The organism is Sphingobium fluminis, assembly GCF_037723805.1.
Classification (GTDB): Bacteria; Pseudomonadota; Alphaproteobacteria; order Sphingomonadales; family Sphingomonadaceae; genus Sphingobium.
The window spans coordinates 1-55742 of the sequence record NZ_JBBJUK010000009.1; the positions used below are offsets into that span (position 1 = coordinate 1).

64 protein-coding genes (1 of these 64 running past the window's edge) are annotated in these 55742 nt (G+C 60.4%); 27 read left to right on the forward strand and 37 right to left on the reverse strand.

All coding sequences use genetic code 11. The features are described from left to right. The first annotated feature begins 147 nt into the window (after positions 1-147). From WG907_RS17480 to WG907_RS17510, 7 genes are all read left to right on the forward strand, one after another. A complete protein-coding gene (locus WG907_RS17480; protein WP_046764960.1) occupies positions 148-468 on the forward strand; it encodes a single-stranded DNA-binding protein in 321 nt (106 codons plus the stop codon). A gap of 339 nt (positions 469-807) precedes the next feature. Next, on the forward strand, positions 808-1527 hold the full coding sequence (locus WG907_RS17485; RefSeq protein WP_223806796.1) for a division plane positioning ATPase MipZ: 720 nt from the start codon (positions 808-810) through the stop codon (positions 1525-1527). Continuing rightward, positions 1524-1886, forward strand: a complete 363-nt coding sequence (locus WG907_RS17490; RefSeq protein ID WP_124810880.1) for a hypothetical protein — start codon at positions 1524-1526, stop codon at positions 1884-1886. The genes WG907_RS17485 and WG907_RS17490 overlap by 4 nt, the downstream gene beginning before the upstream one ends. 170 nt (positions 1887-2056) lie before the next feature. Further along, entirely contained in the window at positions 2057-2791 is a 735-nt protein-coding gene (locus WG907_RS17495) for a ParA family protein (protein WP_124810879.1), read from the forward strand. Beyond that, on the forward strand, positions 2791-3669 hold the full coding sequence (locus WG907_RS17500) for a ParB/RepB/Spo0J family partition protein (protein ID WP_223806795.1): 879 nt from the start codon (positions 2791-2793) through the stop codon (positions 3667-3669). Before WG907_RS17495 ends, WG907_RS17500 begins: the two co-directional genes overlap by 1 nt. 160 nt (positions 3670-3829) lie before the next feature. Continuing rightward, positions 3830-4390: a plasmid mobilization protein gene (locus tag WG907_RS17505; protein WP_124810894.1), complete on the forward strand. Its 561-nt coding sequence runs from the start codon at positions 3830-3832 to the stop codon at positions 4388-4390. Next, complete coding sequence (locus WG907_RS17510) at positions 4390-5460, forward strand: relaxase/mobilization nuclease domain-containing protein (protein ID WP_124810877.1); 1071 nt, start codon at positions 4390-4392, stop codon at positions 5458-5460. The genes WG907_RS17505 and WG907_RS17510 overlap by 1 nt, the downstream gene beginning before the upstream one ends. Before the next feature lie 19 nt (positions 5461-5479). Here WG907_RS17510 and WG907_RS17515 read toward each other — a convergent pair whose 3' ends face one another. Further along, positions 5480-6367: a bestrophin family protein gene (locus WG907_RS17515; RefSeq protein ID WP_124810876.1), complete on the reverse strand. Its 888-nt coding sequence runs from the start codon at positions 6365-6367 to the stop codon at positions 5480-5482. An 88-nt stretch (positions 6368-6455) separates the two neighbouring features. Beyond that, on the reverse strand, positions 6456-6854 hold the full coding sequence (locus WG907_RS17520; RefSeq protein WP_124810875.1) for a MerR family transcriptional regulator: 399 nt from the start codon (positions 6852-6854) through the stop codon (positions 6456-6458). Positions 6855-6920: 66 nt separating this feature from the next. On the opposite strand from WG907_RS17520, the gene WG907_RS17525 reads away from it, so the two are divergent. The 15 genes from WG907_RS17525 (at position 6921) to fliE (ending at position 20876) form a co-directional block, all read left to right on the forward strand. Continuing rightward, complete coding sequence (locus WG907_RS17525; protein ID WP_124810874.1) at positions 6921-7571, forward strand: cation efflux transmembrane domain-containing protein; 651 nt, start codon at positions 6921-6923, stop codon at positions 7569-7571. 32 nt (positions 7572-7603) lie between these two features. Further along, positions 7604-7948, forward strand: coding sequence for a hypothetical protein (locus WG907_RS17530; protein ID WP_124810873.1), 345 nt, complete (start codon positions 7604-7606; stop codon positions 7946-7948). A 70-nt stretch (positions 7949-8018) separates the two neighbouring features. Then, positions 8019-9284, forward strand: a complete 1266-nt coding sequence (locus WG907_RS17535; protein WP_124810872.1) for a TolC family protein — start codon at positions 8019-8021, stop codon at positions 9282-9284. A 4-nt stretch (positions 9285-9288) separates the two neighbouring features. Then, positions 9289-10440: an efflux RND transporter periplasmic adaptor subunit gene (locus WG907_RS17540; RefSeq protein WP_124810871.1), complete on the forward strand. Its 1152-nt coding sequence runs from the start codon at positions 9289-9291 to the stop codon at positions 10438-10440. Between the two features lie 4 nt (positions 10441-10444). Continuing rightward, positions 10445-13687, forward strand: coding sequence for an efflux RND transporter permease subunit (locus WG907_RS17545; protein ID WP_124810870.1), 3243 nt, complete (start codon positions 10445-10447; stop codon positions 13685-13687). A 65-nt stretch (positions 13688-13752) separates the two neighbouring features. Then, entirely contained in the window at positions 13753-14247 is a 495-nt protein-coding gene (locus tag WG907_RS17550; protein WP_190287364.1) for an SRPBCC family protein, read from the forward strand. Positions 14248-14381: 134 nt separating this feature from the next. Further along, a complete protein-coding gene (locus WG907_RS17555) occupies positions 14382-14633 on the forward strand; it encodes a TFIIB-type zinc ribbon-containing protein (protein ID WP_445326842.1) in 252 nt (83 codons plus the stop codon). 122 nt (positions 14634-14755) lie between these two features. Then, entirely contained in the window at positions 14756-15187 is a 432-nt protein-coding gene (locus WG907_RS17560) for a hypothetical protein (protein WP_223806793.1), read from the forward strand. Next, entirely contained in the window at positions 15174-15794 is a 621-nt protein-coding gene (locus tag WG907_RS17565; protein WP_124810868.1) for a cation efflux transmembrane domain-containing protein, read from the forward strand. Before WG907_RS17560 ends, WG907_RS17565 begins: the two co-directional genes overlap by 14 nt. An 11-nt stretch (positions 15795-15805) precedes the next feature. Further along, positions 15806-16174 (forward strand): CopM family metallochaperone, encoded by a 369-nt coding sequence (gene copM, locus WG907_RS17570; RefSeq protein WP_223806792.1) that lies wholly within the window; start codon positions 15806-15808, stop codon positions 16172-16174. Between the two features lie 64 nt (positions 16175-16238). Beyond that, positions 16239-18749, forward strand: a complete 2511-nt coding sequence (locus tag WG907_RS17575; RefSeq protein ID WP_124810867.1) for a heavy metal translocating P-type ATPase — start codon at positions 16239-16241, stop codon at positions 18747-18749. A 55-nt stretch (positions 18750-18804) separates the two neighbouring features. Then, entirely contained in the window at positions 18805-19260 is a 456-nt protein-coding gene (locus WG907_RS17580; RefSeq protein WP_124810890.1) for an MgtC/SapB family protein, read from the forward strand. Further along, positions 19260-19943, forward strand: a complete 684-nt coding sequence (locus WG907_RS17585; protein ID WP_124810889.1) for a ZIP family metal transporter — start codon at positions 19260-19262, stop codon at positions 19941-19943. Before WG907_RS17580 ends, WG907_RS17585 begins: the two co-directional genes overlap by 1 nt. Positions 19944-19984: 41 nt before the next feature. Further along, entirely contained in the window at positions 19985-20419 is a 435-nt protein-coding gene (locus WG907_RS17590) for a hypothetical protein (RefSeq protein WP_124810866.1), read from the forward strand. Between the two features lie 58 nt (positions 20420-20477). Further along, positions 20478-20876 (forward strand): flagellar hook-basal body complex protein FliE, encoded by a 399-nt coding sequence (fliE, locus tag WG907_RS17595; protein ID WP_124810865.1) that lies wholly within the window; start codon positions 20478-20480, stop codon positions 20874-20876. Here the strand turns inward: fliE and WG907_RS17600 are convergent. The 15 genes from WG907_RS17600 to WG907_RS17670 form a co-directional block, all read right to left on the reverse strand. Then, positions 20873-21652, reverse strand: a complete 780-nt coding sequence (locus tag WG907_RS17600) for an LPD7 domain-containing protein (RefSeq protein WP_340234861.1) — start codon at positions 21650-21652, stop codon at positions 20873-20875. The two genes, fliE and WG907_RS17600, sit on opposite strands and share 4 nt — an antisense overlap. 1 nt (position 21653) lies before the next feature. Then, complete coding sequence (locus WG907_RS17605) at positions 21654-23474, reverse strand: type IV secretory system conjugative DNA transfer family protein (RefSeq protein ID WP_340234863.1); 1821 nt, start codon at positions 23472-23474, stop codon at positions 21654-21656. Further along, entirely contained in the window at positions 23446-24459 is a 1014-nt protein-coding gene (virB11, locus tag WG907_RS17610) for a P-type DNA transfer ATPase VirB11 (protein WP_340234865.1), read from the reverse strand. The genes WG907_RS17605 and virB11 overlap by 29 nt, the downstream gene beginning before the upstream one ends. Continuing rightward, positions 24456-25637 carry a type IV secretion system protein VirB10 gene (gene virB10 / locus WG907_RS17615; protein ID WP_340234867.1) on the reverse strand — a complete coding sequence of 394 codons (1182 nt, stop codon included), beginning with the start codon at positions 25635-25637 and terminating at the stop codon, positions 24456-24458. Before virB10 ends, virB11 begins: the two co-directional genes overlap by 4 nt. Position 25638: 1 nt before the next feature. Next, a complete protein-coding gene (gene virB9 / locus WG907_RS17620) occupies positions 25639-26484 on the reverse strand; it encodes a P-type conjugative transfer protein VirB9 (RefSeq protein WP_340234869.1) in 846 nt (281 codons plus the stop codon). Continuing rightward, positions 26481-27173 carry a VirB8 family type IV secretion system protein gene (locus WG907_RS17625; protein ID WP_340234871.1) on the reverse strand — a complete coding sequence of 231 codons (693 nt, stop codon included), beginning with the start codon at positions 27171-27173 and terminating at the stop codon, positions 26481-26483. Before WG907_RS17625 ends, virB9 begins: the two co-directional genes overlap by 4 nt. Positions 27174-27512: 339 nt before the next feature. Next, positions 27513-28523, reverse strand: a complete 1011-nt coding sequence (locus WG907_RS17630; RefSeq protein ID WP_046764982.1) for a type IV secretion system protein — start codon at positions 28521-28523, stop codon at positions 27513-27515. Positions 28524-28546: 23 nt separating this feature from the next. Further along, positions 28547-28855, reverse strand: coding sequence for an EexN family lipoprotein (locus tag WG907_RS17635; RefSeq protein WP_340234873.1), 309 nt, complete (start codon positions 28853-28855; stop codon positions 28547-28549). Continuing rightward, positions 28855-29481: a type IV secretion system protein gene (locus WG907_RS17640; RefSeq protein ID WP_340234875.1), complete on the reverse strand. Its 627-nt coding sequence runs from the start codon at positions 29479-29481 to the stop codon at positions 28855-28857. The genes WG907_RS17635 and WG907_RS17640 overlap by 1 nt, the downstream gene beginning before the upstream one ends. A gap of 97 nt (positions 29482-29578) precedes the next feature. Beyond that, entirely contained in the window at positions 29579-31933 is a 2355-nt protein-coding gene (locus WG907_RS17645; RefSeq protein WP_340234877.1) for a VirB4 family type IV secretion/conjugal transfer ATPase, read from the reverse strand. Between the two features lie 28 nt (positions 31934-31961). Further along, the gene (locus WG907_RS17650; RefSeq protein ID WP_046764985.1) at positions 31962-32306 is read right to left on the reverse strand and encodes a type IV secretion system protein VirB3; all 345 of its coding nucleotides are present in this window, start codon (positions 32304-32306) and stop codon (positions 31962-31964) included. A gap of 60 nt (positions 32307-32366) precedes the next feature. Next, entirely contained in the window at positions 32367-32744 is a 378-nt protein-coding gene (locus WG907_RS17655) for a TrbC/VirB2 family type IV secretion system protein (protein WP_340234879.1), read from the reverse strand. After that, the gene (locus tag WG907_RS17660) at positions 32744-33412 is read right to left on the reverse strand and encodes a lytic transglycosylase domain-containing protein (RefSeq protein WP_340234880.1); all 669 of its coding nucleotides are present in this window, start codon (positions 33410-33412) and stop codon (positions 32744-32746) included. Before WG907_RS17660 ends, WG907_RS17655 begins: the two co-directional genes overlap by 1 nt. Then, entirely contained in the window at positions 33412-33789 is a 378-nt protein-coding gene (locus WG907_RS17665) for a hypothetical protein (RefSeq protein WP_340234881.1), read from the reverse strand. Before WG907_RS17665 ends, WG907_RS17660 begins: the two co-directional genes overlap by 1 nt. A 106-nt stretch (positions 33790-33895) precedes the next feature. Then, complete coding sequence (locus tag WG907_RS17670; RefSeq protein WP_340234883.1) at positions 33896-34186, reverse strand: hypothetical protein; 291 nt, start codon at positions 34184-34186, stop codon at positions 33896-33898. 92 nt (positions 34187-34278) lie between these two features. Here WG907_RS17670 and WG907_RS17675 point away from each other — a divergent pair, with 92 nt between their 5' ends. Both WG907_RS17675 and WG907_RS17680 read left to right on the forward strand, forming a co-directional pair. Then, entirely contained in the window at positions 34279-35163 is an 885-nt protein-coding gene (locus WG907_RS17675) for a DUF7146 domain-containing protein (protein WP_340234885.1), read from the forward strand. Between the two features lie 38 nt (positions 35164-35201). Beyond that, complete coding sequence (locus WG907_RS17680) at positions 35202-35750, forward strand: thermonuclease family protein (RefSeq protein ID WP_340234887.1); 549 nt, start codon at positions 35202-35204, stop codon at positions 35748-35750. Here WG907_RS17680 and WG907_RS17685 read toward each other — a convergent pair. The 18 genes from WG907_RS17685 to WG907_RS17770 all read right to left on the reverse strand — a co-directional run bounded on the left by WG907_RS17685 (position 35667) and on the right by WG907_RS17770 (position 52119). Continuing rightward, positions 35667-36455, reverse strand: a complete 789-nt coding sequence (locus WG907_RS17685) for an EamA family transporter (protein ID WP_445326840.1) — start codon at positions 36453-36455, stop codon at positions 35667-35669. The two genes, WG907_RS17680 and WG907_RS17685, sit on opposite strands and share 84 nt — an antisense overlap. A gap of 361 nt (positions 36456-36816) precedes the next feature. Further along, positions 36817-37371 carry a YgjV family protein gene (locus WG907_RS17690; RefSeq protein ID WP_340234948.1) on the reverse strand — a complete coding sequence of 185 codons (555 nt, stop codon included), beginning with the start codon at positions 37369-37371 and terminating at the stop codon, positions 36817-36819. Between the two features lie 125 nt (positions 37372-37496). Next, on the reverse strand, positions 37497-37889 hold the full coding sequence (locus tag WG907_RS17695) for a copper-binding protein (protein ID WP_340234949.1): 393 nt from the start codon (positions 37887-37889) through the stop codon (positions 37497-37499). Between the two features lie 11 nt (positions 37890-37900). Then, the gene (locus tag WG907_RS17700; RefSeq protein WP_340234891.1) at positions 37901-41044 is read right to left on the reverse strand and encodes an efflux RND transporter permease subunit; all 3144 of its coding nucleotides are present in this window, start codon (positions 41042-41044) and stop codon (positions 37901-37903) included. Beyond that, positions 41041-42534 carry an efflux RND transporter periplasmic adaptor subunit gene (locus tag WG907_RS17705; RefSeq protein ID WP_340234893.1) on the reverse strand — a complete coding sequence of 498 codons (1494 nt, stop codon included), beginning with the start codon at positions 42532-42534 and terminating at the stop codon, positions 41041-41043. The genes WG907_RS17700 and WG907_RS17705 overlap by 4 nt, the downstream gene beginning before the upstream one ends. Beyond that, a complete protein-coding gene (locus WG907_RS17710) occupies positions 42531-43760 on the reverse strand; it encodes a TolC family protein (protein WP_340234895.1) in 1230 nt (409 codons plus the stop codon). The genes WG907_RS17705 and WG907_RS17710 overlap by 4 nt, the downstream gene beginning before the upstream one ends. Positions 43761-43894: 134 nt before the next feature. Continuing rightward, entirely contained in the window at positions 43895-44188 is a 294-nt protein-coding gene (locus WG907_RS17715) for a hypothetical protein (RefSeq protein ID WP_340234897.1), read from the reverse strand. Positions 44189-44290: 102 nt separating this feature from the next. Further along, the gene (locus WG907_RS17720) at positions 44291-44650 is read right to left on the reverse strand and encodes a hypothetical protein (RefSeq protein ID WP_340234898.1); all 360 of its coding nucleotides are present in this window, start codon (positions 44648-44650) and stop codon (positions 44291-44293) included. 46 nt (positions 44651-44696) lie between these two features. Further along, complete coding sequence (locus tag WG907_RS17725) at positions 44697-45140, reverse strand: DUF411 domain-containing protein (RefSeq protein WP_340234899.1); 444 nt, start codon at positions 45138-45140, stop codon at positions 44697-44699. 57 nt (positions 45141-45197) lie between these two features. Beyond that, positions 45198-45557 (reverse strand): DUF305 domain-containing protein, encoded by a 360-nt coding sequence (locus WG907_RS17730; RefSeq protein WP_445326841.1) that lies wholly within the window; start codon positions 45555-45557, stop codon positions 45198-45200. 94 nt (positions 45558-45651) lie between these two features. Next, the gene (locus WG907_RS17735; protein WP_340234900.1) at positions 45652-46098 is read right to left on the reverse strand and encodes a DUF305 domain-containing protein; all 447 of its coding nucleotides are present in this window, start codon (positions 46096-46098) and stop codon (positions 45652-45654) included. Positions 46099-46142: 44 nt separating this feature from the next. Then, positions 46143-46868 carry a PepSY domain-containing protein gene (locus WG907_RS17740; protein WP_340234950.1) on the reverse strand — a complete coding sequence of 242 codons (726 nt, stop codon included), beginning with the start codon at positions 46866-46868 and terminating at the stop codon, positions 46143-46145. Then, the gene (locus WG907_RS17745; protein WP_340234901.1) at positions 46859-48112 is read right to left on the reverse strand and encodes a copper resistance protein B; all 1254 of its coding nucleotides are present in this window, start codon (positions 48110-48112) and stop codon (positions 46859-46861) included. The genes WG907_RS17740 and WG907_RS17745 overlap by 10 nt, the downstream gene beginning before the upstream one ends. Beyond that, complete coding sequence (locus tag WG907_RS17750; RefSeq protein ID WP_340234903.1) at positions 48109-50004, reverse strand: copper resistance system multicopper oxidase; 1896 nt, start codon at positions 50002-50004, stop codon at positions 48109-48111. Before WG907_RS17750 ends, WG907_RS17745 begins: the two co-directional genes overlap by 4 nt. 93 nt (positions 50005-50097) lie before the next feature. Further along, positions 50098-50670, reverse strand: coding sequence for an RNA polymerase sigma factor (locus tag WG907_RS17755; protein WP_340234904.1), 573 nt, complete (start codon positions 50668-50670; stop codon positions 50098-50100). Beyond that, positions 50667-51104 (reverse strand): periplasmic heavy metal sensor, encoded by a 438-nt coding sequence (locus WG907_RS17760; protein WP_340234905.1) that lies wholly within the window; start codon positions 51102-51104, stop codon positions 50667-50669. The genes WG907_RS17755 and WG907_RS17760 overlap by 4 nt, the downstream gene beginning before the upstream one ends. Then, positions 51101-51382, reverse strand: coding sequence for a hypothetical protein (locus WG907_RS17765; RefSeq protein WP_340234907.1), 282 nt, complete (start codon positions 51380-51382; stop codon positions 51101-51103). Before WG907_RS17765 ends, WG907_RS17760 begins: the two co-directional genes overlap by 4 nt. Before the next feature lie 140 nt (positions 51383-51522). Beyond that, the gene (locus tag WG907_RS17770; protein WP_340234909.1) at positions 51523-52119 is read right to left on the reverse strand and encodes a c-type cytochrome; all 597 of its coding nucleotides are present in this window, start codon (positions 52117-52119) and stop codon (positions 51523-51525) included. A 211-nt stretch (positions 52120-52330) separates the two neighbouring features. On the opposite strand from WG907_RS17770, the gene copC reads away from it, so the two are divergent. Then, entirely contained in the window at positions 52331-52723 is a 393-nt protein-coding gene (gene copC / locus WG907_RS17775) for a copper homeostasis periplasmic binding protein CopC (RefSeq protein ID WP_340234911.1), read from the forward strand. 4 nt (positions 52724-52727) lie between these two features. Continuing rightward, entirely contained in the window at positions 52728-53663 is a 936-nt protein-coding gene (copD, locus tag WG907_RS17780) for a copper homeostasis membrane protein CopD (protein WP_340234913.1), read from the forward strand. An 8-nt stretch (positions 53664-53671) separates the two neighbouring features. On the opposite strand, the gene WG907_RS17785 is transcribed toward copD, so the two are convergent. Both WG907_RS17785 and WG907_RS17790 read right to left on the reverse strand, forming a co-directional pair. After that, a complete protein-coding gene (locus WG907_RS17785; RefSeq protein WP_340234915.1) occupies positions 53672-54955 on the reverse strand; it encodes a type II restriction enzyme NmeDI-related protein in 1284 nt (427 codons plus the stop codon). A gap of 102 nt (positions 54956-55057) precedes the next feature. Beyond that, positions 55058-55300 (reverse strand): flagellar biosynthetic protein FliQ, encoded by a 243-nt coding sequence (locus WG907_RS17790; RefSeq protein ID WP_340234917.1) that lies wholly within the window; start codon positions 55298-55300, stop codon positions 55058-55060. 341 nt (positions 55301-55641) lie between these two features. Between WG907_RS17790 and WG907_RS17795 the strand changes: the two genes are divergently transcribed. After that, positions 55642-55742: the start of an NAD(P)/FAD-dependent oxidoreductase gene (locus WG907_RS17795; protein WP_124811430.1), read on the forward strand. 787 nt of this gene lie beyond the right edge of the window; the window shows 101 of its 888 coding nt (coding positions 1-101); it begins with the start codon at positions 55642-55644; its stop codon lies beyond the right edge, outside the window.

Below are 55742 nucleotides of genomic sequence, written 5' to 3' on the forward strand. Positions count from 1 at the left end.
TGCTGCCTTGTGCGATCAAGTCAAAAACCGTCCGGAGGACTACGGTTTCCACTTCGCGGACCCTCCGTTTTTTATCTTGATCGCGTCAGCCTCGCTCCCCTGAAGCCCCCATCAGGAATTAGCCTGATCGAGAATGAGGTACGTCCCATGCAGAATATCGCTGAGTTTCGCATCATCGGCCGCATCGGCAAGATCAACGAGCATGACAAAGTGACGAAGGTTTCGGTAGCGGCGAACTACAACCGCCAGGACAACGGCGAGTGGACGACCGACACCCATTGGAACGAAGTGACGTTGTTTGGCCGACACATTGAGCGTGCTGCCAAGGCCGACAAGGGCGATCTGGTTCATATCGTCGGCCGGGTTCGCCAGAATTCCTACGATACCGAGGAGGGCAAGCGATACACGGTTGAGCTGATCGCTGACGGCTTCGCGGTTCTCGCCAAGGCCGGTGACGCGGACGCCTAGACTTCGGGGGCCGCATAGCGGCCCCCTCCCCTCTCCGGCAATCTAAGGGATAGCCTAAAGGATATCCCCTAGATTTCTCATGGCTATCTATCGCTCCGTTCGATCATCGCAATTGCGTTTGCCATACAGCGCGCCAGTAGACTCCGGGCATCTGATGCGATGGGGTAGAAGACCTATATTGTAATTAGGATTGCTAAATGGATATCCATTGCGATTGGCAATGGATATCGGCTGCATTTGGAGCGCCTTGCAAAAGCGATTGCCTTGGGATATCCATTGGCAAATCGATAGCCATTCGACATCCATAGCCTTGCGATATGGATTTGGTGTGGAAATCGATTGAATTTCGATTTCATGAAAGAGGGCCAGATTCGGATGCCGGCAATTTCTGTAGCGAACCCGAAGGGCGGGGCGGGCAAGACGACCCTGACATTCGTCTTGGCGAGCGAGCTGGCCCGGAGCGGTGCTTCGGTCGCTGTCATAGACGCAGATCCGAACGCGATCATCGCGGGCTGGGGCAGGAAGCGGACGGAGCAGGACAAGGCGCTACCATTCGAGATTATTGCCGGGCCGAAGGAGTCCGACCTGATGAAGCTGGTCGACCAGCTCACACAGTCGCATGATTTTGTACTCATCGATCTTGAAGGAACGGCCTCGCGCATGACGTCACGCGCTCTCGCGCGGTCGCATCTTGTGCTGATCCCGTTCAATCTCTCGCCGATCGACGCGGAACTGGCCGCAAATGCGGTTGCCCTGGTTCTAGAAGAACAGGAGGCTCTAGGTCGCCGAATCCCATTTAGGTTGGTGAGGAGCCGAGACAATGCGGCGATCCAGACCAAAAGTTCGCAGCGGATCACGGCGGCTATCAACGAAGCGGAATTACCTTTGCTGCCCGTTGGTCTCGTTGAGCGCGCGGCCTACCGCGACATTTTCGATTTCGCGGCGACACTGGAGGAACTGGACGATAGCCAGACTTCAGGATTGGCAGGCGCAAAGAAGAATGCCCATGAGGTGGCCCGTGCCGTTGTCGAAGCGGTTCAGTCGGAGATGCAGAAGTGAGTTCCGGCTATGGCTTTGGAAAGAAGGCGGGGCCGAAGGCTCCCGCCGAAGCGCCCGAGGATGAGGGCCGGCTTGACCTGTCCGGCATCACCAGGACGCCGTTGCCGCTCGATCCGGTTCGCGAACAGGCGGCGATCGAGCGAGGCGCAAAATTGGGCTTTGTCGATCGTGGGGCAGGGGAGGCGGAAGAGGCTGGACCTGTTGTCCGTCGGCGCCGGCAACCCGCCCCCCAAAGCACGGTCTATATCAAGGGACCGAAGGAAATTTTGGACTGGTTTATCGAGTTCAGCAACGAGCGCGGGCATCGCGCATATTGGCAAGCGCTCGCGGAGTTTAGGGACATGATCGACAAAAAGTAGAAGCGGAGGTGCAGCGACATGAGCGGCATAGCGCAAGCCGGTCTCATATTCCTTGTCATCATAGTGCTGATGATCCTCAGCGCGAAGGATAACGCGACCCGGAACCGCATCCGAAACGAGGATGAGGAAACTTGGTGGTTCTCTCGCCGCAACTGGTGGGATGATCGACGGTGAAAACGATCGCGGTCAACATCGAAAAGGGCGGGGCAGGGAAGACAACCATTGCCTGCCATCTGGCATGGCATCTGGCGGACGCCGGCCACCGCGTTCTGGTGCTTGACCTCGACCGCCAGTGCAATGCCTCCACGGCCCTACGCGACTTCGAGAGCCATGGTTCCTGCAAGCAGCTCTTCGAGGAAGGTTTCGTTGCCCCTGCAGGTCGCCAGCGCGGCATATACTCCAACAGGATGACCGGGGAATTTGACGCGGATTTCGGGAAGGCTTTGAGCGCCTTCCGCGCGAATTTTCCGAAGCTGGCGGAGTTCCACGACTATTGTGTGATCGACACTCCGCCCGCTTGGAGCTGGATCAATTTCGCGGCGCTGATGGTGTGCGACGATTTAATCGTGCCTGTTGAGCTTGGACCGTTCGGCCCGGATTCCACCAAGCAACTCTCCAACTCGATTCAGACAGTCAATCAACGTGGGCGGCGACATCCCATTCGCATAGCCGGGCTGGTCGCAAACAGAGTGAAGGCGAACGATCGCAACCAGCTTGCGATGCTGGAAGAACTGAAGGCCAAGATAGGGCGAAACCTATTTTCGGCTCACCTGCCGGACCGAGCGCATTACAGCCAGGCTGTACAAGCCGGGGTGCCAGTGTGGCGCTTTGAGAAGGACGTTCGATCATCGCTGCCCGCCATGCGCGCATTTCTCGATGAAGCGATGCAAAGGATCGAGGCCTGATGGATTTCGGGGACTTCGATATTTTCGCCGCTAAGGATGAGGTAGCACAGCAGGGTAGGGTGCTGACGCTGGACCCGCGTCGAGTGTATCCCGATCCTGACAATGTTCGTCGCGCCATCGATCAGAGCGAGATCGACGCCTTGGCCGAAACCATCGGTGCGCGCGGTCAACTGCAACCGATCATTGTCGATCCTGCGGATGAAGATGATCGCTATAAAATCCAATTTGGCGAGCGGCGCTGGCGCGCGTGCATGCAGATCGGCCGCGACGTGCGCGCCATCATTCGCGAGCATGGCGATCCCGCGCAGGTACGGATCGATCAGTTTATAGAGAACGATCAGCGTGAGCAGCTTTCCGTTCGCGACATGGTTGCTTTCGTCGCCGCGCAGGTAGCGTCGGGCCAGAGCATTGCGGATTTGGCGCGTGCTACAGGGCGTGAACGCGCGCGTCTTTCACGCTTACACGCATTGTCTTCTGCCCCCGACTTCATCGCTGACCGATTGGATGATTTGCCTGTCCGCGGTGCCGTGGCCTTGATGAAGGCGGCGGCACGGGATGAGGCCGCCGTAAGGGCGTACCTGGATCGAGCGCCCTCGGGCACGCTAACGGTGGCGGGTTGCGAGGCCTTCTTGCGGGGAGGGTCCGGGTCGGTCGCGGGGGCCGACGACGGTTCAGCCTCAAAATTGCAAGAGACCAGTGTTTTGCCGGTCGCCCCGCGTTCGTCGGGCGCGACAGAGGACCATCGGGAAGCGCCAATGGCTCAGCCGCGAGATGAGGGCCATCTGATCCACGTCGATGGCAAGCGGGGCCGTTTGATCGAAGCGCTTGTGCATTTCGACGGCGAAGAGCAGCCACGGATGGTCCGGTTTACGAACTAGCCCGGCACCGCATTCTTTTCCGCGTTTTCTCTTTTGAAAGATGATTGGAGACTGTGGCCCGAGCCACAGATTCGAGTGCCATTTTGTGGAGGTTGTTTGAGGGCAGGATAGGGGTTGTGGTTGCCATTGTCTTACAGTAGCCTTGCAGACGAGGACGATGATGGCAACCACGACAACCTCCACCGATGGCAAAACCAGCATGACGGTCCGTCTCGATCGGGCCACGCTCGACGCTTTCGATGCACTTGCGGAGGGCAGGGGAGGGCGCAGCGCGCTCCTGCGATCCCTGCTGGATCAGGCAATGCGGCAAGCAGGCGATGCCCCGAAGGTTCAAGCCCGCACGGAGCCATCGACCAATCGCATATCGTTTCGCGTCACCGAGGCTGAACTTGCTGTTCTTGACGCGCGAGCCGCTGAGCGGGGGACGGACAGGGCCGGGTGGGTAAAGGCGCTGATGCGTCGCCATATCGGCCTGAAGGGCAATGTAGATGACGGCCTGCGGGACAGTCTCGCGCCGGTTCGTCTTCAGCTTCAACGGATCGGTCGAAACCTCAATCAGGCCATGCGGGCTGGCAACGCCGCGATGATGGCGGACAGCGGCCTTCAGATCGAACGGGAGCTGCGGCGGATCACCGAGATGCGCGAGGACATTAATGAGCAGATTGCCGCGCTCGGCGATGCGCTGCGTGGCGATCTAGGGTTCTGGAAGGTGGCGGACTGATGCCATTCGGCGAGCGAGAGGATGAGCTGTGGGGCGTGCTGAAGCCCATGTTCCGACCGCGCGTATCGGGCGACCCCAATATCAAATATGCCAAGCATCTTCTCAACCAGACTGGTCCGTTTCGTCCGGTCCCATATGCCCATGCGCCGCGCGAGGACTCCCGTGCCGTGCTGGCGAGAGTGGTCCGCAAATCTCCGGAGGTTCTGGTCAAGGTAACAGGTCGGAAAAAGGGCGCAGAGCATCTAGGCGCTCATCTGAGCTACATCGGTCGCAATGGCGAGATTGCGATTGAGACGCGCGATGGCGAACTCATTTCGGACAAGAGTGAGGTTCAGCAGATAGCGCAAGAGTGGTCGGACGCCCTCTACTGGCGGGAAAGGGCAACAGTTTCCGGCGTGGCCATGGTCTTCTCCATGCCCCAGGGGACCAATCCCGATACCGTCCGTCAGGCTGTGCGCGCTGCCGCCGATCGCATGATTGGCGACAATCATGATTATGTGATGGCCTTGCACACCGACACGCCCAGGCCTCATGTTCATCTTACCGTCCAGGCTGAGGGGCTGAATGGTAAGCGTTTCGATCCGCGTCGCGAAGACCTGTTCAATTTCAGAGAGGCTTTTGCCGAAGAACTACGCAGCCGCGGAGTGGAATGCGAGGCAACGCCACGCTGGACGCGGGGGCAGGGCAGGGCCGGCACCAGCATGGCGCTTGCCCAGATGCGGGAGAAGATCAGGCGTGGGGTGTCGCACCAGCCTACCGAAGCTGACTTGCGGCAGGCCCGTGAAGCGCTTCAGGTCGCGAGCGGAAAGGCGCAGCCGCCTGTCTTCGTAACGCGGGCAAAGGAACGGTGGGATAGCACCCGGCAGGAATACGAGCGGGCAGCAGATCGCTTGGACAATAGCAGGGATGCTAGTGACAGGGAGCTGGCAAAGGACTTGCGTGCGTTCCTGAAAGACCGACCGTCGGTTGAGACTGTCCCCGACCGCGTATTGAAAGATGCTCAATCTCGCTTGAAGCAGATGAGGGAGCGGGGGGACCACCCACCAGATCGCCCGCCAAGGTCGCGATAGCTAGAGCGCCATCGCAGTCTCACCAGAGGGTGCCGTGAACCGGCTCAAGTTTTGGCGGGGCTTCCCGGTTGAGTGATTGCAGAAGATCGATTTCGATGGTCCGGCACATTGCGCTCAATGGGACGTCGTGGACGGAATTTGCGAAGGGGTCGGTCAGGTCTTCGCCGATGCTCAATGCAGCGAGGAATATCAGGCCGATCAATGTCGATCCCAAGGGCGTGTATATACCCAGGGATTCCACCAGTGCGATAGGAACCAGCACGCAGAAAACGCGGGTGAAAAGGTTCGGGAAGAAGCGAAAGCCGTTCGGTAGGGGAGTGTTTTTTATCCGCTCCATCCCGCCCTGGGCGTTCGAGATGTCGATCAGCAGCCGTTCGAGGGTCGCTTGCTGTATCGTGTCGATCCTTCCGCTGAGGTGTGCGTCTGCAACAAGGGCGGATATCTCTTCCGCCAATCCGTTCGCCCGATTTGCCTTCGCTGCGATCGTTGCTGCTGTTTCGGTGCCGATTAGTCGCTCGATTTCCGGCATTGGATCTTGGCCTCGCAATTGACAGCGAAGGGCATGGGCAATTGCAATCTGACGAAGGACGATATCATCCACCGCGACATTGGCCCGCCTGTCGGGAGCCATGAAGCTTTTGGACGCCCGTGCGAGGCTCCGCGATGCGTTGATGAGGGCGCCCCACAGAGATCGTGCTTCCCACCAGCGCGCATAAGCAGCGTTGGTCCTGAAACCGAGGAAGAGGGCGAGGGCGGTCCCAAACAGAGTCGTGGGCAGCGGAGGTTCTGAAAACGGCGTGTAGAAGTGGAAAGCCGTGACCAAAACGTCCCAGGCGAAAAGCACTGTCAGGGGCTTCCAAACTTCAGCAAGGATTTGTCGAAATCGGGGTCTGGTTCCTACGATCACGTTCAAACTCCAACGATTGATGCTGGGATGGCTCTGACTGGCGATGATAGGTTCGCGAGGAAGGCATCAGCGCTGTTGAGTTTATCGGTCAGTGGTTTTTAAACGGCGCCAAAGATTCGATTATTTTGCAATCGGCGATAGTGTCGCTTTGGCAGCAATCCACGCTAAGCAAGAGCTGGTCCCTCAGCAGTGTCAGATCGCTTATCTTTCGATCGATCTCGATGATATGCTCGGTCGCGATCGCATCAACCTCTGAGCATGAGGCATCCTGATTGTCAGCGAGTTTAAGCAGTTTGCGCACCTGTTCCAGGGTGAAACCAAGATCGCGCGAGCGGCGAATGAATGACAGCCGGTTCAGGTGTTGGAGTTCGTAAACGCGATAATTCCCACTGTTGCGAGAGGGGGCGGGCAGCAGCCCCTCCTTCTCATAATAGCGGATCGTCTCGACGCGGGTGTCCGTCAGTTTCGCTAGATCACCGATTTTCATGTATTGACCCTATAGCCACTTCAGGGTGCATAGGACAGGTCCAACCTGACGAATCGGACCGGACAAATGGCGGATCATTGCTGCTCGAAGAAAGGCGACACCTTGGCGATACTCGCCGCCAAGAAAGAGCAGCGTCGCGTCCTTGTGGTCGTCATGATGATTAATCTCGCGATGTTTTTCGCCGAGTTTGGTGGTGGCGTGATCGCGCGCTCATCAGCGCTAATGGCAGATTCTGTCGATATGCTGGGTGATGCCTTTGTGTACGCTCTTAGCATTTATGCGCTTCATAAAGGCGCAAAATGGGAGGCCGGTGCCGCGATCGTAAAGGGCGGCATCATTCTGCTATTCGGTGCAGCGGTGATTGCGGAACTAGCTGACAAGATCGTCAATGGCGTGCCGCCCTCGTCGTCACTGATGCTGGCATTTGGTTCCGCTGCGCTTGTCGCCAATCTCGCATGTCTGGCGATGCTGTGGCGCTTCCGGGGCGCCAACGTGAATATGTCCAGCACTTTTGAATGTTCGCGCAATGACGTTGCGTCGAATATCGGTGTCTTGATCGCAGCGGGTTTGGTGGGTGTAACAGGTTCGGCATGGCCTGACATCGCCATCGGGGCGATCATCGCTATGATCTTTCTGCGCTCTTCGTGGCGCGTGCTTTCGGAAGCCATTCCAGCGTGGCGTAAGGCCGATCCGCTTCCATCAGGCACTTTGCGATGACAGGTGTGAAAAAATCGGCTAGAGGCGTGTCCATGTTTCGCTGGAGCTTCCTCCTTCTTTGCCTGCTTGTGGCGTCGCTAACGACGGTTGCAACTGTGCATGCGAACGAAGTGCCTAATCCGACGCTCTCAGCAGCTCAGACCAGCATCGAATGTTCGGGTAAGGTCCACAGCGAAGGGGACGCGGACCAATCGCAAGGCGATTCTGATAAGGGTGTCCCTCATCACCATGGCTGCCATGGTGCGGCCTCCTTCCTGCCTGCGCGTGCCGCCGAGGCCACCATCTTTGCTATCGTTACGGAAGCGCTGATGTCCGTCGAAGAGGCGGCTCCTGGTCGCTGGACCGTCGGGCCTGATTTGCGGCCTCCTATCGCCTGATTGAAGCTCAACTGACTGTCACCCGTATTCCGGGTGCGCAGATTGATGCCTATCAATCAGGAATTTCTACATGCACAGGATCATTGCGGCCTTTCTGGCTGCCACGTCTTGCGTCGCCGTGGCGCAAGCACAGGACAATGTAACGGCACAACAGTCTGTAGGGGCTGTGTTCACTCTCGATGATGCAGTCGCGGCCGCAGGCGGAAGCGCCCCGGCAGCAGATGCGGCGCAGGCTGGGATCGATGCAGCTCGCGCGGGACGGACCGTGGCTGGCCTTCGTCCCAATCCGACGGTTCAGAGCCAGGTCGAGAACGTCGTCGGGTCAGGGCCTTATGGTGGTTTCCGCCAAGCCGAAACGACTGTTGGAGTCAACATCCCCATCGAGTTGGGCGGGAAGCGTTCGGCCCGCATCGCGGTTGCGGATGCGCAGTCGAACAGGGCAGTGCTGATCGCAGCGATTACCCAAGCCGACATTCGGGTGCAGGTCACTGCACTCTATATCGATGCCATTGCCGCGGAACGCCGGGTGGTGACGGCCCGCGATCAGCTTCGTATCGCGCAAGATGCCCTTAATGCCGCCAAGGTAAGGGTTCAGGCGGGGCGGGCTTCGCCGATCGAAGAGCAAAGGGCAGATGTTGCACGGCTGAATGCCCAAGCGGGTGCCGAGCGGGCAGCCAGGCTTGCGGATGCGGCGCGTGCCAATCTCGCGCGTCGGATCGGCAAGCCCATTATTGGGCCGCTGGATACCGCCGCGCTCGATTTGCTGCCACCGGCTTCTTACGGCCCGAACATGGTAGAAAGCGCTGGAACGCTGGCCATGGCGGCCGCCGATGCGGATCTTGCTATCGCCGACGCCGGCGTCCAGCTCGCTAAATCCCAGCGCGTGCCCGATGTAACGGTCGGTCCGGCGATCCGCCGTCTAGAGGTCAGCAAGGATATCGCGGCGGTGTTCTCCGTCTCGATCCCGATACCGCTTTTCAACTCTGGTCGGGCGGCCGTCGCGCAAGCGAGCGCGGAACGCAGTCGTGCCGAAGCTCAGCGTCGGATGACCGCGCTCGACGTAGAACAGGCCATTACCGATGCCCAAGCGGAGGCAGACAATGCCGCAACCACTGCGCGAAACGCCAGCGGTCCCGCGCTTGTCGCGGCTCAAGAGGCCGCTCGCATCGCCCGCGTCGGATATCGTGAGGGCAAATTCGGACAGCTCGATTTGCTCGATGCCGAACGGACCCTTGCCGACACGCGGGTCGCCGCGATCGATGCCCTCGCCTCGTACCAAAACGCCAAGGCGCGGTTGCAGCGTCTCACCGCTCCCGCGCCGGAACAGGGGAATTAATCCTATGAAACTGACAAAGAAAACTGCGCTTCTGCTGCCATTGACCCTGGCCTTTCTTCTCGCCGGCTGTGGCGGGGGCGGTGAAGCCAGCACTGAGGCTGCTGCCGCCAATGAGCAGGAAGCAAATGCTTCCCCCGTCGAGGGCAAGATTACACTTTCGACGGATCAGATCGCGTCGGCGGGAATCCAGATTGCTCGGCCGACCGTGGGTGGAGGAGGAACGCTAGAGCTGCCGGCGACGATTGAGGGTGATCCGCAAGGCACACAGGTGGTATCGGCTGCGATTGGTGGGCGTGTGGTATCGCTAACCCGGAATCTTGGCCAGTCCGTGGGTCGCGGAGATACTCTGGCCGTCATCGAGAGCAGAGAAGCGGCGCAGCTCAAGGGCGAAGTCGAAGCGTCTCGCGCACGTCTCGCGCTGGCGAACTCCAATCTGGCACGCGAACAGCGGCTTTTCGCGCAGCGCGTCTCGCCGGAACAGGATCTCATCGCCGCTCGAACTGCGGCCATTGAAGCGCGGATCGCCTATAATCAGGCGCAGCAACAGGTCTCCGCCGCCGGTGGAGGTGGGGGTGGCCTCAACCGTCTGGGTATTGCTGCGCCCGTTTCCGGTCAGGTCATATCACGCAGCGTCGTGCTAGGTCAGACCGTCGCGGCGGATGCTGAACTCTATCGGATCGCCAACCTGTCCAGTGTCTCGCTGTCGCTCAACCTACAACCCGCCGATGCGGGCCGGGTCAAGCCAGGGAACACCGTCACCGTTACCGCCGCTGGTCGTCAGGCTACCGCCAAGGTTAGCTTCGTGTCTCCTGCGCTCGATGCACAGACCCGGTTGGTTCCGGTCATCGCCATACTCGACAATCGGAATATGGAATGGCGGGTGGGTGAGCCGGTGACGGCCTCTGTCCAGCTCACCGGCAGCGGTGGTGATGGCGCGATCAGCGTGCCCACGACAGCGGTGCAAACAGACGAGGGGAAGTCGGTCGTATTCGTCCGGACCAAAACCGGCTTCCAGGCCGTCCCCGTCACGTTGGGCGATACCAGCGGTGCCAGTGTGATTGTTCGCTCAGGCCTCAAGGGCACCGAGCAGATCGCGACCGTCAACAGCTTCACGCTCAAGGCCGAACTCGGCAAGAGCGAAGCGGCGGAGGATTGAGCCGATGATCGCCCCAATCGTGAATTGGGCGGTTCACAAGCGCTGGCTCGTCCTGCTTCTGACCGCCATAGCCGCCGTTATTGGTGCCGTTGCCCTGTATCGGCTCCCGATCGATGCGGTTCCGGACATCACCAACAATCAGGTCCAAATCAACATCAAGGCGCCTGCCCTTTCGCCCGAACTGGTCGAAAAGCAGGTAGCCTTCCCTATCGAAACAGCACTCGCCGGCATCTCCGGTCTTGAGAATACACGCTCGCTTAGCCGGAACGGCTTTGCGCAGGTTACGGCCGTTTTTGATGAATCGACGGACATTTATTTTGCCCGTCAGCAGGTAGGAGAACGCCTTACAGGGGTCTCCGAAAATCTGCCCAATGGCGTGGTTCCGGAGATGGGACCGATTTCCACGGGTCTGGGCGAGGTCTATATGTGGACCGTCAAGCTTGAGCACCGCAAGGACGACAAGCATCTGCCCGGTGAACCCGGCATGCAGCCCGACGGAAGTTATATCACCCCGGAAGGCGACCGCCTCACGGATGAGACTGAACGGGCCACATATCTGCGTACCACGCAGGACTGGATCGTCAGCCCGTTGCTGAAGAACACCAAGGGCGTTGCCGGCATCGACTCCATCGGCGGCTATGTGAAGCAATTTCAGGTCGTCCCCGATGTCCAGCGGCTTGCTTCGCTAGGCCTCACTCTCACCGATCTCGGCACCGCGCTCGAACGCAATAACACAAGCGTCGGCGGCGGATTCGTCAATCGCAATGGTGAAGGGCTGGCTGTTCGCTCCGACGCCCTTATCCGCAACGCCAACGAATTGTCGCGGATCATCGTCGCTACGCGCGACGGGACACCCATTACCCTTGGCCAGGTTGCTGCCGTGAAAACCGGGCAGGCCATACGTATGGGTTCGGCATCTGAGAATGGCACGGAGGTCGTGGTTGGCACCGCCATCATGCGTATCGGCGAGAATAGCCGCACCGTGTCGACGGCCGTAGCAGACCGCTTGCAGGAAATTCAGGCATCGCTTCCGCCTGACGTCGTTGTGCAACCGGTCCTCAATCGAACCGAACTGGTTAACTCAACTATCAAGACGGTCGCGAAGAATCTGAGTGAAGGTGCGCTGCTCGTCATCGTCGTGCTGTTCGCTCTGCTCGGAAATTTCCGCGCCGCACTCATCGCTGCGATGGTCATTCCGGTGACGATGCTGCTGACCGGATTTGGGATGCTCAAAGCCGGCGTGTCTGCCAACCTCATGAGCTTGGGCGCTCTCGACTTCGGTCTTATTGTCGATGGTGCCGTCATCATTGTGGAAAATGCGCTCAGTCGTATGGCGCATCGCCAGGAACATGAAGGTCGCGTGCTGACCCTTCATGAGCGGTTGAATGTTGTCGCATCGGCGGCGCGCGAGATGATCCGGCCTTCGGTCTATGGCCAGGCCATCATTATCCTTGTCTATGTCCCGCTGCTCACCCTGACGGGTGTTGAGGGCAAGACCTTCGTGCCGATGGCGCTTACCGTCATCATCGCGCTCGCCTTCGCCTTCGTTCTCTCGTTGACGGCCGTGCCGGCAGCGATCGCTATCTGGCTGTCCAATCGTGTCGATGAGAAGGATGGTCGGATCATGAGCTGGCTGAAGGCCCGCTATGAACCCGGTCTCGATAAGGCGATGAACCGGCCAACCTTGACCATAGGCACGGGTGTCGGCGGTTTCGTGCTGGCCATCGCGGCGTTCATGTCGCTCGGCCAGGTCTTTCTTCCCCAACTCGATGAGGGCGATCTCCTCATCCAGGCCCTTCGTATCCCTGCCACCTCTGTCCAGCAGAGCCAGGCTATGCAGGTTCCCATCGAGAAGATGCTTACGGCTCAAAAAGAGGTGCAGTTCGTCTTCTCCAAAACAGGCACGTCCGAACTTTCGTCGGACCCCATGCCGCCCAACGCCACCGATATGTTCATCATCCTCAAGCCTCGCGACCAGTGGCCCGACCCGAGTCTCACAAAGGCGGATCTAGTCGCTCGCTTCGAAGCCAACCTGAACAAATTCCCCGGCAACGCCTATGAGATCACACAGCCGATCCAGATGCGCTTCAATGAGCTGATTGCTGGCGTGCGAGGCGATCTAGCGATCAAGGTGTTCGGCGACGACTTCAACGCCATGAACGCCACCGCAGAGAAAATCGCTAGCGTTCTCAGGCGCACTCAGGGCGCTGCGGACGTCAAGGTCGAGCAGACCACGGGCCTGCCCATGCTCGATATCCGGGTAAATCGCGATGCTATGTCCCGCGTCGGTGTGACTGCGCAGGACGTACAGGACATCGTGACCGCAACTTTGGGCGGTCGCGAGTCCGGCATGATCTTCGAAGGGGATCGGCGCTTTCCCGTGGTGATCCGTCTATCGGAAGCTCAACGCGCTGACCTATCGACGCTACAGCAGGTCCAGGTTCCTCTTCCTGGGGGCAAGTTCGTTCCCCTCGCGAGCGTCGCCGACATCAGGATCGTGGATGGTCCAAACCAGATCAGCCGCGAAAATGGAAAGCGCCGTGTCGTGGTACAGGCGAATGTTCGTGGCCGCGATATCGCCAGCGTCGTGGAAGATGCGCGGGCTACCATCGCCAAGGACGTGCGTCTGCCAGCAGGCAGCTATCTCGAATGGGGCGGCCAGTTTGAAAATCTGGCTTCCGCGCGCGAGCGGTTGCAGCTCGTGATCCCGGCCTGTTTCGTGCTTATCCTGATGCTCCTCTATGGGGCGCTCGGGTCAGCTCGCGACGCGGCGATCGTGTTCACGGGTGTTCCGCTGGCTCTGGTCGGTGGTGTGCTGCTCCTGTTCTTGCGGGGAATGGACTTTTCCATATCCGCCGCGGTTGGCTTCATCGCATTGTCGGGCATCGCAGTATTGAACGGCCTCGTGATGGTCTCCTCCATTCAGGAACTCATGCGACGAGGGATGGACAGGGCAGAGGCGGCCCGAACCGGAGCCATCCAGCGTCTCCGCCCTGTAGTGATGACGGCATTGGTCGCAAGCCTTGGCTTCGTGCCGATGGCCTTGGGGACAGGCGCTGGCGCCGAAGTGCAAAAGCCCTTGGCGACCGTTGTTATTGGCGGTCTCATCTCGGCAACCCTGCTCACCCTGTTTGTGCTTCCGACGCTCTACGCCCGCTACGGTCGACGCGAGATACCTCTCTACGAGGATCTCGAAGAGCATGAAGAACCGCAAGGCGGCGAGCAGCTTCCGCAACCTCAACACTGATGAGCGAGGGGGAGGGCATGTGCATCATGGTCTCCCCATCCTCGAACAAAGTGAGGAAATGGAACATGATTGAGGAAACCGTTTTCACGGCGCCGATCTCACAACTGAGGAGCTGGAGCTTCATTTCGGAGCTTGGCGGATATGGACAATGGCATCCGAACTATCGGTTCAGCCAGCTCAATGCGCAGGCAACCCATGCCGAACTCTCGTTGAAACTGTTCGATCGGCGGCGAGCCAGGCTCTGGATCGAAATCGACCATATCAATAAGCCGCAAGGTTTTGGTTGGCGCGGCCAGGTCAGCGGCCTTTTCAAGTTCAGTGAACGCTACGAAATCCTGCCCGCCAAGACTGGCGCGGAGGTGCGCCATATCTTTGAACTGCGAGGTGGACTGGGCAGTATCTTAGGCTGGTTCTCACGTCGCACCATACGCGAAGAGATGCAGGAACATGATAGCGCCCTGCTGAAAGCCCTCAAAAAGCGTGGGCTACGGCCACCTCACGGCAAGGTGCAACTCAAGCTCGTATCGACGGCACCGACACGCGGATCGACCAATGACTGAGTCGAATTCGCGTTCCTCGACATCGATTGCATCTGCGCGCCGCCGTCGGCGCGCTCCACAGGAAAGGAATCATCATGGTAGATAACGCTGCCCATCAAGGCCTGCCTTGCCCCGTTTGCAAAGTCGATCTCGTCATGAGCGAGCGGCAAGGCATCGAAATCGATTATTGCCCGCAATGCCGGGGGGTTTGGCTCGATCGCGGCGAACTCGACAAGATCATCGAACGTAGCATGGCCGAACAGCCGGCTTATCAGGAACCGAGCAGCACATTGGGCATGTTTGGCGACAAGCATGGCCGGAGCGGCAAGCATGGTGGTGGCCACGGTAGCAGCCACGGCGGCGGCCATGGTGGGCGCAAAGGCTTCCTGCGCAACCTGTTCGACTGATCGAATATGAACCGGCCACCGCACCGATTTGAGCCTTTCGGGACGTGCGAGATGGCCCGCGCCATGGGCGCCGCGCCCCCTCGGGCGCCCATGGCGATAGATATGCACAGCGGAGTTGGAGGATGAGCAAGTGGAGGACTAAAGGTTTGTTGCCGCTGCCCTTGCTCTTTTTGGGCGGCGCAGCGGCGATAGCCGTTCTGACAGCATGTTCCGAACAATCCGCCGGCGATGATCCCGACGGAAGGCATGATCGCAGTTCGCTGCCGGCGCTGATCGGCGAGCAAATCTATGCCTGTGACGACGGCTCCAAATATGATGCCGACTTTCTTGCCGACGGTCTGACCCTGGATATTGCTCGGCTACCCGCCGAAAAGCCGGTGCGACTGTCGGCGCCGGCAACTGGCCTGACCTATGTGGGCCATAATCTCAACGTGGCCATCTCCGGCAGCGGCGCGCTGACGATGACCCGTCCTGATCGCAAGCCTGTGCGGTGCCTTCGCATCCGCTCAGAACAGGCGATCGGAAACTCCACGAAGGAGGATGCAGGTGGCTGACATCCCTCCCAATGGACCTTCGGCAATCGAACGGCGGACGCTGTGGATCGTCCTGCTGTTGAATGCGGCCATATCGGCGGCCTTTTTCGTCACTGGCTTGGTAGGCGATTCAAGTGCGTTGATCGCCAATGGTGTCGATAATCTCTCAGATGCCGCCGTCTATGCGCTCAGCATTGCGGCCTTGACGCGCGGCCCGGTGTGGAAGACCCGCGCTGCTTCTGTGTCAGGGATCATGCTGTTGGTCTTTGCCGTGGGCATCCTTGCCGATGTGGTGCGTCGCTATATCTACGGCAGCGAGCCGATCGGCAGTGATATGATGGTCATGTCGGCAATAGCGGGGGTGGTCAATTATGTCTGCCTCAGACTGCTTCAGAAACTTGACGCCCCGGACGTCAATCTGCGGGCAGCCACAACCTTCAGCTTCAACGATTTCGTCTCGAACGGCGGAATATTGGTCGCCGGCGGCTTGGTCATTTGGCTGAAGACCAACTGGCCCGACCTGATCGTCGGATTTCTGACGGCCGCCATAGCCATCAAGGGCGGTCTCGAAATTCTCAAGGACGCCGGGAATGAAGCGAGCGCAAAACGAGAGGCCGGACTGAAATGAGATCATATCGAATGAAGGGCATGACGCTCATCGGGCTGAACATGGCCATTATGGCGATATCCTCGCCGGCGGCGGCGCAGCATGCCGATCACCAGCGCGCGTCGCCTCCCCCTAGAGAGGCCGCTTCGACCACCGAATATCGCGCCATCAACATCCAGATGCATGGGGCGATGGACGTCCCATTTTCAGGTGATGCCGATGTGGACTTCATGCGCGCCATGATCCCCCATCATGAAGGTGCGATCGCCATGGCCGAGGTCGAACTGAAATATGGGCGCGACCCAGAGGTTCGGCGCCTCGCCGGTGAGGTCATCAAAGCCCAGCGGCAGGAAATCGCAGAAATGCGCGCCTGGCTTGCCAATCATGAGCGGCAGAAATGAACAGGCGCGGCTCAATCCACCCATTTGCTCTGCATGAAACAATCGAAAGATCGGAGATGGACGCATGACCGAGAAGCTGAAACTCGACATACCGCTGGTGCTGCCGGAGGTAGCGGACTCTGCCGATGCTTGCGTCGGTCGTCTGGTGAAATCCATCGAGGGAAGGGCAGGGGTCGAAACGACGCATGTCGTCGCGGCCGTCGATGGCGCGCCGGCAAAGCTGTGCGTCCACTACGACCCCGACCAGCTTTCGATGCAGCGCATCCGCGACTTCGTTCAGAGCGCGGGCGCCTCGATCAGCGACCGCTACGGCCATGCCCATTGGGACATGACAGGCATCGGGCATCAGCGTCGGGCCAGGACCGTGGGCGATAAATTGCGCGGTCTGCCCGGAGTGCTGGAGGCCAGCGCGGATGCATCCGGCAAGGTTCGGGTCGAGTTTGATCGGGAAGAGACTTCCGACAAGATCATCCTGTCGGAGCTGGCTGGGATGGGCGTCAGGCCGATCGCTCGCGCCAAGGCGCAAGAGGATCATTCAGGCCATGCCCACGGCTCGGAAAAGGCGAAGGCTGAGGAAAGCCATGCTGGACACGACCATGGCAGCGAAGAGGGTGGCCATGAACATGGTGGCATTTTCGGCGCCAATACCGAGCTGATCTTTGCGCTGCTATGCGGTGCACTGCTGGGGATAGGCTATGGCATCGAAAAGCTGCTGGTCGGGGCGCCATCGTGGTTGCCCACGGCCTGCTATGTTGGAGGTTATTTCTTCGGCGGCTTTTTCACGCTGCGCGAGGCCATCGACAATCTGAAACTCCGCAAGTTCGAAATCGATACGCTTATGCTGGTCGCGGCTGCCGGTGCCGCCGCCCTTGGAGCCTTCGCCGAAGGCGCGTTGCTGCTCTTCCTCTTCAGCCTGGGTCACGCCCTCGAACACTATGCCATGGGGCGCGCGAAGCGCGCGATCGAGGCTCTGGCAGAGCTGGCACCAAGGACCGCCCTGGTTCGCGGCAAGGATGGAAGCACCCATGAAGTCCCGGTGGAGGATCTAGCGATCGGCGACGTCATCGTCGTCAAGCCGGATGAGCGGGTGGCCGCCGACGGCTTCGTCATCAAGGGGACCAGCGCAATCAATCAGGCCCCTGTCACGGGCGAGAGCATGCCGGTTGATAAAAAGCCGGTCGCGGACGCCGCTGCTGCGCGCGCAAACGCCGATCGCCTAGATGCAGAGTCTCGCGTCTTCGCCGGGACGATCAATGGCAGCGGGCTGCTTGAAATCGAGGTGATACGGCTTTCGAGCGAAAGCACGCTCGCCAAGGTGGTCAAGATGGTGAGCGAAGCGGAGACGCAAAAATCGCCAACCCAACGATTCACCGACAAGTTCGAGCGTGTTTTCGTCCCGGCTGTTCTCGCGCTGGCCTTCATCCTCCTGTTCGCGTGGGTGGTGGTCGATGAGCCATTCCGCGACAGCTTCTATCGGGCCATGGCGGTGCTGGTGGCGGCCAGCCCCTGTGCGCTCGCCATCGCAACGCCCAGTGCGGTTCTGTCAGGGGTGGCGAGGGCAGCGCGCGGTGGCGTGCTGGTAAAGGGTGGCGCGCCGTTGGAGCTGCTGGGTTCGCTCAACGCCATAGCCTTCGACAAGACGGGGACGCTCACCAAAGGCGAACCGCGCATTCAGAAAGTCATCACCGCGCCCGGTGTCGAAGAGGAAGAACTGATGGCCATCGCAGTGGCGGTCGAATCGCTGAGCGATCATCCGCTCGCGCAGGCGATAGCGCGAGATGGCAAGGACTATGTTCGCAACAGGCCGATTCCCGAGGCCAGCAATCTGAAAAGCCTGACTGGGCGGGGTGTTTCGGCTCTGGTGGACGTTGATGAGGTGTTGATCGGCAAGGCGGAAATGTTCGGGAACGATGGCATCCCGCCACTTTCCGCGCAAATGGCAGAGGCGATCGAGGAGCTGCGCAAAGGTGGCTTCACATCGATGATCGTGCGCCGGGATGGTCAGGATCTCGGTGCGATCGGGCTGTTGGATACGCCGCGTGAGGCGGCACGCGCTACCCTTGAGAAGCTGCGGGCGCTCGGCATCGAGCGCATGATTATGATCTCTGGCGACAATCAGCGGGTGGCGGATGCCGTCGCCAAGCAGGTCGGCATCGATGAGGCGTGGGGCGACCTCATGCCCGACGATAAGGTTGAGGCGATCAAGAAACTGAGGGCGCAGGCAAAAGTCGCCATGGTCGGGGATGGCGTCAATGACGCACCAGCCATGGCTACGGCCACGGTCGGAATTGCGATGGGCGCTGCCGGATCAGACGTCGCTCTCGAAACTGCCGATGTCGCATTGATGGCCGACGACCTTGCGCATCTGCCATTTGCCGTTGGCCTCAGCCGGCATACCCGATGGATCATTCGCCAGAATGTTTTCGTGAGCCTGGGCGTCGTCGCCTTTTTGGTTCCAGCGACTATCCTTGGGCTGGGCATCGGGCCAGCGGTGGCTGTCCATGAAGGTTCGACACTTTTGGTCGTGGTCAACGCGCTGCGGCTCCTGGCCTATCGCGACGCGACGAAGGGATGAGCTGGCGGTCCATATCAACGGTGTCGTTGCGGCGCCGAACATGGCCGCGATGATGCTGATCGCGCCGTCATGGTGGGAGACCGCCACCCACATCCTCAGCTTGGGCGCAGCCTACGCGCTAGCGCTGCCGGTGGGGTGGGACCGGGAAAAGGATGAGCGGAGCGCAGGCATCCGCACCTTTCCTCTCGTCGCCATCGCCAGTTGCGGATTCGTGCTGGTCGGCATCGCTATCCTTGGTCGGACGTCGCCTGCGCAGGCCCGAATCCTTGAAGGCTTGATTACCGGCGTCGGTTTCATCGGTGGCGGCGCGATCCTGAAGCATCGCGGCAAAGCGTCGGGCACTGCTACCGCCGCCAGCCTTTGGGCGACCGGCGCGCTGGGCGCCGCAGTAGGATACGGCCTTTATGACATCGCTGTCGTCCTCAGCTTGACCACGTTCCTGACCTTGCGCGGCTCTCGCCCTTTGAAGCGCGCGACACATGACAGCAGCGCGTCCCCGGAGAAGGCATGATGTCGGCGATACTCTACACCCTCATCCCGCTTACGGCCGTCATCATAGGGGCGGTGCTGTCGGTCGTTCGACGCCCCGGTCCCACATTTGTAAGCGGGATGCAGCACCTGGCTGCGGGCGTTGTCTTTGCAGCGGCGGCATCGGAGGTTCTTCCGCAGATCAAACATGGCGCTTCGCCGGTAGCCACGCTGATCGGCGGATTGGTCGGATTAGGCGTCATGCTCCTGCTCAAGGTGGTGGAGGGCAGAGCCAAGGGGCCAGTGGCAATGCTTGGTGCGGTCGGGATCGATATTCTTGTCGACGGCCTCGTTCTGGGGCTGGCCTTTCTCGCTGGCGAAAAGGCCGGGTTGCTGTTGACGGTCGCCCTGACGCTTGAAGTCCTGTTCTTGGGGCTGACGGTGACGGCCGAGCTTGGTGAAACGATCGTTTCGCGATGGCGCATTGTGGGCATCACGTCCGCCTTGGGCCTTCTCCTACCGTTTGGTGCATGGATAGCAGCGCCGGTTGCCCTGTTTCCTCCAACCATCATCGTTGGTTTTTTGAGCTTCGGCATGGTGGCTCTGCTTTACCTCGTAACAGAGGAATTGTTGGTCGAGGCGCATGAACGGCCCGACAGCCCTCTTGTCAGCGCAATGTTTTTCGTTGGTTATCTCGGACTCCTCCTGTTGGAGGAGTTGATGTGATCGCCCCTGCTAACAGACCGCGCGCTCGCCGGATCTCTGTAATGGCAGTTCAGTTGGCAGCTTTGGTTGCCGTGCTGATCGGTACGATGGTGTTTTTCGTCAGGTTCGTGGCGGCGCCGACGCCGCATTCCATGCCGCAGACCGTCAATCTCACCATCATTGTCGAGCCGGGGGGATCGCAAGAGGTCAACGGATATCTTGAGTCTGGGGACCGCATGGCGCTCTCCTGGCAGACCGACGGTGCCGACCTTGGCTATCGCTATCATGTCGAGAGCGGACATGAGACGCCGAGCATCTTGGCGATCGGGCTGTCCAGTGACGGCGAACAACAGTTCAAGGCCGCACATGGCGGCTTCTACGGCATCGGCCTCCGGAATTTCACGGGTCGCAGAGTGACCGTGACCCTGAAGGCCACGGGCACCTTCGAATATTTCAGGGCGATGTTCGCTCAGCGCAAGCAGGAGGCCACCAAGTGACGAGGCTCCCGCATATCCATTCTCAGCTCGCAGCACCCGCATCGGCAGGGAGGCCATCATGACGGACATCGATAGAGTTCTGGCTGCTCGCAATGCTATAATTCAACGCAATGCCGCGATCCGCAATGCGACGGCACCGGCCACTATCGATCCGAAAGCGGCAGAGGCCTTCGCCGCGAAGCTGCAGGGCGCACTTAGTGCCACCGCAACCAGCGTACCGGCATTGACGGTCAATCAGCCTTCCCCAACGGATAGCGTCCGCTCCGCGATCGCCAGCGTGAACGAGACTATGGAACAGGAGGATGTGGCGACCGAGGCCTATGAGCGCGGAGAAACGACCGACATAGCGGCGGTGATGCTGATGAAGTCGCGTTCGGATATCGAGTTCGAGGCAACGCTTCAAATCCGCAACAAGCTGCTCGCCGCATATAAGGATATCATGAACATGCAGATTTAGCGGCCGCTCGGCGTTCGCTGCCTTTGCAGGATTTGGTTCTGCTGGATGGCCCGGATGCGTTCGTCCTGCTGCTGACGGACCTGCACACCGGCGATGCGCTCTCCCCGTTCAATCCTGCCTGCCACCTCTTCCTTCCTCTGGTCGACAAAAGCCTTTTGCTGCTTGGTATCCTGCGGAAACCTGCTGCTGGCTATCGTCATGGCCTGCGCGACATAACTTTGCGCCCGACGCAGGCCGGGATCATTGGCGTTCTCCGTATGTGACTGCCGACGGAAGCGCTCGGCGAGATCCTGCATGCGGTCTGGCTTCTCCTTATTGTCGCGGACCTGGCTGACCGTTCTCTTGTTGGCGGCGGCATTTGCCGGCGTTTCGGCGTGGCGCGGATTGTTCCGGGAAGGGGAAGTGGAGGGCTGTCGTGCCCGATCGCGCTCGGCTGCTGCCAAGGTCTTCGCATCGGGCTTGTAACCATCAATGGTCAGGCCCTGCGCAGATGCCGCGAGATACGCCGCTCGCTTGAAATCGGCATCGCCATTGATCTTGAGAGAGGTCCAGCCATTCGCTTTAGCGAGCCGCACCAGATCGGGGAGGGCGCTCGCGTCGCGGGCTTTGATCCGGTCTGGCGATATCGTTGCGACGGGGGCTTTATCATGGGCGCTGCGGTAAAGTTTGTTCCCGACCCGAACGAAGCGCGATTCCAGTTCCTGTGGCATTTCGACGCTGGCGCGCCGGCGAGCCGTCTCTTCGGACTTATCCGTGGAATTCATATTCTCAGCCATTTTATCGCTCCTGTTCGATCAAACCTACTCTTTCGTGGCCGCGTTGCTTTGCTTCGACATCGATCAGCATGTCGGGGAAGTCGGAGATAACGACACAATCCATCGCGAATGTTTCGGGATCGGGATTGGCGAGCTGGTCCGCATCGGGCAGCACGCACGGAGGTAGATCCTCATCCTCACGGATGCGCCGGGGGATGGGCACGACGATCGGCGCAGGCGTAAGCCGTCGCGTAAAATGGCCGTCGGCAAAATAGCGGATCTTGTCTCCCCGGATCGGTGGCATGCCGCCCCTCATCAGCAGCAGTTCGTCTGCTGGAAACTGCATCAGTTCCTGCGGAAGCAAGAGCGCGCGCCGATGATCGGACATCGATTTGGATCGGTTTGCAAGGATGCCGTGGATCGTCAGCGAGCGCGTCACCGCCTCCTGACCCACATATCCAATCCGTTCTGACAGTTCGTTGGCGACGCGGAGTTCTTTGGGGGTGAAGGCTACTTCGACACCGCAGTTTGATACGATTTCGTCAGCTACATGCTCCCCATAGACGGCGCGAAGCTGGGATCGGGACTGGATAACCGGCAACAAGCGGATGCCATACCCAGCGACATAGGAAAACGCGCTCGCGATCACCTGGGCGCGGCCGATCCGGGCAAACTCATCCAGCAGCACCAGCACCTTTATCGGAGTCCGATCATCGGGGAGATCACGGACGTTGAGATCGATGAGCTGTTGAAAAAGCAAATTATAGAGCGGTGCCACCCGATCCAGTTCGTCCGGCGATACGCCGAGGTAGATCGACATTGGTCGCATCCGCAGCTCGCGAAGATCGAAATCGCTCTCTTCGGTAGCGGCATCCACGCGGGGATTGAGCCAGAGGCTCAGTTTGGAGGTGACTGTCTGGACAATGCCCGCAAAGGTGTTGTCAGCGCCTAATGTAAAATCGGCAAGCGCATTGCGGCACCCCGTGGAAAGCCGGAGCGAGCGATCCTCCAAAACCTTGCGGAAATATCCGCGCGTGTCGCCTGTCGTCATGAGGCGATAGATCGCCCCGATCGTGAAGGGCGCATCGGCTTGTGCGAGATAGGCACCCACGCCCACAAAGGCCGTTCGGGCGGAATCCGTCCAGAACGGTTCCCCTCGTTCCGGGGGAACGAATAACATGGTCGCTATCTTCTGAAGCTCAATGATAGCCTGGTCGGGATTGGCCCTGTCGATGTAGGCTAGGGGATTATAGCGAGCGGTTCTCCCGTCGGGATCGGTGGGATTGAACAGATAAACCGCTTGGCCATGCTTTGCCCTGAACCCTGCGGTCGCCTCATAGTTTTCTCTTTTCACATCGAGAATGACCACCGATCCGGTCCAGCTCAGCAGGTTGGGGATGACGATCCCCACGCCCTTGCCCGACCGGGTAGGGGCTTCCACGATGCAATGTTCGTTGCCGGAAAATATCAGGAAGCGGCCTGATTTTTTGCCAAGCACAATCCCATCATCACCGCGGAATCCGCCGCGCCTGATTTCACCCTCTCTGGCGAAGCGGGCGGCACCGTGTAGCGGAGGCTTGCGCATCACGAACCAGAACAGCAGGAGGCCGGACAGGAGCGACCCGGCAGCAAGCCCGGCGGCAACGGCCTTCAGAACAACGGGATCGCCTCGATAATACCAGAAGAATGCTGGCATTTTTAACGGGTCGTAAGCGGAGGCTGGCAGCCCCAGGACAAACCATGCGATGATCGAGCCGGTGAGGAAGAGAAGGAGCAGCGCAATCGGAATCCCGATCGCCAAGGCCACTCCCCGGCTAGGCTGCGTGCCGCCCTGCGGGGTCATAATATATCTCCGTCACGCGAAATTTCCCCTGCACCTTCTTCATCTGCACCACGACATCCACGAGGATCTTCAGTAGCGAGCGAATGTCGTCGCGGCCGAGATCCGCGCCGCCCTCGCTCTCCTTGACCAGCAAGGTTAGCTGATCGAAGGCGAGTTCTGCCGATGCGGCGTGAATGGTCGTGATTGAGCCGGGATGGCCGCTATTGACGTTGCGCAGATAGAAGAAGGCGGTGCCGTCCCTGAGTTCCTGCAACAAAATTCTGTCGGGCCGCATACGCAATGCGCTTTCCAACAGCTCTTTGGCCGTCACCTTGGCAGTGCCCTGGCCATCCTTGCTGTAGGTCATGTGGACGACATTGCGATGTGGGACGACCAGCTCGCGCGTATCCTCGATGGTTAGAAGTCGCTCATCCTCGGGAATGAGTTGGATCAGCCCTTTCGCCAATGTCGTCTTGCCCGATCCCGTGGCACCTGAAATCAGGATGTTGAGGCGACTGCGAACTGCCAGCTCGAAAAACTCGACGTGTCGGCCCTCACCGAGGAGGACGAGCAGCCGATCTTCGTTTTCAGTCATGCCCCGCGCCGCGACCTTCGTTTCCGTAAACAGGCCGCTGGCTTCGAAATCTGCCATGTTCATAGTCTTGGTCGACGGCTTGCGTATCGTGATGGATACCGTTCCATCTGGGGCGACGGGCGGGGCGACAATCTGTACGCGCTCGCCTGTCGGAAAGATCGTGGAGCAGATCGGGTTTTCGCGCGTGACATCCTGCGATGTGAACGCCGCAGCGGCCGTCGCCAATATGTTGAGGCGTGGCAGTGTCAGTTCCTCTTCCACGGCCCAGGTCCAACCGCCTTTACGTTCGACCGCCACCTCAAGGGGCTGATTGATTACAACCTCCGTCACCTCTTCATCATCGAGATATTTCCGCAAAGGCTGCATCGCGTCATCGAGGACCGCAGTGTTGCGGAAGGCAGTGACGCTCATTTCAGGCCCAACCCGTAAACCTGGCTGAAGTCGAAATCCTGCGCCACGGTAATGGCAAGGTCGGTGCCTTGCGCGACCCGCAGAACGGGCTTTATCTGCTGGGTGTCCTGCAAAATGGTCGATGCGGAATCCGACGGAACGCGCGTCACATTATTTCCCGCGCGACCGACTGCGGTGGATGCGACATAGGCCCCATCCTCCAGCACGCTGAACAACAGTGCCGAGCCGAAGCGATCCCAGAAGAACCGATCGACCTTTCCGCCAACCCCGGCGCGGCCGAGACTGTCGGATGCCGGCGACGCTATATCTATCGATACGCCTCGTGGCGTGACAGCACGGCTCCACATGGCGAACAGGCGATATTGGCCGCGATTGAGGCCGCCCTGATACTCCCCAAATACCCGCGTGCCCTTTTCCATAAGGACGACGCGGCCGTTGTCCGAATAGATGTCGCGAGGCACGATGCAGGTCGCATAGCCTGGCACGCTGCTGTCCATCGCGGTCTGAAGGGTGCAGGGGATGATCGAACCGGCGGTTACGAGATAGTTGCGATCGCCGATCATGCGCGCCGTCGTGCGTCCTATGGCCGATGTGCGCTTGAGATCATCTAGGGGCGTCGCTTCACGGGCTGCACTTTCCGGTCCAGAGGACTGAGTTCCTTCACCTCCCATGCCTGCATGACGATCAGCGATCGGTTGGCCTGATGAGCCATTATAGGCGACGAGCGTGGATCGCCGTGCAGTATTCCGCAATTCCTCAGCTTCGGCGATACGGCGTTGCGCCGCCGTCGCCTCAGCCGACTGCGCGCCATTTGACGGGACACCACCTGGACCAATCGCTGGCACCTGTTCCCCAGCAAGCTGGACCGGAGCGTTCGGGTCTTGCGCGGCCGACTGGAGCGTCGGTGCGATCACGGTCTTCGGATCATAGGGCACTTCCGGAGCGGGTGGCTTCGGTTTTACGTCCGGCATCTTGTTGTTTCCGCCCACGCCAGCAGCGATCGTCAGGGCTGCGAACAGCAGCGAGCCGCCCAGCGCGCCCGCTACGATCATCTTTTTGGTGTCCCACTGAAACGACTTGAGGGAGGGGATGCGGTTAGGCCGATCGACCGCGGGAGCTTCGCGATCGATTTCGTCCATGTCCGGTGTGGCATCGACGTCAAATCTTTTATCGCTCACATCAATCCTCCGTCTGCCGTTCCACCACTTCGGAGGCTGTGTCCGTCTTCGGATCGCGGCCGTAAAAGCTCGGCTTTTCGTTGTAGATGCACAGGACCACCTTGCCCCGGCGCAGTCGCAATTCGCGAAAGATGCCGTGGATCACGACGAATTCGTCCCTGACATCGAACGATGCGGTGGCCTCGCTGCCATCGGGATTCACCGTGAAGATGGCAGGGATTTCCCGCTGATTGGGAAAACGCAGGACCGTAAATTGTCCGTTGTCGCTGACTTCGGACGGCTGAATCTCGGATGATCCCTGCACGGTGTAATTGAGATTGCGGGTGCCTTCCAGAACGCCCAGATCCAACGCAGCCTTGATGGCGCCGTTCTGTTGCGCGAGGACTTGGGCTAGCTGGCGGCGAGCAGCCGCTTCGCGTAGGGCTGCCGCCTCCTGTTCCGGGTAACGGATGCGGACCTTGTAGAATGTCTCGGCAGCGCGACCGTTGGCAACCGCCGACAGGGCAAAGGTGTAGTTGCGCTTCTGGCCGGCATAGTCGGTCACGACGATGAGGTTGGTTCCGCCCGCCCGCTCACGCGGCTTGATGAACAACGAGTTTTCAGCAGGCGCGACTTCCCATGAGACGGTATCGCCCATGGCCACGAATTTGATGACCTCGCCCTGCGCGAACTCGATCTGCGTCGCGGTCCTGAAGGCGCTGCGGATCGCGATGACATTCTGGTCACTATAACTGACTTCCCGGACCCGATGATCGGCGGTGACGGGGCGGGGAGTGTTTTCGGCGCTGGCGGGCGACGGAAGCGCCGTTGCCATCATCGCCGCCCCGAGTATGTGAAGCTGTCTCATTTTCCACCTACTTCGACGTCCGCGCGATAGGCTTTGACCTGAAAGCCGAGCGGATTGGCGTAGCGGCCCGCTTCCGATTCTGGTTTCGACAGTACGTCGAACGTGATGGTCGCGATGGCCGGGGTCTCGGTAGCCTGACCATCGCGTTCAAGCCGCTTGGTGAAGCGGACCTGGGCTACGTTCGCCGAGATGAAGGATACGGCCCTGACGGCAACGAACACCGCATCGCTGGCGGTGAGCTGGTTCTGGGGTGAATCCGGATTATCCTTCTTGTAGAAGGTGATCCACCGGCGCTGTTCTTCCGGCGCGGAGAGCGCGAGAACCTGATTGAAAAACTCCTGGCGCGCCTGCGGAATCCAGCCCTCGCGCGCCCTGACATAGCTGGCGAGAAAGTATTTCCGCACCGCCTCGTCATAGGTGATGGTTTTGTCACCCCGGAGCTGCTGGGTCACTTCGGTCGCGCCCGTGGATCGATCGACGGTGACGACATAGGGCACCACGGTCTTGAGCGGCGACAACATCGCCACCGAGGCGACACCGACGACGGCTATGATGCTGGCACCGCCAGCGACAATCCACGCGACGCGCTTAGACCGATCTGCCGCAACGAAGCGTTCCCGATCCCAGCTTTGGGCTTCGGCAAAATATGCCTTCAGATCCTCAGCGCTGTCTTTGACCCCGATCGCCATTGTCAGCAGCTCGCATAAACGGGCTGGGAAGCCGCGTTGTTGGCTGGAAGTGGCGAAGCTGCGCTGATCGGCGGCACGCCGCTATCATTCCGCGACGCAGGACCATTGGCGTCCGGCGCGGCAGATGATGGAAAGAGTTGCGTGGGCTGAGCTGCCGATCCTGACGGACTTCGGGCGGGCAGGGTCGGGAGAATGGTGCCATAGGGATTAGCAGGCCGTTTCGATTGCCCGTTGCAACGCGGAACTTTGGCTTCCTTGGCCGCAAGAACCGGCGTTGGCGTTGAGAGTGCGAAAAGGGCTATTGGTGCGAGCGCCTTGGCAAAATTCATGGCATTTCTCCTATCTCGTCCGCGTCAGGGTTCCGCCGGTCCCACTGCCGGTCCCCCCACCCAACCGACGCGCGCCGGCTCCAACAGCGCGCGCGCCGCTAAGGGGCGCACCAGCCATTGTACGGCCTGCGATTGGGGCCAGGTTTCCGGTAACGGCGTTGGCAAATTGTGCTGCTAGGGCAGGGCCACCGCCACCCAGGCCCGACGCGAGGCTTGGGATTTGCAGGAAGAAAAAGAAGCCCAAGACGTAGAACGACAGGGCCTTCAGCACGGCGATCAAAACTTCATCGTCATTTGTGATCGAATTAATGAATGTGTCAGTGGTCTGCGAAATGAACAGTGTGACCAGCAGCGCGAACACAACCAGCATGATGTAGCTGATGGCGGACCCTAGCCATGCGAAGAACCAGCCCCGCGTAGAGTCAAATAGAAGAGCTGCAACGAATAGCGGTCCCACGACAGCTAGCAGAGCGAGTGCAAACAGCGCGAAGGCGCAGATCGTGAAGCCGAGTGCGCAGGATAGCAAAGCGACGAAAAGGATTACCAGATTGGCAAAAGCAGCAAGGATAATTTCTACAATGTTATTGGGCATGCCAATCAGGTTCACACCTGCTGCGTCAGTGTGGGCCTGAACGATTTCTTCTATTTTGGTGATAGCGCGAAATGCGCCCTGTAGAAGCGTATCGAAGTAGCCACCAAGACCACCCACATCAGCGCCGCCAAGCGCATTGGCGAATTGCCCCGGAAGTCCGTTCATCGTGAAGAGACCGACCGATGCTCCATAAAGTGAGCTGACGGCCCATGTAAGTGCGGCGAGTTTCAGCGTGCGATAGACGAATTCGCGAGCGGGGTACTGAACCGCTCCCCTGAGTATCGCGCCCCCCAACAGGATGATGTAAATGGTGACGCCGACCCGGAGGGGACCGGAGATGATGCCGATCACCGAGGAATACAGTGCAATGATGCCCGCGAGGGCACCATCAACCGCATTCATCATGCTCTCGAAGATCGGAAAATCCATCGCTCTTCAGCCCTGCCGCATCATCAGATGCCCATCTGCTTTTTCATGCGTTCGCGCTGATCGCGCTGAAGGTTGCGGAGCCGTGCAGCGTCGGCGTTGTTGCAATTCTGGGTGACGACCGACGGCCAGCTAGAGATCGGGCGTTGCGACCCCTTCCACCGATCGCACATTGCTTGAATTTCCTTAGCCTCGTCTGGATGTTCCGACAGATACAGGATCGTCCGAAGAGGTATGTCGGATCGCAGATCCTCCCCCTTTTGCGACTTTTCGGAGGGCGAACAGCCCGCGATAGCCAAAAGCGTCAGAACCAAAGGGCCTAAGCAGCGGCGCATCAGTCAATCCCCGCCTGTGCTTTCAATTTGGCGAGTTGTTGTTGTCGTTGGGCCGCATAGCCCTGATAGTCGGCCTCAGCCTTAGCCCGGCGCTGCAATTCGACGGCCTGCAGGGCCATCATATCGTTCGACATCTGCGCCTGTTCCAATTGGAGGCGAGCGGTCATGTCCGCGCGCTCGGCAGCAGAATTGGAGCTGGCTAGTCGCGAACGCAGTTCCTCCAAACCCTCGCGGCGGCTCGTAACGGAATCTCCTACCGACCCGGCCAAACCTGCGGTGACGGCGGCTTGGCGGGCACCAATCTCGTAGTTTGCCCGCGCGCTCTCGGAGGTATCCGGGGACAGTTGTCCCATCAGCCCCTGAAAAACGCTATCGGAGCGACCGCGAAGGCGGCCGATCACGTTGAGGTCGCCGTTGGCGTATCCATCGAGGCTGCCCGAGGACACGTTCAATTCGCGCATGGCGTCGGTCCGGAGGCTATCCGCAACCCGCCCGATGTCCGTTGCCTTGTTCAAATCTCGATAGAGATCGCGGGCCTGCTGGAGCTGGTCGGCCCCCTGCGCGAGCATAGAGACGCCTTGGCGAACCTGCTCAAGTTGCTGGAACAAGCTGCGCGTGTCAGTCACAGGGATACCCTGCGCGTGTGCGGAACCCATGCACGCCACCAACGAGGCTCCCATTACGATGGAGCGAAGTTTCCTAGCCGTCATGAGACTTCTCCTTTCAACTTGAACGTCGGCGGTTGTGGAAAATCGGGAGCCAGACAGCAGGATCGCGGCCGTGTTCTGCGATTACGTCACACGCGACAGCGGTGGTTTCCGCGCGGCCCGACAGGACAGCCAGTTCATTGTCGAGGCCCGTCAGGTCCAGCTCCACTACAACTGAATCATGCCCCTGTTTCACCAGGAACTTGTGCGACTCTGGCGACAGCTCTTCGCGGATCAGCGCAAATTCGGCTTCGGTCATGGAGAAGCCATCGATATAATCACGGCGCTGCCCGTTCGGGTTGGGCAGCATGATCTTGGTTGCCACCTGCTCCAGTATCGAATGGCTTATGTCGCTTTTGAGCGCATCGCCGGGAGATTGGGTGGCGAACACCATCAGCGCATTGCGCTTACGATATGTCTTCAACCCATCCTGGGCGAAGCTACGAAATGCGTTGTCGCCGAGCGCTTTCCAGAACTCGTCTATCACGATCATCGTGCGGTCGCCGGTCAACATCTTGTCGATCCGGTGAAACAGATAGAGCATCAGGGGCGCGCGGATATCGGCATTGTCGAGGAAATCGGTCATGTCGAAGCCGATGAAACGGGCATCGAGCGCCATTTCATCTTCTGCGTTATCGAACGCCCACCCCAGCGCGCCGCGTGAGGTCCATTTCTCCAGCCTCGCCCCAACACCGCCTTCGTCGGCCATGCCGAGCATCGTGCGCAGCGCATCGAGGGATCGCGCGGCCGAGGGCAATTTCATGACGGCAGCAATGCCATCATCGATTCGCCTTTCTTCCTGTACCGAGATCGGTCGACCTTCGGCACGGACGAGCTGACGAACCCAGAGCGACAGCCATGCTCGATCTTCTGGCGTATCGGCCAGGGCCTTCAATGGTGCGAAGCCGGTGGGCGTGCCATTGGCCAACGTCAGATAGGTGCCACCGCTGGCCAGCACGAAAATCTGTGCGCCCCGGTCCTTATCGATGAAAATCTGCCGTGCGCCGGTCTTTTCAGCCTGAGCCATCAGGAAGTTGAGAAGGACAGTCTTTCCGCCGCCCGTAGGACCGATGACCATCGTGTGGCCGACATCGCGCTTGTGGAAGCTGAAGAAATACGGGCTTCGCGCGCTTGTCTTGAGGAGCGCAATAGCATCCCCCCAATGATTGCCGGTCGCTCTCCCTGCGGGATAGGTATGGAACGGCGCGAAGGCTGCGAAATTGAGCGACGTGATCGGTGCTGGCCGTGCGCGCCACGCAAAATTACCGACGAGCTGGCTCCAATAGGCCGCTTCCAAGGCCGCCCCCTCGCGCGCCGCCACCATGCCCGTATCGGCGAGGGCCGCTCGCGCGATCGACATATGATCGCGGAGGGATTTGAGGCTCCCGCCATATACCGCGAGCGTAAAATGATGGTCGCCCAGCACGAAGCGGTTCGACATGAGATCGTCAGCGGCATCGACAAGATCATGCATCTGGCTGATTGCCCGATCGTCGGCATTCTCCATCTGCCGCTGCCGCAGGCGGAACCGCTCGGCCGCCGTGGCGCGGCTCAGGAAGGTGAAGGACTGCGTGAGGACAAAGCCGAAATCGACGGCCAGGAGGGACTCAAACTGGCGGGGCGTGGTGAAGGCCGGATATTCCCGAATGCCGAACACGCCTCCGAACGAGCTGCGATCGGCGTCGCGCACTTCCACTGTCTCGCCGCCGAAAATGACCCGCTGCCGATACAGAGCGCTGCCCAGATGGCCACGGATGATCGGCACGCGCCGATGGCGTCCCGTCATCACCATTTCCGCGACTTCGAGGGGTTCGGAGAATTTCAGGCCGTTATGCCCATAGATAGCGAGGCGGCGCGGTTCGCAGCGTGCCATCAGCTTTTCAAAATCGCGCGCCTTGTCCTCAAGGAACTCGATCAGATCGTCATCCACCGCATCGGCAGCGGATTGGATCTTGGCCTTGGAACGGAAGAGATGGATCAGCTTGTCAGCACCATGCACCGCAGGGCGCGCGAGGATGGTGACGAAGAAGCGGTTGATGAACATCCGCTCCTGATTGACGCGCGCGAAATAGGCAGCATCGAGATCGCGGGCGAACTTCGACCGGAAATTGCCGCCGGGATATTGCTCTACCCGCGCCCTGACCAGATGCGACCAGACCGAAAGCCGATCGTCATGCAGGTTGCGCAGCATCCCATTGAGCTTGGAATGCCAGTCGTTGAGGTCGCGGACATCGGCAGTCTCGAAGGCGCGACCCTGTAACTCGAAAGTGAGCATGATCGCGCCGGAATCGAGAACGATCATCTCTTCATTGATGTGACGCGCATAAGGGAGGAACTTCGTCGGAAGGACTTCCTTGAGAGCCACTTTCATGGGCACTTGGGCCGAGAGGCGCTCCATCCTAGCCACGGCGGCCGAACCCTTTGCGAGCTATGCCCTTGAGGGGGAGGGGGGTGTAACTCGATCCACCCCAGAAGGTACGGTTGCGGTTCGCTGCCTTGGTGCGGAAAAAGAGGAACATCAGCCGAAAGGCGTTGACGTCCTGACGCACGACAAGCCGGGCCAGGCCATAGCAGACCCCCGCCGTGACGAGCGCATATATCGGATTGTTGGTCCCGATCAGGACGATAGCCGACACCAGCAGGATAGGCACTGCCGCTTCAATCGGAATGCCCGCCCACAGGGCAGGCCGTGTCACGGCAAGGAACAGCGTGTTGCGCGCTATATCTTCTCTGTCATCGGCCATGGCCGCCTCCCTTGCTGCGACGGTTGCGGCGGCCCGATCCGGGATCGGGCCGCGAGGTCATCAGGCCGAGCCTGCGATCTGATCCACGATCCACGGTGCGGAGAAGATGATCGCGATGCCGATGATGACCGTCACCAGCGCGCCGGTATTGACCCTGCCCATCAGCCATCCCGCGCCAGCAATGATGACGGCAATTACCGCCAGCGCGCGCAGCAGGCCGTTGCTGAGCAAGCCCAGCACATTGTTGGCAAAGCCCTCCAAATTGGCGGATTGGGCATAGGCAGGGTCCGGTGTCGCAATTGTGACGATGCCGACGATCGCGACCGTGGCGGCGATCGTTGCCGTCTTGCGCTGTTGCGGCGAAGCCGCCCCTACGATCCGCTGGAATTTGGATCGCACAGACGATGTGGGGGTGTCCCTTGATGCGAGAGATTTCATCAGCTTCCTCCTGTTTCCGCGTTGCGCGCACGATCGTAAGCGGCTCGGGAGAACACATCCCAAGCCGGGGGTGGTGGTGGTGCCGTTCGAGCTGGACTGTGATCGGGCGTGTTTTCGGCAACCAAATCGGCCAGCATCGTGTGGGGCGGGTTGATCTGCGCATCGGGAGCCGTTGGGCGATAGGCAACGGGCGAGATTCCCTCCGCGACGCCGGCGTTGCTCAGCACGCGGCCGACATAGCCGTTGCGAAAACCTCGCGTCGTGGAGCCGGTATTATACATGGACAGCGCGACCCGGAGCGCCTCCTGTGGCGGCCTTCCGTCGCGGACCTGGTGATAGTTGCCCGCCAACACCTTCCCAGCAGCGCCGATATTCGTGCAGGGATCGAATACATTATCCCATGTCAGACCCAGCGCGGCCATGTTGTTTGAATTTATCTGGCCGAGGCCGAGATCCACGGAGTAGCCCTGCGCGATAAACGCGCGGGCCACCCTTGCCGCATCGCCAGCATTGGTGGGGCGAGCGGGCTGGCGGGCGACCCCGTTGACGTTGAGGGCGAACTGATAGCCCTTGCTCTCAGTATGGACGACGGCGACGATCGTGGATGGGGCCACGCCTGATGCACATTGCGACGCGAGGCCCAAGATCGCTGCCGTGGTGAACTGCATTATTGCGGACTCCCAGGGACGGCATTGGCTTCCGCTGCCGCAATGTCGGCCTCGCTGGGGACCGTGTAGGTATTTCGGCTCCCGTCACGCATGGTCATGACGACAAAGCCGGGGCGACCATTTTTCGGCTTCGTGTATTTCGCGTTGGAAACGCCACCTGCGCTACAGGTCGGAAATCCGCCACCGAACGCCAGACTGCGCAGCAATTTGCGGATGGGTGGAACGCACTGCGCATATTGCATCCAGCCACCGGGATTGCTGGCACAGAGCAGGACTTCGCAAGCCCATGTCCCATCAGAGGCCATGGCTGGGGACGGTGTTGCCGAGGACAGCATCAACGCGGATGCGGCGATCGGTAGGGACAAGCGATTTCGCATGTTTTCACCTCTCTTGGGAAAACACCTTAAATCGCTTTTTCGACTCTGCCTAGACTGCGAAGGACTCGCAATAAGTGCTGTTCACCGTTTGACCGACAGTTTTGCGTCAGAAACGGGATGGGTCGTTCCATAGAGGGGATGGGTTGACCCCGATCACCAAACTATAGCGATAAGCCGTAACAACGTGCCGAATTGCAGAAGAAACCTTTGAATATAAACGAATTCTCTTCTTATCGTAGAGCGCGACATGGTAGGGGGGCGATCCGCGCCAGCTAACCCGGACATTGATGTACCACTTGCCGTCGTCGTCGCGCTGATGCAACTGAACGTCGGTGATGGTCCCGGCGACTGGGCGGTGTGAGGTCAGCTCGCGCTCAAGGATCAGTTCGAGTTCCATTTTCCCCCGTGTAGCGATTTCTATCATTTTCACTGGTGATTAGTCGTTGCTTCCGTTAGCCATAGGGTAAGTGGCAAGTGAGAGGAGGTCCAGTGAGCGGACGCGATCCCGACGCCGTTGCGCGCGATGCAGACCGCATCGTTCGCCAGCTCGGCGGCAAATGGCATGGCGACTATGCGATGTGTCGATGCCCGGCCCATGCTGATGGCGATCCCAGCCTTTCCGTGCGGGTCGGCAGCCGCGCGGTCCTTTTTCATTGTTTTGCCGGCTGCACGTCCGACGCCATTGTCGAGGCAATGCGGAAGGGGCGCTTCGCTCCGGCGCACGATCATGATCCCGGTCAGCGCCATGAAGGGGGAAAAGGGGATTTCAACAAGCTCGCGGTCTCAATCTGGCGCTTTGCTGATCCCTTCGCGGGCAGTCTGGCTGAGCAATATATGCGCGCCCGCGCGATTATCCCTGTCGGGGTCAATGCGCGGTTCGATGCGCGCTGCCAGCTCGGTGCAGGAGAAGAGAAAGCGTTTGCGCCTGCTCTGATCGTGCCCGTGGAGGAAGACGGCGGGGTTGTCGCAATCCATCGGACCTTCCTGCGCGCCGATGGTCTCGACAAGGCCGACGTGCCTAAGCCCAAGCGGATGCTCGGTAATCCGGGTGGCGGTGCCGTGCGCTGGGGTGGCATCCCTAGCGACGGCATCCTGCGTTTGGCTGAAGGTGTCGAGGAAGCGGCGAGCGTCATGAACATGCTGGCCCCGGAAACCTATGTCTGGCCCGTCCTTGGCATCGAACGGTATCAGACCGTGACAATTCCGGAGAGCATCCGAAAGGTCATCATCTATAGTCAGCACGGGATCGAGGCGGCGCGTGCGATCAAGCGGGCCGAACCTCATATGAAGGGCAATGGTCGCCAGCTCGTCGTCAAACTTCCGCCCAACGATGGCGACTGGAACGATCTTCTGCGCGAGATCCGCGCGCAATGAAGCTGTTTCCTGGCTTGCCGAACCATCAACGGATTCTGATGGCCGTGATGTTTGCTGCGGTGTCCGTCTATGCTCTCGCGCAGCAGAAGGAGCGGGCAGCCAGCATTGTCTCGCTTCGCCTCAATGACGCGGCCCCCAGGGTTATAGACGGCGACACGCTGGACGTTTCCGGCTCGCGAGTGCGGATTGTCGGTATAGACGCGCCCGATGACGACCGCCTACCTCTCAAGCAGGCTTCCACGCTCACCTTGCAGGGCCTTATCGACCGCGACGGCGGTGTCGAATGCGCGACGAGCCTCTTCGATGTCGCCCTGCAGCGTGAGAAGCAATGCCGTAGCCCCGCGACCAGTTATGGTCGCTTGAACCTTTCCTGCCGGTTCAAGGCGAACGGGGCGAGCCTCGCTGCCACCATGGTCGCGCAAGGCTATGCTGTCGATTACCGGCGATACTCCGGTGGCGCCTATGTGAAGCTGATGCAAAGCGCCGCCCGCGATCGCCGCGGGCTATGGGGTCAGGATTATGAAGGAATGCGCCAATTGGCGATCGAGCGCGCCAGTCTGCCTAGCGGCTGTAAGCCAGGAAAATAGCAATGCCGTCTTCCAGAAGGCAGCTCGTCTCAAGACGGCGGCGATTTGCAATCGACCGCCGCTCATGATATCAAAATCAACCGAACATATTGAAATATTTAACATAACTGTTATTATCGGACTTGAATTTCGGCGCGCGCGCGATAGCACTCTGGCCGCTCCTTCAGTCTGAAACACCTTCTCAATGCGAATGGTGGTGCCGGTGGTGAAGGTCGGGATAGTGGGAGTGCCGAGATGCCGCAGCGCGAGGACGAACATCACCAGACTGACGCCATAGTCGAGACAGCCGATCAGCGCCGCGCTCGCGACAACCGGCAGTGCCGGAAGCGATGCGGCGAGCGTCAGCGCGAGCACAAGATTTACAACGCCCGCTGCTAGTCCCTTTAGCATGGCGATCGGCACCGGATCGGCACCGCTTAGCTTGCGAGTGAGATTATTGTCGATGCCCCAGGCGAAACAGGCGCCAGCGATTGCCAGCATTCCAAGGCCGCCGCCGCTCGGACCACCCCGCCAAGACAGCAACAGGGCACCGCCCAAGATTGCCGCCGCACCGACCAGCAGGCGGCGATCGACATTCTCGCGGAACACCAGCCAGGCGATGGCAACTGTCGCAAGCCCTTCTAGGTTGAGCAGCAGCGAAGCCGTTGACGCGGGCGTCCTGGCTAGTCCCGCCATAAGCAGTACCGGCGCGATCACCCCCCGCATAGGCTAACGAGGGCCAGCCAGGGCATGTCAGCGTGAACGAGCGGCGCTTCTGCTTCTCCACGTCCCGTCACTTTGCGGAATGGATGAACGAGCGCGAGCCCGGTGCCCGATCCTAGATAAAGCAGGCTGGCAAGCAGCCACGGACTGACCCCGTTGGCCAACACGAGCTTGGCCAAAGGGGTGCTCGCGCCGAACAAGATAGCTGAAAGGATCGCCAGCGCCGCGCCGGAGCTTAGCTTCACCGGATATGAATCATGGTCAGTAACAACCTATCCTACGGAGGCGCGGCATACAGGATTTTTTATCCGAGATCACCGTACGTCAATGGTAGCTAGGCGGCGAGCGTTGTTAGATATGCAAATCAAGCTAAGATCGCGACGGGTTCGGTAATCGACGCGATTGAGGTTGAGGCGCGCGCTGAAACGCCCCGTCGCACGAGGAATTTCACCAAGTTCGCCAAGTTCGAGGCCAACGAGACCATGTCCGTGCCCAATGCGAACAATGCTCCGACCATCAAATTGTGGGCGAGCCAAAACGGTGCGCCTACGAGGAAAAGGCCTTTCATCCGCGTCGTTGAGGTTTGAAGTCGCGCGAAACTGCCCAGCGAACTGCCAGTAAACGCCAAAGCCGACGGGATGCCGTGCCACGTCACGACCGAAAGGAAGGCCAACAGAATGAGGGTCGCTCCATAAAGCCTCGTAACCACATAGCGATCGCGCACTGACGCGGAGATGACGAGCTGCGAGCATGAAATGAGGCACGCTATCGCAGCGGTGGGCGAGCCCAGCATCAGGAAGTAGAGCGCGAATGCGGCAGCACCCGTACTCTGGATCTTGACCACCGTTTGGTAGTCATTGAAAAATGGCCAGCTGACGACGCACAAAAGAGCCACGCAGCCGAAGGCTGTGGCAATCATGACTGCCACCGCGCGGTTCTTCCAATCTTGATCTGCGTTTCGCGCTCAGCTCTCTCTTTTCTCATAGCTGAAGCGTGAAGGAACGAGGTTAATTACGCTTTAATGGCCGTCATCAAATCGGCCATTCAAGGCTTCTTTTGGATCGCCGTCACCTCACCGGCACTGCCAACCAGCGTGAGATCAAAATCGACTTTGTCGCCGACCGCCACAGCATCGGTGATCGTCGGCGCTGCCTTGAACGCCATCGTCATCGCCGGCCATTTTGCTTCCGGAATGGCACCATGATTGAGGGTGATCATTCCGGCGGCCTTGTCGATCGCGGTGACCGTGCCATGCCCCTTGACCTTTATCGGCGCGGCTGCCGAAGGCTCCATCGCCATATTGCCCATGTCACCACTCATCGCGGCGCTGGGTGCTGCCTGGTTGGTCTCGGCCGCGAGCGGCGCCTCCACCTTTTTGCCACATGCGGCAGTCAAGGCGGCCAGGCCAAGGGCGATCGTCAATCGTGCATGCTTCATGGTCTTCTCCTTCAAGGTAAAACGGGTTCGTACTCGGGCTTGGTTTTCGGCCGCCGAAGCAGCAGATAGGCGGCAGGCAAGACGAACATCGACAACAGCGGCGCGGTCAGCATGCCGCCAATCATCGGGGCGGCGATCCGGCTCATGACTTCGGAACCGGCCCCTGATCCGAACAATATGGGCAGCAGGCCCGCTAGGATGACGGCTACCGTCATCGCCTTGGGTCGGACCCGCAAAAGCGCCCCTTCGCGCACGGCAGTTTCCACCTGATCGGCGTCGGGAGCCCCGCCCCGTTCCTCAAGCGCATTCTTGAGGTAGATCAGCATCACCACGCCGAATTCGGCGGAGACGCCTGCCAAGGCGATGAACCCGACGCCGGTCGCGACCGACTGGTTGAAACCTAGCAGATAGAGGATCCAGAAGCCGCCCGTCAGTGCGAACGGCAAAGTGCCCATGATCAGCGCGGCTTCATCGAACCGTCGGAAAATCAGGTAGAGCAGGACGAAGATGATCAACAGCGTTGCCGGCACGACCAATTTTAGCTTGTCGACTGCCCTCTGGAGATATTCGAACTGGCCAGAATAAGCGAGGCTGACGCCGGGCGAAAGCCTGACCTGTTTCGCCACCGCGCGTTGCAGGTCGCCGACTACCGAGGCGAGGTCGCGACCGCGCACATCAACATAGACCCAGGTCGAAGGCCGTGCGTTCTCGGTCTTGAGCATCGGCGGCCCCTCTGCGATCGATATATTCGCCACCGTGCCGAGCGTGATCTGTTGTCCCGACGGGGTCAGGACCGGCAAGGTGCGCAACCCTTCGAGGCTGTCGCGCAGCTCACGCGGATAGCGCACGCTGATCGGGTAGCGCGCAAGCCCCTCGACCGTTTCGCCGATCGTCTCGCCGCCGATCGCGCCTGAGACGATCGCCTGAACGTCGGCGACGTTCAACCCGAGCCGAGCGGCGGCGGCCCGGTCGATGTCGACATCGACATACCGTCCACCAGTCAGCCGTTCGGCGAGCGCCGAGCTGACGCCGGGTACGGTCTTGGCCACCGTCTCGACGTCATGCGCGATGCGATCGAGCTGGGCGAGATCGGCACCCGACACCTTGACCCCGATCGGGCTCTTGATGCCGGTGGCGAGCATGTCGATGCGATTCCTGATCGGCGGCACCCAGACATTGGCGAGGCCGGGGAGCTTAACCGTCCGGTCCAGCTCCTCGACCAGTTTTTCGGGAGTCATCCCCGATCGCCATTGGTCGCGGGGCTTGAACTGAATGGTGGTCTCGAACATTTCGAGCGGCGCCGGGTCGGTGGCGGTCTCGGCACGCCCGGCCTTGCCGAACACGCTCTCGACCTCGGGCACGGTCTTGATCAGCCGGTCGGTCTGCTGGAGCAGCTGCGAGGCCTTCGCCGCCGACAGTCCTGGCAGCGCCGAGGGCATGTAGAGCAGGTCGCCTTCGTCCATGTTCGGCATGAACTCACCGCCGAGGCGCGTGAGCGGCCAAGCCGTAGTTGCAAAGGCGAGCGCCGCGATCAGCAGCACCGTCTTCGGCTTTCGCATCGTCCAGTCGAGCGCGGGTCGATAGATATTGGACAGCCAGCGATTGACCGGGTTTGATTGCTCAGGCGGGATTTTCCCCCGGATCAGCAAACCCATCAGCACCGGCACTAGGGTCACCGACAGGATCGCCGCCGACGCCATCGCGTAGGTCTTGGTGAAGGCGAGCGGCGCAAACAGTCGGCCTTCCTGTCCTTCGAGCGTGAACACGGGGATGAAGGAGAGCGTGATGATCAGCAGGCTGAAGAACAGCGCCGGGCCAACCTCGGCGGCGGCTTCGGTGATCACGATCCAGCGCATTTCGCCCTCGAGATGCTTGTCCGGGTGATCCTGCTCCCAGCGCTCGATCTTCTTGTGAGCGTTCTCGATCATCACCACGGCAGCATCGACCATCGCGCCGATCGCGATGGCGATGCCGCCCAGCGACATGATGTTGGCGTTCACCCCCTGGAACCGCATGACCACGAACGCCGCCAGCACGCCCAATGGCAGGGTCAGGATCGCGACCAGCGCCGATCGGACATGCCAGAGGAACAGGCCGCAGACGATCGCGACAACGATGAACTCCTCGATCAGCTTATGGGTGAGGTTCTCGACCGCACGATCGATGAGCTGCGAACGATCATAGACCGTCACCACCTCTGCCCCCGGCGGCAGGCTCTTCGTGAGATCGGCGAGCTTGTCCTTGACCGCCGCGATCGTTTCCCGGGCATTCTTGCCCGAGCGGAGGATGACGACGCCGCCGGCGACCTCGCCTTCGCCGTTCAACTCGGCGATGCCACGCCGCATCTCGGGGCCGATCTGGATCGTGGCGACGTCGCCTAGCCGTACCGGCACGCCGCCGGCTGCTGTCTTCAACGGGATCGCCCGGAAATCGTCGAGCGTCTTCAGATAGCCCGAGGCGCGGACCATATATTCGGCCTCGGCCATCTCCAGCACCGAGCCGCCCGCTTCTTGGTTGGCCTTCTGAATGGCATCGACCGCCTGTTGGTGGGTGATCCCGTAAGCGGCCAGTTTCACCGGATCGAGCAGCACCTGATACTGCTTCACCATACCGCCGATGCTGGCGACCTCGGCGACGCCGGGGACGGTCTTCAACTCGTAGCGCAGGAACCAGTCCTGCAATCCGCGAAGCTGGGACAGGTCGTGGCGACCGGTGCGGTCGACCAACACATATTCATAGACCCAGCCGACCCCGGTAGCGTCGGGACCGAGCGCGCTGCGGGCGCTGGCCGGCAAGCGCCCCTGCACCTGATTGAGATATTCGAGCACGCGGCTGCGCGCCCAATAGAGGTCGGTGCCGTCCTCGAAGATCACATAGACGAAGCTGTCGCCGAAGAAGGAATAGCCGCGCACGGTCTTGGCGCCGGGCACCGACAACATGGTCGTGGTGAGCGGATAGGTGACCTGATTCTCGACGATCTGCGGCGCCTGTCCCGGATAGCTGGTGCGGATGATGACCTGGGTGTCGGAGAGATCGGGCAGCGCGTCGATCGCTGTCGATCGCACCGCCCAGACGCCTACGCCGATGAGGGCCAGCACGCCGATCAGGACGAAGAAGCGGTTCCTGACCGACCAGCGGATGAGATGGGCGATCACTGGCCGGCTACCTTCGCCATGCGGCGCACGGTCGGCCCAGACGGTGGCTGATCGAACCCGAAACGGATACGATCGCCCGTCTTAAGGCCGCGCGCGATCTTCGGGTCGGGAAGCTGGAAGGTCATTGTCATCGCCGGCCAGCCGATGGCGGGCACCGGCTCATGGCTGAGCGTCACCGAAGTGGCGGTGATCTGTTCGATCTTGCCGATGGTCTCGTAAAGTACGCCCATAGCCGCGGACTTCGCGGCGGCGGTTGGCGAGGCAGCTCCGATCGGCCGCGCTTCGACACCGGACAAACTTGCCTCGGAGTCGATCAGGAACTGGCCCGAGGCGACGATCTTCTCGCCTTCGCTGAGGCCCGCCAATATCTCGGTGTCGCCGCCGGATTCGCGCCCGGTCTGTACCTCGGCGGGGCGGTAGCGCCCCTTGTCGAGCGCGAGCATCACCAACGTCCGCTTGCCCGTGCGGATCAGCGCCTCGGACGGCACCAGCAATGCCGGTTGCGTACTGCCGCCGAACGACACGGTCGCGAACATGCCGGGCCTGAGCCGCCCGCCGCGATTGGGCAGCTCGATCCGAACCGTGAGCGTCCGGCTGTCGACCTGAGTCGTGGGCAGGATCGCCGAGACACGGCCCGACAAGGTTTCGCCGGGGAAAGCGGCAAGCGTGGCCTGCACACTTTGTCCGGGTTTGAGCGGGCCTGCGATCGCTTCGGGCACAGCGGCATTGAGCCAGACGGTGCCGAGGCCATTGATCTCCGCGAGCGTCTGTCCCGCCGTCATGGTCATGCCGGCGCGCACGTCCAACGTCTTGATGACCCCGCCGGTGGGTGTGGAGATCGTGACGACATTATGCGGCCGTCCCGCTCGCTCGACCGAGGCGATCGTGCCCGACGACATGCCGAGCAGCGTGAGCCGCTGGCGCGCCGCCTGAGTCAGCGTCGCGTTGCCGGTGCGCCGGACCGCAAGGAATTCAGCCTGAGCGCCGCCCCATTCCGGCACCAGTAGGTCGGCAAGAGGTGCCCCTGCCCCGATGATGTCGCCAGGTGCGCGCGCATAGACACGCTGGACGAAGCCTCCAGTGCGTGCCTGTACGACTGCGATATCACGCTGATTGAAATCAATCGTCCCCGTCGCGGTCACACTACTCGCCAAAGCGCCGCGTCGGACCAGGACGGTGCGCAGCCCGAGCGTCTGAGACGCGGAAGGATCAACTGAAATCCCCGGCGCCGCTGAGCCCGCCCCCGCACCATCTGCATAGCGGGGGATCGTCTGCATCCCCATCGACGAGAGGCCAGGACCGTCATGATGTTCGGCCGGGATCATCGGGTCGTACCAATAGAGAATCTTGCGCGCGGCAGGCTTCGCGCTCGCCCCATCGTGCGAACCTTCCCAATGTTGGGCCACAGTGAAACCGATCCCGCCAGCAGCGAGCACAAGAAGAGCAGCGGCACCAAGAAGCCGACTGCGGGTAATTGTAACTTGGCTCATCGCGGTGCGCTCCCGTAGGTAAAGTTTAATCCGGCCCCGTCCGCAGCGACCTTGGCTTCGCGATCAAGGGTAGTCAGCGCCGCATCGGCGAGAGCTGCATAAGCGTCCGCGACGTCAACCAGACTGGCGCGGCCCGCACCATAACTTGCTGTTTCCAACTTCACGCGCTGCTCGGCGAGCGGTTGCAGCGTGCCCTGTGCGCGCATCCACTGCTCATGATGCATGACGTGGTCAGCGAGATCGGCGTCGAGGTCGGCGGCGAGCGTGCGCCGCGCGGCCTCGCGTTCGGCCAAGACCCGCCCGGCACTGGCTTGGGCCGCCGCGATCCCGGCATTTTGGCGGTTGCGCGTGAAGAACGGCAGGCTGACCGTCACGCCGGCCGAGACATAGTCGCCGAAACGAGGGTCGCGGCGTTGATAGGCCAGGTTGACACCGAAGTCAGAGCGCCGGCCGGCGTCGGCCACACGCACATCGGCATCCGCCTGGCCGGCCTGGGCATCGATCATCTCGATGGTGGGATGGTGATCAAGGCCGGCACGCAACTTGGCCGCATCGACCGGGAATTCCGGGATTGATCCAGCGATCTCAGGCGCGGGATCGCCTGTCCAGCGGGTCAGCGTAGCGCGTGCCCGCGCCACGTTTGACACCAGCTCACTCCGGCGATCGCGCATCGTCGCGACCGCCTGCTGTCCGGCAAGCGTCTGTGCTGGCCTAGCGTTACCCGACGCGACCGCGCCAGGCGTCGTTCCCACCACATGCTCTAGGCGGGTTAGAAGTTCATCAAGCGCCATAAGCCTGCGTTCGGCGTAGGCGAGATTGATCCAGGCAAGCGCGGTGCTCACCTCGACGGTGCGCGCCTCGACCGCGGTATCGGCCTCGGCCACCTTGATGTCGCTATCGGCGCGCGCCTGCTGGGCATGGCGCTTGGCGAGGTTGGGAATGTCCTGGGACACGCCGACCCGCGCCATGGTGAAATCGTCGCGATTTGGCTCGAACGCGAGCGGTCCCGAGATGGGGAAGCTCTCGACGCTTACGCCGAGCGTCGGATCAGGCAGCGCTCCGGCCGCACCGCGCGCGGAACGCGCGGCATCGGCGCCGAGCGCCTTGGCCTTGATCGACGGGGCTTCCTGTCGGGCGCGCTGGAGGGCAGCTTCGAAGGTGAGCGGACCGGCGAATGCAATGCCGGGAATCGCCGCAAGAAGCGGCGCGCAAAAAAACAATCGCATGGGAAACTCCTGATCGGAGGGTCAGGCCGACATCGCGTAATACGACGGGCATGTCAGTGGCGGCGGAATGGGGGCATCCCGCCGCCACTGCTGGCCTAGCCGTCTATGCGACCTGTAGCGGCCAGAACCTGTGCCTAGCCGGCCGAAGGGGTCGACGAAGGCTGTGCCATGCTGTGCATCTGCTTCATGCAATCAGCAGCCGCCGTGCTGCTCATCTTCATCATGTCGCAGTCGCAAGCCGCCACTTGCGTGGCATCAGGCACCCAGACGCGCCGCTGGGCCGGTCCCGTGGCGCGCGGACCGTATTGCGGAACCGACTTCCACTCATAGTGGCCAGACTGTTGGCTGTGGTCGGGCTGGCTGGCGAATGCGGCGACAGGTGCGGCAAGGGCTACGCCGAGCAAGGCATAGAAAACACGGTTTTTCATGACTGTAATCCTTTGGCAAAACATCGTGGTAGCCGCAGGTCGACAGGATGTTTGGGTGCGCGATAGGCGCAACGATCCTGTCAGCCAGACGGCCGGGTTCGATCAGCCAAGGAGAGTCGGTGGTTCCGGTTCTGGAGTAAGATTACTGCCGCGGAGGACAGTGGTGGTCGGCCAGAACGCCAGCGTCGGATTCGCCTCACGCGCCGCAAGCACCGGTGCGTCATTGCGCACAGCCATGGGAATAACGCAGCCCATCGCGGCGATGCAGGCGAGGGTCATGCCCTTGCAGGGTTTCTGCGCAGGCTGTTGTTGCTGCGCCATCATCTTCATGCAGTCTTCGGACATCCCGGACATCGCCATTGGCGCGGACATCGCAGGCGGACCCGACGCAAAAGCAGCTTCCTGGCCGAGCAAACCGGTCAGAGCTCCCAGCAGGAGGAGAAGGTGCAGTACACGTTTCACAGCCGAAATTTCTTACGCCCGTCGGAACGAAAGAGCAATGACATGGTCACCCACCGTGCCGCGCGAATACGGTCTGGCCGGTTGGACCGAAAGCAATGACGTTATATGGTTGCGCCTTCTGGCCAGGAATTTCCATGCCAAGCGAACCAATGGGCATGCCGACCACGGCTAGTCCTCGTATGCCACGCGGGCGTTGCGCCAGCAGCCGTTTCATGTCGGCGATCGGAACATGACCCTCGAAGGCCAGGCCATCGACGACGGCGGTATGGCATGAGGACAAGCGAGGCGGCACGCCTTGGATGCGCTGAAAGGCGCTGCGTTGCCGATCATCGACGATGGCCACATGTCGGCCGAATTGTTGGCGGACCTGTGCGGCCCACTGCTCGCAGCACCCGCAGCCCGGATCGCGGTGCATGACAATCGGCACCGCCGCAGTGCTACCGACGGATAGGGTCGCGGCGAGCGCAGCAAGAGCGACTTTGAGTGTCATATAACCCTTCTGTGTTTCCCCCGCCCTTTGGCGGGGGAAAAGCTTTACTGCGCGCGCTTACGATGAGCACTCAACCAAGCCCTGAAGCTCGCCTACTTCTCGGGTCTGCTCGGTAATCGCCTTGTTCGCCATAGTCCGAACCCGAGCGTCCCTCGTGTCGCGCAAGACGATGCGTGACATCGCAATTGCGCCGCGATGATGCTCGATCATCTTGCGAACCCAGGTTTCCGTCGCATCACCGCCTATGGCGGACGTCATCTTCTGATGCATCTCCATCTCGGCCGGCGGATACGGGTTGGCTGGCGTGGGGTTCATCATCTGGCCCATGTCCATCTTGGAATGATCCATGCCCTGCATTTGCGCGAGCGCGGGCGTGGCCAACGTTCCGACGATCATGGCGGCGACTAATTTCTTCACAATTCTCTCCTCATCGCCCCGCATTGTTAATACGCGTGAGCGCGCCATTGCCCTCGCCAGGCCGTACAAATTTCCGAGAACGGGATTGCGAAACCTACTTGCGGGCCAGAATGGCCTTCATCTCATCAATCTCGCGCCGCTGGGATTCCTCGATGCCGCCGCACAGCCGGACGATCTCCGGATCTTTCAATGACGCTTCACGGCACATGAGGATTGCCCCGGAATGATGTGGAATCATCGAACGCAGGAATGCCGTATCGCCGATCGTCGTTTGCGTACGAATGAGCGCGAATGATCCGGCAAATATCGCAACCGAACCGATCAACAGGACCGCATTTGCGGTCTTCGACGGAAACATATGGCCCATGGCGAGGATCATCAGGACCACCATCGGCGCGACCATCATCAGCGTCATGTAGACCATGTTGAGGTTGTTGTAGAAGCTCCCCAGACTGTCGATCATGACGAACATCACCAAATACATGATGATCCCACCGACAAGGGTCTGCAGGGCGAGGCTCGCATACGCGTTTTTCATCATTAGTCGTCTCCTTTGGCCCCCGCCAAGTTACTCTCCACGACTCATTAACCCGTCCGGCGACGCTTTCGCGGCCAGCGGAAATACAAAAGAACCGATCCCGCGATCGCCAGCGCGAGCCCTCCACCGGCAAAACCGATGAGCCAGGGCGTGTTGAAATCCTCATGGTTTTTCCAATCCATGATGTGGAGACCCCAGAAGAAGTCATAGAGACGCCAAGTTCCGTTCCTGACGGCAACGATCCGACCGCTGTTTTGCGCGACATAGATGCGGGTCGCGGCGCGATCCGGGAAATCGACCCGCCATGCCGGCAGCGTCCCCTTATATTCAGTGCTCGCCGCCAAAACGGCGCGCACGCTCGGTGGCGGCGACGTCCCACGGTAGGCCTGCACCCCAACCGCGCGGGCCATAGCGGCGCTCAGAGGTGGAATGGATTGCGCTGTCTTGGCGTCGTGCAGTACCACAGTGCCATCAGCCAGCTCGACCTCGGCAACCTCGCGTCCGAGAAGCAATCGATATCGAACTTCACGCACGGGCTTGGCCGCCTCGCGCAACACGAGATCGAGCGGTGCACGCGGACGAGCTTTATCAAGCGTCGAGGGTGATAGCCGCTCCACGAGATGTTCACCGCGAACCCGGTCGATCGGCAGCACGCTCATGACCAGGCCGCTGGAAAACCACAGCAATAATTGCACACCGATGATCAGGGCGAGCCAGCGGTGGACGCGGCTAACCCCAAGGTGGACCCGAAGCCGGGTGCTTCTCAGAACCAGGTCCGCACGCCAATGACGAAGCTCGTCGCCTTGACGTCCTTCCCATCCGCCCGCGCATAGTCTGCGGTCTGTCCCAGCTTTCGATCGTACGAAACGCCGATATAGGGCGCGAACTCACGTCGGATTTCATAGCGCAGGCGCAACCCCAGCTCGGCGTTCGAGAGCCCTGATCCGATCCGGGTTTCGGGCACATCCTGGGCCGCAAGGTTCAGTTCGATACGGGGTTGAAGGATCAGGCGTTGCGTGATGCGCTGGTCATAATAGCCCTCGACCCGCCCCAGGACGTCACCCTTGTTCGACAAAAATAGGGCTGCTTCGATTTCGAACCAGTAAGGCGCGACCCCCTCGATGCCGATCGTTGCGTACGTGCGGGAGGGATTGGGTTTGATGTCATACCGGACGCCGGCCTGCACGTTCCAGTAGGGATCGAGCGCGCGGCTGTAGAGTGCCTGGACTTCGGCACTATCGACCCCTTCGCGAAGAGCCCCCTCGCCCTCGGTCTTGATCACAAGCCGATCGAGATCTTTGCCGAACCACGCCTCGCCATCCCAACGATAGCCGTCGCGGCCATTTCGGACCTGATATTCGGCCAGGTTGAACAGGATCATCGAGAATGAGCTGCCGCCATGTTCGTTCTGCAGCATAGAGCGTGAATCGGCCATCGCGCCGTTCTGGTAGATCCGATCAGCATAATGATCGCTCGGCGGCAATGGCGCCGGCCCGTTGCCCGGTGCAAGGCTCGTGCCCCCCGCCCCATGAGCCGTCATCTGCCCGTCCATCGCCATCCCGGGCATCGACGGCATGTCATGCTCCATCGGCTGACCGCTTGCTCCCGCAGGCATATTCATGCCCGGCATAGCGTGACCCGTCGCAGCGCCTGCAGGCTCAGGCATAGCCATGCCAGGCATACTCGACATATCATGGCCGGCATGGGCATCGGCCGCCGGGGGCGTCTTGCTGGCCGGCATGTCCATTCCGGGCATATCGCCCATTCCCGACATATCTTGCGCAGCGGGCTTGGGTTTAGCAGCTGGTGCCCTACGCTTGGCGGGCGCGGATCTGGCAGCCGGCCTCGCGGCCGTTGTGCGCTTGGCCTGACTTGCCGGCCTGGCCGCTGGCTTTTTCTTCGCTGCCGGCTGTGCCGCTGGCATGTTCATGCCGGGCATATTTTGCATCGATTGCGCGCCGGCCGGTGCTGCAAGAGCAAGCGGCGCCGCGCTGATCAGGAGAAGGAGCAACTTCATGCTGCTTCTCCCCGAGGCCGGACAGAGACGACACGCATCATCCCGGCATGCATGTGATAGAGCATATGGCAGTGGAAGGCCCAGTCGCCGATCGCATCGGCGGTGACATCGAAGCTTACCTTGCCTCCGGGCGCGACATTAACCGTATGCTTGCGCGGCGAATACTCGCCGTGCCCTGTCACCAACTCGAAAAAATGCCCGTGGAGATGGATCGGGTGCGACATCATCGTGTCGTTCACCAGCGTGACACGCACACGTTCATTCTCGAGGAAGGGGATTGGCTCGCGTTTGTCGCTGAGCTTAACCCCGTCGAATGACCACATATAGCGTTCCATATTTCCGGTGAGGTGAATCTCCATCGCCCGGTCGGGTGCCCGCACGTCGGGATTGCGATCCACCGCCATGAGATCGCGGTAAACAAGGACACGGTGCCCCACATCTTCGAGGCCCTGCCCGGGCTCTCCCGTGCGGTCCATCGGCATCGGCGAAATTGTCTGCACGCCAGGTCCCATCTTGACCTGCGGGGCTTTGCTGGCGTCGCGCATATTCATGCCGCCCATTCCGCCCATCGCCATCCCGCCCATCGCGTCGCCGGCAGGCGGACCCATTCCAGGCATGTTCGCCATCGAACCGCCTGCCGGCTTGTCCATTGCCGGCATCGAGGCGCCGGATCCCATGTCCATTCCAGCTATACCGCCCGCGGCCGCCCCGGTTGCCGACATGTCGTGACCCATCGCTCCATGGTCCATGCCTTGCATGCCGCCCATGTCCATATCCCCCATGCCCATGTCTTTCATATTGGCGAGGGGACGTTTGCGAAGCGCAGGTACTTCGGCTGCCATGCCTTCGCGCGGAGCCAGGGTTGCGCGGGCCATGCCCGACCGGTCGACGGATTCGCCGACCAGCGTATAGGCGCGATCATCAGTGGGAGTGACGATGACATCATAGGTCTCGGCCACCGCGATCTGGAACTCATCAACCTCGACCGGCCTTACATTGAGACCGTCGGCCTGAACGACCGTAAGTTTGAGGCCGGGAATTCGGACATTGAATGTCGTCATCGCTGAGGCATTGACGAAACGCAGTCGAACCCGCTCGCCCGGCCGGAAAAGCGCGGTCCAATTGTCCTGGGGACCATGCCCATTTACAAGGTAGGTGTAGGTTGAACCGGTGACATCGGAGACGTCGGTGGGGTCCATCCGCATATTGCCCCAGTCCAGGCGTTCCTTGAGCGGTTGATCCTTCCCGGCCAGGAGCCCGGCAAGCGTCTGACGCTGGTAGTTGAAATAGCCCCCGCCGACCTGCTTGAGCTTCCGGAAAATGGCGTGCGGGTGCATCTGACTGTGGTCGGAAAGCACTATGACATGCTCGCGATCGGAGTGGATCGGGTCCTCGCCTTCCGGATCGATGACGATCGGCCCATAATGACCCATCTGCTCCTGCAACCCCGAATGGCTATGATACCAGTAGGTTCCGGCCTGAACGATGGGGAACTCATAGACGAAGGTCGACTTGGGCTTGATGCCGGGAAAGCTGATCCCGGGCACGCCATCAAACTGGAATGGTACGAGTAGGCCATGCCAGTGAATCGAGCTGTCTTCGTCGAGATCGTTGATTACCGACAGGCGCGCCGTCTGGCCCTGGCGCAACCGGATCAGGGGCGCGGGGACTGTACCGTTGATGCCAATGGCGTGGCTTGCCCGGCCGTCGATCATCATCATCTGATGAGCGATTTTGAGCGTGATATCGTTGCCGGTGACGGTCGGGAGCGGCTTCACGATCCCGGCCGAAACGGGCTGAGCCCATGCCGGCATCCAAGCCGACAGTGCCAGACCACCGCCGGTCAATGCGGCACCGCGGAAAAGGTCGCGGCGGTTCAATACCGGGGGCATAATATCTCCTTGTTCAACGTGCAGCACTCTGGGTCCGCAAAGACGCTCGAGCGCGATATCTCTCTCTCCTTACGCGCCAGCGTGGCGCACCCCTCATTCCTCGTCCAAGATTTCCGCGAGGCGCGCCCGGGCACGGTACAGGCGCGTTTCAACGGCCTTTCCACTAATTGAAAGCGCTGTGGCGGTTTCCGACTGACTTAGCCCTTCAACAGTACGGAGCAGCAGAACCTCTCGCAACGACGCGGGCAACGTGCTGATCGCGGCGGCCAATTGCTTAAGTTCCAATTTCGACGCAGTGCTTGCATGGGCCGAAGGTGCCTCGTCCGGCACCTGTTCGATTTCGTCGACGTACGTCGTTGAGCTGAACGTAAAGAGCTGCCGCACCTTCTGACGGCGACGCCAGTCACGGCACTTGTTGATCGCGATCCGCGACAACCATGCACGCAGCGGCCGGGCGCCATCATATTTCCGTAAATGGCCGAACGCCGAGACGAAACAGTCCTGGGTAAGGTCCAGCGAGTCTTCGGCATTGCCAATCATACCGCGAATCAGGCGGAATATAGCGGTTTGGTGTCGATGCATTATTTCCGCAAAGGCCGCTTGCCGACCCGCGAGCGTCAGCGTCGCAAGTTCACCGTCCGAGCACGCCTGAAGATCCAGACTCACCGTGCATCGTCGGTGAGCGCATGTACCACCGCCTGATCGAAGGTCTTGGCCTGATCAGGGCGCAAGATCTGGCGCATGGCGAAGATATGGCCAAGCGTTTCCTTCTGCAGCTCGCCCATCGCTTGATGCGACTGATCAACGGCCGCCGTGACACCCGGTCCGTTGCCATGTTCGGCTTCGATCGCGGCCGCGAGACGCGCGTTGTCCGCTCTCAGTTCGAGCTCCAGCGCGCGGCGGCGCACGGCAAAGCGTTGCTCAAGCAGTTCGATCTGAGCCTTCTGACGGTCGTCCAGGTCGAGCTTGCTATGCAACACGTCGTGGAGTTCGATACCGGCTGCCTTGGGCTGGGGGAAGAAGTGACGGCCGAGGAACACGCCCGCAACGGCTGCGACAAAGGCGACGATCGCAACCAGAATAAGCAATTTCGCCTTCATTGAGGGCCTACCAGCAGCGTAGAGGGGGCAAGCGGATTGGAGGGAGCGAACGGTGAAAGCGTAATCGATGCCTCAGCAGGCGGCGTGAATCCGTTGCTGGCGATACCGAGAAGCACCGCACCGAAAGCCGCGACCGCGCCGAGCCTGAGTTGAGAACCGGTCGAAACCTGGGGCAATGCGGCAATACGCCTGAACACGGCCTCTTCCAGACCGATCAGGCCCGGATGTTCCGGTTCATTGCGCAAGCGGGTCAAAAGCCCATCCAAGTCTGTCTTCATCGCGAAATCCCAATCTCTATCTGTTCAGCGCGCTGGCACGGGGCCGCTCCCTTCGCCGATCGCTCGATCGGCCTTTAGACATATCGCACCCGAGCGGTCGGTCTGGCTGAAGGATTACCTGTCGGCAGGCGGACACATTGTCACGGCATCATCTTTTTCATGCCAGGCATATCCTTCATCATCGCGTCATGGTCTTCGGGCGCACTGGCGATAGCCACCTGATATTGCGCCGGTGTCATCTTGGGCAGTTGCCGCACGAAAGCCACCATGTCCCAGATCAATTCGTCGCTATGCGTTTTACCCCAAGCCGGCATCGCGGTTAGCTTAATTCCGTGCTTGATGATCCAGAATTGTTCCTTTGCCGATCTTTGCGACTCCCGGAAAAGCTCTGGAGCCTTCGGATAAAGGCCTTGGCTGATTTCAGACTTTTCCAGACCCGGTGCGAGATGGCAGCCGCTGCACATCTCGGTGTAGAGTCCCGCACCGCTCTGCAGTCGTTTTACATCCATGAGGTTGGCCGGAACATTCACGTCGCGAGACCGGACGGCGATCGAACGATCACGTAGCTGCTCTATCAGCCAATAGACCGGTTTGGTGTGCGGCGCATCAGCCCCGATGTCATAGGCACCGACATACACAGCGATACCGGCAAGCGCGCTACCGATCAGCGCCGCGACCGCGATGAACGGGCCGCTCGGAAAATGCTTCCGAAGCCATGCCTTCCTTGAATCTTCCATCGCGTCCTCCCTAGCCGAAAAGCCCTTGGTCGATCGGTGATGTCGCACCCATCCATTTGGATCATACGCGCGGCGAGCTTTCATCCCTCATTCGCCGCGCAGGTCTGCGGCGCAAACCAGTTGGCACCCCGATATCGAAGAAATCTTGCCCGTCGGATGAGGGCTCACGATGCGCGGTGCGTAAATCGCTTTGTCGGCAGTATCGCCGCCCATGGAGAAATCGATGTTTCGTAAAACAGCTTTTGCCGTCGCCATGGCGGCGTCTGTCTTCGCCGCTACCGCCGTCCAGGCACACCCCAAGCTCAGTAGCGCAACGCCGGCAGCCAACGCCGTCATCGCCGCTCCGACCAGAATTCAGCTCGTATTTTCGGAAGCCCTTGTCGCGCAATTTTCCGGGATCGACCTCACGATGACGGAGATGCCCGGGATGAAGATGGGGCCGATGAAGATGAACGGTGTCAAGACGACCGTGGCCGCAGATGGCAAGACACTCATAGCCACGCTTGCCAAGCCATTGCCGGTTGGAACCTACAAGGTCGACTATCACGTCGTCTCAACCGACACCCATCGCATTCAGGGCAGCTATACCTTCAAGGTCCAGTAAGAGGGTGCCGGACATCATAACGATTTCGGTCAGGTTAGGGCTTTATCTCGATCTTATGCTGCTTTTCGGGTTGCCGATGTTCGGCCTTTATACGTTACGCGGGACCGAGCGAGCATCCGGCTCGGTCCTGCGCTTTCGTTCGGTCCTGGCGACGATCGCACTTGCCGGCATCGGATTATCGATCTTGGGCATGATTGCCTTGGCGGCCTCGATGGGCGGTGTGGCGATCGATCAAGTTGACCGCGCCACTGTCAATCTTTTGATATCGGGCACCGCGATCGGCACCGTCTGGCAAGTTCGGGTGGCAGCACTCTCACTGGTCCTGTACTTTTCCATTGTCGGGTGGCGACGTCCCGCATTCGCCCTCTGGTCGGTTTCAGTGACGGCAGCGATCGCTCTCGCGACTTTGGCCTGGACGGGTCACGGCGCGGCCGATGAAGGAATGCGGGGATGGATCCATCTTGGCGCCGACATCACCCATCTGTTGGCCGCAGGCATATGGATTGGAGCACTATCTGCCCTGTGCCTGCTCATTTTTCGCTCAGCGGCCCGCATGGGGATGGATCATATCCACCTGTCTCACCGGGCGCTGGATGGCTTCGCGAAGGTAGGATCGATCGTTGTTGGTCTGCTCATCCTGTCAGGCTTCATCAACAGTTGGATCTTGGTCGGACCGTCCAATCTGGGATCGCTTTTTACGAGCCTCTACGGTGTGTTGCTGGCAGCGAAACTGGTGCTGTTTGGCGTAATGCTGTTCCTGGCCGCCGCTAACCGCTTCTTCCTCACCCCTGCCCTCGCGACTGCGATCGAAACCGGGGACATATCGTCGGCGATAGGGTCACTTCGCCGCAGTCTCATTGTCGAAAGTGGCTGTGCGCTCACAATTCTCGCGCTTGTTGCATGGCTGGGATTATTGGCGCCCCCTGCCTCGGGGATGTAGCATCGGCCTTACAGCAAAGCACGCGATATGGCCTTGATTGCTTTCAGGCCCGAACCGAACCGGGAAATCGCTTCTCTGTGGCGCTCGAGCTCGCCATAGGGAAGATAGGCAATCTTAAGATCTGCGATACGGCTGAATGCGGGCCGCGCGAGCTGTGCTCGCACTTCGCTCTCCCGCGCATCGGGCGCCACAAGGAACAGTCCGGCTGTGGCGTGCAGTTCGCTCCCGCTCAAGGCAAGGTCGAGCATCCGGACGATCCCCGAATAAATCGACGTCGAATGCTCGACTTCGAAGGCCGCTGCGACACGGTCGCCGCCTCGCTCGAGCCAAAGCACATCGATAAGGCGGATGGCATCTGCGCCGGTCGATGTTGAAATTGAAGCTGGCAGGCTCTCAAGACACCCGTCCCCCAAGCGCACGCCATCGTGAAGTCGCCCCCGATCGTTGGATGCTATCCAGATATCGTAGCCCAACGCACGGCCCATATCGCGGAGCCACGCCTGGATTTCCGAATGGGTTCGATCGCTCTCCCCCTGTTTCTGAAGGGCCTTGTTGAGCGTTTGCGCTTCGGCCCTGGCCTGTTCGAGACGTGCCGCCCACGATCCTACCGTCTGGTCTTCCTCATCACACGGCGGGGCTGGATAGCGTCCCGAACCGATGTCGAACAGCAGGCCACCAATGGCACCAAGATCGTTGGACAGCAAATCGCGGAACCGCTCATTCAGGTCGAGAACGCCCGACCGCATCGCGAGAAAATGCTGCCAGCTACCCAGCTTCACCTTTCCGCCCGTCAACTTGTTATAGCCGCTAACGATCGCGGTGTTGAACGGGGGCACCAACGTGGGATGCAGGAAATAGAGGAGATTGGCGACCGCAGGCCCGAGCCCCTTGATGTTCAAACGATCAATGGTGTGGATACCAGCGATAATTTCTTCAGCGGTGTCACAGCAGGCACAATGATCGAGCAGCCGGCCAAAAGCGCGCTGGTTCGCCGGGTTTTCGTAGATGTCAGGGATGCGCAATTTTGGCTTCCAGAGAAACGCATGATCCGCGCCTTTGAATATCTGCCGTTGTTCGGCGACCGAATGAACGACCGTTTCAAGCGACGATCCGCGATAGGCGACGCCGAACCTCCCTGCTTCGATTTCAGCGACCACCTGGGCGAGACCCCGTCGGATCGAGCGGAAATTCTTGATGCGCTCGTCCCAGAGAAACCAGCTCTGATAGGTAGCGTTCGGGTCTTCCTTCCATCGCTGGATCAGTTGCCGCGCCAGCAATTCAAAGTCTGCCAAACCCTGCTCCCCGCTTTGCCCCAATCTCCTCCAACGCTAGCACTCCATTTCGCGGACCACCAGATTTTGCGGGAGCCGCCCGGCCTAATAAAAGGCCTGCGATCATCGTATGTCATCCGGAATATGCATCAACAGGTCGCGGGTATAGTCGATCAGGATATCGCCAACTGTCGCCCCGTAGATGGCAAGAAACAGGATGAACGCTAGAAGCTTCGGGACAAAGCTTACCGTCTGCTCGTTGATCGATGTCGCGGCCTGGACCATTGAAATAACGAGCCCAACCACCAGCATCAAAATGAGCGGAGGCCCGGCGATGAGCATGATGACCCAGAGTGCCTGGCCCATCGAAACCGAAAAAGGACTGTAGGTCTCCAATTCGCCTCCCCCGGTGACGGGGTCGCGGCGCCAGGACGTGCGCCTAGCGATCCTTGCGGGGCGAGTGGCGTGGAGCGCGATCTTTGCTACCGATCCGTCTTCTCCACGCCCACTCGCCCCCGCGCCACGCTGCGACCCGTGGGCACCTCATTTGTCCATCCTGTCAGTTGATGGGCTACATCTGAACTACGCATCGGCGGCTCGTACCCCTCGCGGCCACCTGCATTTTCTTCAGGGAAGCGCCTGCTTTCGAGGGCAGGTGCCGCGTGCCGCGTAATAGCAATGACGATCAACGTCAGCGGAAGGCATGCATGTACGACTGCGTTATCATAGGCGGCGGCCCTGCAGGCCTAACGGCCGCCACCTATCTGGGCCGGTTTCTGCGTTGCACGCTAATCATCGATGCGGGCGA

Bases quoted from the DNA above. Each gene is read 5' to 3' on its own strand.
- WG907_RS17480 (WP_046764960.1), top strand. From the start codon at position 148: ATGCAGAATATCGCTGAGTTTCGCATCATCGGCCGCATCGGCAAGATC.
- WG907_RS17500 (WP_223806795.1), top strand. From the start codon at position 2,791: ATGGATTTCGGGGACTTCGATATTTTCGCCGCTAAGGATGAGGTAGCA.
- WG907_RS17505 (WP_124810894.1), top strand. From the start codon at position 3,830: ATGGCAACCACGACAACCTCCACCGATGGCAAAACCAGCATGACGGTC.
- WG907_RS17510 (WP_124810877.1), top strand. From the start codon at position 4,390: ATGCCATTCGGCGAGCGAGAGGATGAGCTGTGGGGCGTGCTGAAGCCC.
- WG907_RS17520 (WP_124810875.1), bottom strand. From the start codon at position 6,854: ATGAAAATCGGTGATCTAGCGAAACTGACGGACACCCGCGTCGAGACG.
- WG907_RS17525 (WP_124810874.1), top strand. From the start codon at position 6,921: ATGGCGGATCATTGCTGCTCGAAGAAAGGCGACACCTTGGCGATACTC.
- WG907_RS17530 (WP_124810873.1), top strand. From the start codon at position 7,604: ATGTTTCGCTGGAGCTTCCTCCTTCTTTGCCTGCTTGTGGCGTCGCTA.
- WG907_RS17535 (WP_124810872.1), top strand. From the start codon at position 8,019: ATGCACAGGATCATTGCGGCCTTTCTGGCTGCCACGTCTTGCGTCGCC.
- WG907_RS17540 (WP_124810871.1), top strand. From the start codon at position 9,289: ATGAAACTGACAAAGAAAACTGCGCTTCTGCTGCCATTGACCCTGGCC.
- WG907_RS17545 (WP_124810870.1), top strand. From the start codon at position 10,445: ATGATCGCCCCAATCGTGAATTGGGCGGTTCACAAGCGCTGGCTCGTC.
- WG907_RS17550 (WP_190287364.1), top strand. From the start codon at position 13,753: ATGATTGAGGAAACCGTTTTCACGGCGCCGATCTCACAACTGAGGAGC.
- WG907_RS17555 (WP_445326842.1), top strand. From the start codon at position 14,382: ATGAGCGAGCGGCAAGGCATCGAAATCGATTATTGCCCGCAATGCCGG.
- WG907_RS17560 (WP_223806793.1), top strand. From the start codon at position 14,756: ATGAGCAAGTGGAGGACTAAAGGTTTGTTGCCGCTGCCCTTGCTCTTT.
- WG907_RS17565 (WP_124810868.1), top strand. From the start codon at position 15,174: ATGCAGGTGGCTGACATCCCTCCCAATGGACCTTCGGCAATCGAACGG.
- copM (WP_223806792.1), top strand. From the start codon at position 15,806: ATGAAGGGCATGACGCTCATCGGGCTGAACATGGCCATTATGGCGATA.
- WG907_RS17575 (WP_124810867.1), top strand. From the start codon at position 16,239: ATGACCGAGAAGCTGAAACTCGACATACCGCTGGTGCTGCCGGAGGTA.
- WG907_RS17585 (WP_124810889.1), top strand. From the start codon at position 19,260: ATGTCGGCGATACTCTACACCCTCATCCCGCTTACGGCCGTCATCATA.
- WG907_RS17590 (WP_124810866.1), top strand. From the start codon at position 19,985: ATGGCAGTTCAGTTGGCAGCTTTGGTTGCCGTGCTGATCGGTACGATG.
- fliE (WP_124810865.1), top strand. From the start codon at position 20,478: ATGACGGACATCGATAGAGTTCTGGCTGCTCGCAATGCTATAATTCAA.
- WG907_RS17600 (WP_340234861.1), bottom strand. From the start codon at position 21,652: ATGGCTGAGAATATGAATTCCACGGATAAGTCCGAAGAGACGGCTCGC.
- WG907_RS17605 (WP_340234863.1), bottom strand. From the start codon at position 23,474: ATGACCCCGCAGGGCGGCACGCAGCCTAGCCGGGGAGTGGCCTTGGCG.
- virB11 (WP_340234865.1), bottom strand. From the start codon at position 24,459: ATGAGCGTCACTGCCTTCCGCAACACTGCGGTCCTCGATGACGCGATG.
- virB9 (WP_340234869.1), bottom strand. From the start codon at position 26,484: ATGAGACAGCTTCACATACTCGGGGCGGCGATGATGGCAACGGCGCTT.
- WG907_RS17625 (WP_340234871.1), bottom strand. From the start codon at position 27,173: ATGGCGATCGGGGTCAAAGACAGCGCTGAGGATCTGAAGGCATATTTT.
- WG907_RS17630 (WP_046764982.1), bottom strand. From the start codon at position 28,523: ATGGATTTTCCGATCTTCGAGAGCATGATGAATGCGGTTGATGGTGCC.
- WG907_RS17635 (WP_340234873.1), bottom strand. From the start codon at position 28,855: ATGCGCCGCTGCTTAGGCCCTTTGGTTCTGACGCTTTTGGCTATCGCG.
- WG907_RS17645 (WP_340234877.1), bottom strand. From the start codon at position 31,933: ATGAAAGTGGCTCTCAAGGAAGTCCTTCCGACGAAGTTCCTCCCTTAT.
- WG907_RS17650 (WP_046764985.1), bottom strand. From the start codon at position 32,306: ATGGCCGATGACAGAGAAGATATAGCGCGCAACACGCTGTTCCTTGCC.
- WG907_RS17655 (WP_340234879.1), bottom strand. From the start codon at position 32,744: ATGAAATCTCTCGCATCAAGGGACACCCCCACATCGTCTGTGCGATCC.
- WG907_RS17660 (WP_340234880.1), bottom strand. From the start codon at position 33,412: ATGCAGTTCACCACGGCAGCGATCTTGGGCCTCGCGTCGCAATGTGCA.
- WG907_RS17665 (WP_340234881.1), bottom strand. From the start codon at position 33,789: ATGCGAAATCGCTTGTCCCTACCGATCGCCGCATCCGCGTTGATGCTG.
- WG907_RS17670 (WP_340234883.1), bottom strand. From the start codon at position 34,186: ATGGAACTCGAACTGATCCTTGAGCGCGAGCTGACCTCACACCGCCCA.
- WG907_RS17680 (WP_340234887.1), top strand. From the start codon at position 35,202: ATGGCCGTGATGTTTGCTGCGGTGTCCGTCTATGCTCTCGCGCAGCAG.
- WG907_RS17685 (WP_445326840.1), bottom strand. From the start codon at position 36,455: ATGCGGGGGGTGATCGCGCCGGTACTGCTTATGGCGGGACTAGCCAGG.
- WG907_RS17690 (WP_340234948.1), bottom strand. From the start codon at position 37,371: ATGATTGCCACAGCCTTCGGCTGCGTGGCTCTTTTGTGCGTCGTCAGC.
- WG907_RS17695 (WP_340234949.1), bottom strand. From the start codon at position 37,889: ATGAAGCATGCACGATTGACGATCGCCCTTGGCCTGGCCGCCTTGACT.
- WG907_RS17705 (WP_340234893.1), bottom strand. From the start codon at position 42,534: ATGAGCCAAGTTACAATTACCCGCAGTCGGCTTCTTGGTGCCGCTGCT.
- WG907_RS17710 (WP_340234895.1), bottom strand. From the start codon at position 43,760: ATGCGATTGTTTTTTTGCGCGCCGCTTCTTGCGGCGATTCCCGGCATT.
- WG907_RS17715 (WP_340234897.1), bottom strand. From the start codon at position 44,188: ATGAAAAACCGTGTTTTCTATGCCTTGCTCGGCGTAGCCCTTGCCGCA.
- WG907_RS17725 (WP_340234899.1), bottom strand. From the start codon at position 45,140: ATGACACTCAAAGTCGCTCTTGCTGCGCTCGCCGCGACCCTATCCGTC.
- WG907_RS17735 (WP_340234900.1), bottom strand. From the start codon at position 46,098: ATGATGAAAAACGCGTATGCGAGCCTCGCCCTGCAGACCCTTGTCGGT.
- WG907_RS17745 (WP_340234901.1), bottom strand. From the start codon at position 48,112: ATGAAGTTGCTCCTTCTCCTGATCAGCGCGGCGCCGCTTGCTCTTGCA.
- WG907_RS17750 (WP_340234903.1), bottom strand. From the start codon at position 50,004: ATGCCCCCGGTATTGAACCGCCGCGACCTTTTCCGCGGTGCCGCATTG.
- WG907_RS17760 (WP_340234905.1), bottom strand. From the start codon at position 51,104: ATGAAGGCGAAATTGCTTATTCTGGTTGCGATCGTCGCCTTTGTCGCA.
- WG907_RS17765 (WP_340234907.1), bottom strand. From the start codon at position 51,382: ATGAAGACAGACTTGGATGGGCTTTTGACCCGCTTGCGCAATGAACCG.
- WG907_RS17770 (WP_340234909.1), bottom strand. From the start codon at position 52,119: ATGGAAGATTCAAGGAAGGCATGGCTTCGGAAGCATTTTCCGAGCGGC.
- copC (WP_340234911.1), top strand. From the start codon at position 52,331: ATGGAGAAATCGATGTTTCGTAAAACAGCTTTTGCCGTCGCCATGGCG.
- WG907_RS17790 (WP_340234917.1), bottom strand. From the start codon at position 55,300: ATGGGCCAGGCACTCTGGGTCATCATGCTCATCGCCGGGCCTCCGCTC.